Below are 57,671 nucleotides of genomic sequence, written 5' to 3' on the forward strand. Positions count from 1 at the left end.
CCGCCGATGTCGAGCTTTGGCGCGGCGGTGGCGCCGATGCCGTGGGCGAGGCCGGGCGCGATGTCCTCGGTCACCATCACGCGCGGCACGACGAGTACGGCGCGGACGCCGCCGTACGCCGAGGCGCGCAGCGAGATCTGCATGTCGTAGGCCTTGCACAGGCGGCCCACGACGGCGAGGCCGAGGCGCGGGGACTCGCCGAGCTCCTGGAGGTCGACGCCGGCCTTGGCGCGCTCCAGCATGCCCTCGGCCTTGGCGCGGGCCTCCTCGCTGAGGCTGACGCCGGCGTCCTCGATCTCGATGGCGATGCCGGTCTGCACCTCGGTGGCGGTGACGTGCACCTTGGTCTGCGGCGGCGAGTAGCGGGTGGCGTTGTCGAGGAGTTCGGCGCAGGCGTGGATGACCGGCTCGACGGAGATGCCGCGGATGTTGACCTTGGCGATGGTGTCCAGCGAGATGCGCCGGTACTCCAGGATCCGGGACATGGCGCCGCGCAGCACGCTGTAGAGCGGGACGGGCTGCGGCCACTGGCGGCCGGGGCGGCCGCCGCCGAGGACGGAGATGGAGTCGGCGAGCCGGCCGATCAGCGCGGTGCCGTGGTCGATGCGCAGCAGGTCGTCGAAGACCTCGGGGTTGCGGCCGTGGTCCTCCTCCATCTCGCGGAGTTCCTTGGCCTGCTGGTGCACGATCGCCTGGACGCGGCGGGCGATGCTGACGAAGGAGCGCTGGGAGGAGTCCCGCAGTGCTTCCTCGGTGTCGATGATGTCGAGGATCGTCCTGAGCAACCGCAGCTGCGACTCGGGCAGTTCAGCGTAGCTCGGGTCGACGTTGGGGAGTTGGCGAATCACCTCCGTGGGCGAATTTCCCCTGCGGAGCCAGTAGATGGCGTTGGGGGCGATCTCGCGTGCGAAGCGGAGCATCTGCTGCTCGTGGCCGGCGAGGCGCTGTTCCAGATACGCAATGTGACGGGCGCTCTGCTCGCGCAGGGTCCGCAGGCTGCGGCCGCGCCGGACCGCCTCGGCCGCCGTCGCGATCACCAGGAGCGTGGCGGCGGCGCCGCACCAGCCGACGGCGGCCCGGGCCGGGTCGGTCACCACGGCGACGGCGGCGCCGGTCACCGCGGCCATCAGTATCGCGGGCAGCAACAACACGCGCGCGTAAGGCAGTTCGCGGCGCCCGGGCGGGGATTGAACACTCACCATTTAGGCCCTCTGAAACGAATCGGCAGGGAGTCGCACATATGGGGAACAAGCGCACGAATACATCTCAACTCGGTGCGCTGCGGGCGAGCTTAGTCCGACCGGATCATCGCCGTGTCATATTCAGCAAGCCCCTGAAAAGGGACACCGGAAGCGAGTACTCTCGGCTCCATTTACACGGTGTGCCCACAGTCGCGCACAGCGAGTGACGGTGAATGCGGGTACGAAAATCACTCACCGTGACGAGTGAAGAACGGCTTCCGGCCGTGACCCGACGGCCGGTTCAGACGCCGGCGATGCGCAGCGCCGCGTCCGCCGTGGCCTCCGCGAACGCCGACACCGGGCGGTCGGGGTCGGAACGGTGGACGAGGATCACACCCTCGATCAGCCCGAACAGCAGATCCGTCCGAAGGTCGAGCTCACTCTTGGCGAGCGCCCCACCGGCGGGCGTCGCCGCTAGCAACTGCCGGTAGGCGTCCTTAAGTTCGGCACGCACGGCGTGGAAGCCCGCGAACCCCTCGGCGCGCACCTCGGGCAGCAGATACAGTCCCCCGAGATTGTGCGGGCCGCCGCACAGCAGCTCCACGTCCGTGCGGCACAGCTCCCACAGGCGTTCCCCGGCCGGCCTCGCGTCGTCGGCGAGGAGGTCGCGGGCGCATGCCAGCGAGGGCGTGACGGTGGACTCCAGCAGCTCGGCGAGGAGTTCCTCCTTGCCGGAGACGTAGTGGTACATGGAGGCCTGCCGCATGCCCGCCCGCTCGGCAACCGCCCGGGTGGAGGTGGCCGCGTAGCCGCGGGTGGTGAACAACTCGGCGGCGGCGGTGAGCAGTTCGTCGCGCGGCGAGAGCCCGCTGTCCGGCCGCCGCGCGGCCCGCGGCCGGCCGACCCGGCGCCCACCTGTCGTCCCCATGCGTTCGATCCTCGCACACCGACCCTGCCGCCGGACTCGCGGTGATCTTGGTGAGGACCCGGTAACCGACCGGCAACGCGCGGGCAACGCCCTCGACCCGCCACGCCCCTCTAATTTCTGTCGACCGACAGAAATACCCGACGAGCCACCCCGCAGCCGGAGGTCCGCGATGGCGACAGCGACCACGTACGGAGCCCGAGACCATGCCCGCGCCCAGGAGGGCGCCCGCGCCGAGGCCATGCCCGTGGTACCGGCGACCGACTGGCCCGCCCCGCCGTGCGAGGCGGGTCACCTGCTGTGGGCCGAGACGGTGGCGGGCGGCAACTACACGCACCGGGTACTGGCCCGCGGCACCGAGCTGCGCCTGACCGACCTGCGCGGCGACGCCTGCGCCCATCTGCTGCTGTACGTCGCCGACCGGCCCTGGGAGCGGCTGAACGTCGCCGACACGGTGAAGGTGCAGTGGAACGCCTACCTGGGCGAGGGCCGGCTGCTGCTGTCCGACCAGGGCCGGGTCCTGGCGTCGGTGGTCGCCGACACCTCCGGACGGCACGACGCGCTGTGCGGCACCTCCACCCTCGTACGCAACACGCAGCGGTACGGCGACGGCGCCCCCCAGTCCGCCTCCCCCGCCGGCCGCGAGCTGCTGAAGCTGGCGGCGGCCAAGAACGGTCTGGAGCCCCGCGATCTGCCGCCCTCCCTCTCCTTCTTCCAGGGTGTGCGGATACGCGACGACGGCTCCCTCGACTTCACGGGCTCGGCCGGCGCCGGCGGCAGCGTCACGCTCCGCACCGAGCAGGACGTCACCGTCCTGATCGCCAACGTGCCGCACCCGGCCGATCCGCGGCAGGAGTACGTCTCCACCCCGCTGGAGGTCCTTGCCTGGCGCTCCGCCCCGACCGCACCGGGCGACCCGCTGTGGGACGCCACCCCCGAGGGCCGCCGCGCCTTCCTCAACACCGCCGAATTCCTCACCTCGCGGGGGCTCGCATGAAGACCGAGGAGGCTCGCGTGAAGACCGCAGAGGTTCGTACGACGACCATCGTTCCGGCCCGCGCCGCCTGGTCGTCCATCGTCCGCGAGGGACAGACACTGACCGTCACCGACCTGCACGGCAACCAAGCCGTCGACTTCCTCGTGTACGACGCCCACGACACATCCGTCCGCTACAGCGCCCCCGACACCATCCAGGCGCAGGGCAACCTCTTCCTGACCACGGGCAGTGTGCTGATGTCCAACGAGCACACGCCGCTGATGACGGTGGTCGAGGACGAGGTGGGCCGGCACGACACGGTCGGCGGCGCCTGCTCCAAGGAGTCCAACACCCTGCGCTACGGCCATCACACCTACGCGCAGCACGCGTGCGTGGACAACTTCCTGGCCGAGGGCGCCCGGCACGGCCTCGGCAAGCGCGACCTGGTCTCCAACATCAACTGGTACATGAACGTGCCGGTCGAGCAGGACGGCACCCTCGGCATCGTCGACGGCCTCTCCGCGCCGGGCCTCGGGCTCACCCTGCGCGCCGATCGCGATGTCCTGGTCCTCGTCTCCAACTGCCCCCAGATCAACAACCCCTGCAACGGCTTCGAGCCGACGGCGGTGGAGATGACCATCACCGGAGCGGTGCGATGACCTTCGACACGCTGCTGGTCGCCAACCGCGGCGAGATCGCCGTGCGGATCATCCGCACCGCCCGCGAACTGGGCCTGCGCACGGTCGCCGTGTACTCCGACCCCGACCGCTCGGCACCGCACGTTCGCCTGGCCGACGAAGCGGTGCGGCTCGGGCCGGCGCCCGCGAAGGAGTCCTACCTCGACGCCGACCTGGTGCTGAAGGCGGCCAAGGACACCGGCGCGGGGGCCATCCACCCCGGATACGGCTTCCTGTCCGAGGACGCCCTGTTCGCACGCCGGTGCGAGGAGGCCGGGATCGTGTTCGTGGGTCCGACGCCGGAGCAGCTGGAGCTGTTCGGCGCCAAGCACACGGCACGGGCTGCGGCCGAGGCGGCGGGCGTGCCACTGGCGCCGGGGACCGGGCTGCTGCCATCACTGGAAGAGGCGCTCGCCGAGGCCGCGGTCATCGGCTACCCCGTCATGCTCAAGGCGACCGGCGGTGGCGGCGGCATCGGCATGTCGGCGTGCCGGTCGGCCGAGGAGCTGGCCGACGCCTGGGAGCAGGTCCAGCGTGTCGCCGCCGCGTCCTTCGCCTCCGCCGGGGTGTTCCTGGAGCGCCTGGTGGAACGCGCCCGCCATGTCGAGGTGCAGGTCTTCGGCGACGGCGACGGCAGTGTCGTCACCTTCGGCGACCGCGACTGCTCGCTGCAGCGCCGCAACCAGAAGGTCCTGGAGGAGGCACCCGCCCCCGGCCTCCCCGACCATGTGCGCGAGCAACTGGCCGACAGTGCGCGCGACTTGTGCGCGTCCGTCGGCTACCGCTCGGCCGGCACGGTCGAGTTCGTCTACGACGCCGCCCGCGAGGAGGCCTACTTCCTGGAGGTCAACACCCGTCTGCAGGTGGAGCATCCGGTCACCGAGGAGGTGTACGGAGTCGACCTGGTCGCCTGGATGCTGCGCCTGGCCCGCGGCGAGCGTGACGTCGTCCGCGACCCGGGCACCCCGCGCGGCCACGCCGTCGAGGCCCGCCTCTACGCCGAGGACCCCTCCCGCGAACACCGGCCCAGCGCCGGACTGTTGACGCGGGTGGAGTTCCCGCCGGGCGTGCGCGTGGACGGCTGGGTGGAGACCGGCACCGAGGTGACGACGTCGTACGACCCGATGCTCGCGAAGATCATCGCCTACGGCTCCGACCGCGCCCACGCGCTCCGCAGGCTCGACGAGGCCCTCGCCCGTACCCGCGTCGACGGCATCGAGACCAACCTGGGCCTGGTCCGGGCGGCCCTGACGGACGACGCCTTCCGCGCGGCCGGCCACTCGACGGCGACCCTCGCCCACGTCACCGACCCCACTCCCCGGATCGAGGTCGTCTCCGCCGGCACCCTCACCACGGTGCAGGACTGGCCGGGCCGCACCGGCTACTGGCAGGTGGGGGTTCCCCCGTGCGGCCCGATGGACGACCTGTCCTTCCGCCTCGGCAACCGGGCCCTCGGCAACCACGAGGGCGCCCCCGGCCTCGAATGCACGCTGCGGGGACCGGCGTTGCGGTTCACGCACCCCACGACGGTGTGCGTGACGGGCGCGCCCGCCGAGGTCACCGTCGACGGCAGGCCGGTCCCCCAGTGGGAGCCGGTGACCGTGCCCGCCGGGGCCGTACTGGAGACCGCCGCACCGGCCCGGCACGGCCTGCGCACCTACGTCCTCGTCGCGGGCGGCCTCGACGTCCCGGCCTTCCTCGGCAGCGCGAGCACCTTCACCCTCGGCGGGTTCGGCGGGCACGGAGGCCGGGCGCTGCGCACGGGCGACGTCCTGCACGGCGGCCGGGCGACCGGGGACGGCACACCGGTACCACCGGCGGACCGGCCCTCCTTCGACGCCGCGTGGCGGATCGGGGCCGTCGAAGGCCCGCACGCCGCACCGGAGTTCTTCACCGAGGACGACATCCGCGACTTCTACGCCGCTGACTGGAAGGTCCACTTCAACTCCGCGCGCACCGGTGTGCGCCTGGTCGGCCCCAAGCCGCGCTGGGCCCGCGCCGACGGCGGCGAGGCGGGCCTGCACCCGTCCAACGTCCACGACACCCCGTACTCGGTCGGCGCCGTCGACTACACCGGCGACATGCCGGTGCTGCTCGGCCCGGACGGGCCGTCGCTGGGCGGTTTCGTGTGCCCGGCGACGGTGCTCGGCGCCGAGCGCTGGAAGCTGGGGCAGCTCCGGCCGGGCGACACCGTACGGTTCGCCCCCGTGCGGATCGACGGCTCGCCCCGCCCCGAGATCGTCGACGGCGGTGTCCTGGCCAGGGACGGCGACCTCACCTACCGGCGCAGCGGCGACGACAACCTGCTGGTCGAGTTCGGTCCCATGCACCTCGACCTGGCCCTGCGCATGCGCGTCCACGCCCTGATGGAGGCACTGGCCGCGCACGGCCCGGACGGCATCACCGACCTCACCCCGGGCATCCGCTCCCTGCAGATCCGGACCGACCCGGCCCGCCTCCCCCAGCCCGAACTCCTGTCCGCAGTACGGGAGATCGCGGCCGCCCTCCCGCCCACGGACGAGCTGGTCGTACCCTCCCGCACCGTCCATCTCCCGCTGTCCTGGGACGACCCGGCGACCCGCGAGGCCATCGCCCGCTACATGGCGGGCGTGCGCGACGACGCCCCCTGGTGCCCGTGGAACATCGAGTTCATCCGTCGCGTCAACGGCCTGGAGTCGGTGAACGACGTCTACGACACGGTCTTCGACGCCGAATACCTCGTACTGGGCCTGGGCGACGTCTACCTGGGCGCTCCCGTGGCCACCCCGCTCGACCCCCGCCACCGCCTGGTGACCACCAAGTACAACCCGGCACGCACCTGGACGGCCGAGAACTCGGTCGGCATCGGCGGCGCCTACCTCTGCGTCTACGGCATGGAGGGCCCCGGCGGCTACCAGTTCGTCGGCCGCACCACCCAGGTCTGGTCGGGCTGGCAGCAACGCGGCGCCTTCGAGAAGGGCTCCCCCTGGCTGCTGCGCTTCTTCGACCGCATCAAGTGGTATCCCGTGAGCGCGGAGGAACTCCTGGACCTGCGGGCCGACATCACCTCCGGCCGCTTCGTTCCGCGCATCGAGGAGGGCACCTTCTCGCTCGCCGCCCACCAGGCCTTCCTGGCCGAGAACGCCGAATCCATACGGGAGTTCAGGGACCGGCAGCAGGCGGCGTTCGCGGCGGAACGCGACGCGTGGGAGGCGGCCGGCGAGTTCGCCCGGGCCGAGGCGGCGGCCGCGCCACCGGCGCCGCCCGCCGAGATCGCGCTGCCGCCCGGGGGCAGGCTGGTGGAGGCCGAGTTCGCCGCGTCGGTCTGGCAGCTGAACGTCCGGCCCGGCGAGACGGTGTCGGCCGGCCAGCCGCTGCTCGCCCTGGAGGCGATGAAGATGGAATCCCGGGTGCACGCGCCGATGGACGGCGTGGTGACCGAGATCCTGGCCCGGCCCGGCGACCAGGTGGAGGCGGGAACGGCACTGCTCGTCCTGGCCCCGGCGACGAACTGAGACTCCGGTCGACGAACCGAAAGAGGCACACAGCATGTCCGCTCTCACCCGAGTCCGCGCCGCCTACGCCCGCGTCGAGGCCGTGGACCGACCCGAGATCTGGATCGACCTGCGCCCCCGGGACGAGGTCGAGGCGGAGGCACGGGCTGTCGACGAGCGCGTCGCCGCCGGTGAGCGGCTTCCGCTCGCCGGACGCCTGTTCGCGGCCAAGGGCAACATCGACGTGGCCGGGCTGCCCACGACCGCGGGCTGCCCGGCGTACGCCTGTCGGCCCGAGTCCGACGCGCCGGTGGTGGCGCGGCTCCGGGCGGCGGGCGCGATCGTGCTGGGGACGACGAACCTGGACCAGTTCGCGACGGGCCTGGTGGGCACCCGCTCCCCCTACGGCGCCGTGCGCAACGCCCACGACCCCTCCCGGGTGAGCGGGGGTTCGAGCTCCGGATCGGCGGTCGCCGTGGCGCTCGGCATCGTCGACTTCGCCCTCGGCACGGACACCGCCGGTTCGGGCCGGGTCCCGGCGGCCTTCAACGGCATCGTCGGCCTGAAGCCGACCCGCGGCCTGGTGCCCACCACGGGCGTCGTCCCGGCCTGCGCCTCCCTCGACTGTGTGACGGTGTTCGCCCGCACCCTCCCGGAGGCCGAGCGGGCGCTGTCGTTCATGACGTCCCCGCCGGCCCGGGATCTCCCCCCGCTCGCCCAGCGGGCTCCTGGCCCCTGGCGCGTCGCGGTCCCGGCCCCCGGTCAGCTGGGCGAACTGGACGACGGCTGGGCGGAGGCGTACGAGGCGGCCGTGGAACAGCTCGCCTCGGCCGGTGCCGACGTGCGCACGCTGGACCTCACGCCCTTCACCGAGGCCGCGGCGATGCTCTACGAGGGCGCGTTCGTGGCCGAGCGCTACACGGCGGTGGGCGCTTTCGTCGACAAAGCGACCATCGACGGCACCGAGGGTCTGGACCCGACCGTCGCCGGCATCATCACCCGGGCCCGCGACATCCCCGCCCACCGGCTCTACGCCGACCTGGACCGCCTCGCCGGTCTGCGCGCCCGCGCCCTAGCCGGCCTCTCCGACTCCGACGCCCTGCTCCTGCCCACCGCCCCCGGCCATCCCACCCTCGCCGAGGTCGCCGCCGACCCGCTGGGCACCAATGCGCGGCTGGGCCGCTTCACCAACTCCACCAACCTCTTCGACCTGGCCGCCGTCGCCGTACCGGCGGGCGAGGCGAACGGCCTGCCGTTCGGGGTGATGCTGATCGGCCCGGCATTCACGGACCGCCGGCTGACGGCGATCGCCGCGCTGCTCCGCCCGGAGACACGGCTCGCGGTGGTCGGCGCCCACCTTTCCGGTCAGCCCCTCAACCACCAGCTGCTGTCCCTGGGCGCCCGCCTGGAGCGCACGACCACGACCGCCCCGGCATACCGGCTGCACGCCCTGCGGACCACCCCGCCGAAGCCCGGCCTGGTCCGCGTCGGCGAGAAGGGGGCCGCGATCGAGGCCGAGGTGTGGCGGCTGCCGGCCGAGGGCCTGGGCCGGCTGCTGGCCGCCCTTCCCCGCCCGATGACCCTGGGCGCCGTGGAGCTGGCGGACGGCGGCCTCGTCCCCGGTTTCCTGTGCGAACCGAGCGCCCTCCACGACGCCGAGGACATCACGTCGTACGGCGGCTGGCGGGCGTACCGCGACGCCCGGCGGGGGTTGTAGCCCCTCAGGTCCCTCGACCCGGGACGTTCGGCCCCGCGAGCAGACCTTTGGCTCATGTGTGGCGAGCGCGTGTCCGAGAAGGATGGGATGATCAGCGATGGGGAGCGCTGCCCATGAACTGACGCACCGTGGTGGTGAGCGCCGTGTCTGTCGACGAGGACCAGCAGGAACCGGCCGAACAGTACACAGATCCGCTCGGGGACCCCTACCTACGCACGCGATTCATCCTGCCGTCGCGACCCGTCACCTTCCTGTCGCGGGCGCGGCTCACAGAGCGGCTGGACTGCTCACTGCAGCCGCCGTTGACCATGGTCAACGGTGCGGCCGGCGCCGGGAAGACGCTGCTCGTCGCCGACTGGGCCGCCGGCCGGGAACCGTCGGTCGCGTGGCTGACCATGGAGGCGGAGGAGAAGCGGCCCGGAATGTTCTGGGCGTACTTCCTCCAGGCCCTCCGTACCAGCGGCAGACGGCTCTCGGACCGGATCCGCGGTCCGGCCGACGCGTACCACGTGGACCGCAGGCTGCTGACGGCGATCGCCGAGGACCTCGCCACCGCCGAACCGCCCGTCACCGTCGTACTGGACGAGTACGAGCGCGTGACGGAACCGGAGATCGCGGAACAGCTGGAGTTCGTGCTGCAGCACGCCGGTCGGGGGCTGCGGCTGGTCCTCGTCACCCGCACCGAACCGGTGCTCTCGCTGCACCGCTACCGGGCGGCCGGCGAACTGCGGGAGATCCGCGCCGCCGAGCTGGCCTTCACCCCCGAGGAGACGGTGGCCCTGCTGGAGCGGCACGGACTGCATCTGTCCGTGCACTCGGCGCAGGCACTCGTGGACCGCACCCGGGGCTGGGCCGCCGGTCTGCGGCTGAGCGCTCTCGCCGCGCAGGAGAGCCGGGACCCGGAGGTCTATCTCAAGGAGTTCGAGGCGGACCGGAGCACCATCGCCGACTTCCTGCTGGCCGAGGTGCTCAAGCGGCAGCCGGTGGCGACACAGGACCTCCTGCTGCGGGTCAGTGTCCTGGACCGCTTCAGCCCCGAGCTGGCCAACGTGGTGACCGGCCGCGCCGACTCCGCGCGCATCCTCGCCGAACTGCACCGCGAGAACGCCTTCGTCGAGCAGCTCGGACACTCGTGGTACCGCCTGCACCCGCTGTTCGGGGAGATACTCCGCACCCACCTGTGCGTGCGCCGCCCCGGTCTGGAGCCCGAGCTCCACCGGCGGGCCGCCCGATGGCTGCGGCGGGCGGGATCGCTCCCGGAGGCGCTCACCCACGGAGCCGCCGCGGGTGACTGGGACTTCACCGCGGGCGCGCTCGTCGACGACCTGGCCATCGGCCGGTTCTTCACCGGTCTGCGCTCCGACGACCTCGCCGGGCTGTTCTCCGGGATGGGGCCCGAGGCCACCGGCCCCGCCACCGACCTCGTACGGGCGGCCCGCGACCTCTCCCACGGCGACTTCCGGCACGGCACGGCCCATCTGCGCCAGGCACGCGCCCGGCTGGAAACCGTCACCGGCGATCCGGCGGCCGCCCGGCTGAGCTGTGCGCTGCTGGAGGCCCTGGCCGCCCGGCTGACCGGTTCCCCCACCCGCGCGGAGCTGGCCGCCGAGTCCGCCGACGAAGTGCGCCAGGAGGTGGCACCGGACCTGCTGGACAAACATCCCGAGCTGACCGCGCTCCTGCTCACCCATCTGGGCTCCGCGCGCCTGTGGGCCGGACGTTTCGAGGAGGCGCGAGCCGCGCTGTCCAAGGCGGCCGACTCCCCCGACAGCGCCTCGACCGTACTGGCCCGGGAGGAGTCGATGGGGCACCTCGCGCTGATCGACTATCTGGACGGCTGGCCCGGCAGGGCGGAGCACAAGGCTCTGGAGGCGATGGCCGAGGCGGAGCGGTTCGGTACGTCCGCGTCGGCCGGCTGCGGGATCGAGCAGGTGGTGCTGGCGGGCGTCGCCGTCGACCGCAACGAACTGGGCCGGGCCGAGGCCCTCCTCGACGATGCCGCCGAACGCTCCGCCACCCCGCACGACCCGGTCACGGCCGCCGGCCGGGCCATCGTCACCGCCCGGCTCGAGCTGGCCAGGGGCGACGCCCGCGCGGCCGTCGAGGCGGCCGACCCGGACGTCCGCGCGGTCGTGGCCTCGCCCTGGGCCGAGAGCCACGAGAGGCTGGTGGCCTCGGCCGCCCACCTGGCCGAAGGCCGGGCCGGGGAGGCGGCGGAGATACTGCGGAAGCTGGCCGACGACCAGCCGTCGTGCACCACGGAGGCCGCGCGCATCCAGTTCGCCGTCGGCAACCAGGAGGAGGCCATCGACCTCCTGCTCAGCCTGCCCGCCACCGACCGGGCGGGCCCGGCGGTGACCGTCCGGGCGGCCCTGGTCAAGGCCATGGCCGCGGATGCCGCGGGCGATACCGCCACCGCCCGCAGGCTGGTCGCGCAAGCCCTCCTCGACGCCCGGCACGAGCGGCTGCGGCGGCCGTTCCTCGACGCCGGACGGTGGATCCGGCCCCTGCTGGTCACGGCGCCGCTGGACCGGCTGGCGGCGGGCTGGCTCACCGCCGGCAACCCGGTCCACGAGGACCTGTCCGCCGCGGGGCCGTCCCCCGCGCCGATCGTCGTGGAGGAGCTGAGCGCACGGGAGCGCGACGTCCTGGTGCGGCTGGCCCAGATGATGTCGACGCAGGAGATCGCCGCGGACCTGTACGTGTCGGTGAACACGGTGAAGACGCATCTGAAGAGCCTGTACCGGAAGCTGGCGGTGAACCGGCGCGCCGCCGCGGTGCGCCGCGCACGCGACATGGGCCTGCTGTGAGCACAGGCGGCCTCGCCCGCGACGGGTGAGGCGCGGGGTGCCCCGCTTCCGTTGCGATGGAAGCGGCGGCCGACCCGGCGCCGCTCCGGCCCGACTCGGCGAGGTGGGCACAGTGAAACGCTGGCGCGCTCTGATCGTCCTGGGTACGGCCCAGTTCCTGATGGTCCTGGACACCTCGGTGATGAACGTCTCGATCAGCCAGCTGGTCAAGGACTTCGACACCGAGGTCACCACGATCCAGGCCGTGATCACCCTGTACGCGCTGGTCATGGCCGCATTCATGATCATCGGGGGCAGGCTGGGCGACATCCTGGGCCGCCGCCGCGTCTTCTTCCTGGGACTCGTGGTGTACGGCGCCGGATCGGCCCTGACCGCCGTGGCTCCCACCGTGTGGGTCCTGGCGCTGGGCTGGTCGGTCATCGAGGGGCTCGGTGCCGCCCTGGTGCTGCCGGCCATGGCGGCCCTGGTCGCGGAGTCGTACCGCGGACCGGACCGAGCGGTCGCGTACGGCGTCATCGGCGGACTCGCCGGCGCCGGCATCGCGGTCGGCCCGCTGCTGGGCGGCTGGGTGACGACGTACCTCACCTGGCGGCTGGTCTTCGCCGGTGAGGTCGTGGTCGTGCTGGCCGTCCTGCTGTGCCGCCGGATGATCACGGAGGCCGCGCGGACGGGGCGGCGCCCCGGGCTCGACGGGATCGGGGCCGTGCTGTCGGCGGCCGGACTCGGGCTGGGCGTGCTCGGCGTGCTGCAGAGCAGCACCTGGGGCTGGGTGTCGCCCCGTAACCCGCCGTTCACCCTTTTCGGCTTCTCCCCCACCCTCTTCGTCGTCGGCGCCGGCGTCCTCGTCCTGGCGGGCTTCGCCCGCTGGGAGCGGCACCGCGACGCTCAGGGCGTCGACCCGCTCGTCCATCTGCCTCTGCTGCGCAGGCCGGCCCTGCGTTCCGGTCTGCTGGCCCTGCTGGGCCAGAACCTGATCCTGCTGGGGCTGTTCTTCGTCATCCCGCTGTATCTGCAGGTGGTGCAGGGCTTCGACGCCTTCGAGACGGGCCTGCGGCTGCTTCCGGTCTCGGTCGCCATGCTCGCGGCCTCCGTGCTCGCCTCCGCGTTGGGGCGGGCGGCCGGGCCGCGCCGTATCGTCCGGCTGGCCCTGGTCGTCCTCGCGGTGGCCGTCGTATGGCTGCTGGCCACCATCGACCCGGTCATCGACGACGCGCAGTTCGCCGGAGCCATGGCCCTGGTCGGCGTGGGCACCGGACTGCTCGCCTCGCAGCTGGGCAACGTCGTCCAGTCGAGCGCCGGCGAGGACGAGCGCAGCGAGGTCGGCGGCCTGCAGTTCACCGCACAGAACCTCGGTTCCGCGCTCGGTACGGCGCTCATCGGCTCGATCCTCCTGGGCGCGCTGGCCCACGCCTTCACCGCCCAGGTGGCGGACGATCCGCGGCTGTCGGAGGAGGCCCGCAAGCAGACCGGCGTCGCACTGGAGTCGGGGATCTCCTTCGTCACCACCGACCAGGTGCGCTCGGCGGCCGAGCACGCCGGGCTCCCGCCGTCCGAGGTCGAGGCCGTCACGGATTCCTACGCGTCGGCGCAGCTCGACGGTCTGAAGGCGGCGATCCTCGCCGCCGGCGGCGTCACCCTGGCGACCTTCCTCGTGACCTCCAACCTCCCGACCGGCAAAGGCCGCACGAAACCGCGGGAGTCCGGCACACCGGCGGGGACCGTCGGCTCGTCCCGCTGAGCCGCAGATGGACGGCTCGATCCCGGCCGGGGGTGGCCGCTCGCCCCCGAGCGGAAGGTGGACCGCCCGTCCCCGGCCGGTAAGTAGACCGCTCGTCGCCCGACCGGGAGCCGGACCGCCCGCCCCCGAGCGGGAGGCGGACCGCCCGCCCCCGACCGGGAGCCGGACCGCCCGCCCCCGAGCGGAAGGGGGCCGCCCGTCGCCCGACCGGGAGGAGGACCGGCCCCCCGAGCCGAAGGGGGCCGCCCGTCGCCCGACCGGGAGGAGGACCGCCCGCCCCCGAGCGGAAGGAGGACCGCCCGTCTCCCGAGCGGGAGGAGGACCGCTCACCCCACTGACCCGGAAACGACCGCTCACCCCCGACCCGGAAATGGACCACTCGTCCCGCCGACCCGGAAATGGACCACTCGCCCCCCGCCCCGGAATGGACCGCTCATCCCGCCGCCCCGGGGATCGACCGCTCATCCCCCCCCCCGACCCGGAAGTGAACTGCGATGACCCGAACAGACCGCGCCGCGGCCCGCGCGGACGCCCCCGAGCGGGCCACCCACGCGGACTACACCGGAGGCGTCTACGGATCCATGCTCGCCACCTCCGTGGTCATCGGCGCCGGCTCGCTCGGCTCGTCCCCGCGGCTGGAACTGATGCTGCTGTTGCTGCTCACCGGCCTGGCGTTCTGGATCGCGCACGTGCACGCCCAGCTGTTCGGAGCACGCCTGGCGCAGCACCCCCTGGACCGGCACGCGGTGCTGCACGCGTGCCGCGACGAGTGGCCGATCGTCAAGGCCGCCGTCCCGCCGGCCGCCGCCGTGGCCGTCAGCCCCCTGCTGGGACTGGACGTGCAGGGCACCGTCTGGCTGGCACTGTGCGTCGCCTTGGCCGGGCAGGTGGGATGGTCGGTCGCCGCGGCGCGCCGGTCCGGTGCCTCCTGGCGTCTGGTGGCGGCCACCGCGTCGGTCAACCTGCTGCTCGGCCTGCTGATCGTCTCCTTCAAGTTCGTCCTGACCCATTGAATCCGGCGAACGGCCCCGGATCACCTCTGCCGGGTGAGGCCCCGCGCGCCGCCGGGCCGGACCATCGCGGTACGGGGCGCAGACCGCCTTACCAGGCCGCTCGCGGGAGCAAGCCCATGCGCTACGAGATCCGAGTCGACGGACACATGTCGGACACGCTGGCCCAGGCCTTCCCTGAGCTGGACCACGTGGTGATGTCCGGTCAGACGGTTCTGTACGGGTCGGTCATCGACGAGGCTCAGCTCTTCGGACTGCTGGCACGCTGCCAGTCGCTGGGCCTGCACGTGCTGGAGATGCGACAGGTTCCGGAGTGAGGCGGACGCCCGCTCACAGGTCCCGTGCGCTGACCCGGCCGGAGCCGACCGCTGCCCCGAGCGCCTCGAAGTCCTTCTCGTTGCGGTCCGCGTAGGACTGCGCGAACTCGGTGAGCGCGCGGTCGAACCGGTCACTGCCGCCCAGGTAGGCGGCGATGGCGATCGGATCGCCCGAGCGGGCGTGGGCCCGGGCCAGACTGGCGCCGCACACCTGGGCGAAGAGGTTCAGCATCTCCGGCCCCATGGTCTCGGGGCGCGCGATGCCCTTCCAGTCGCGCAGCTGTCGTACGTAGAAGTCGCGGTCCCTGCCGTCCAGGCCCACCACGTGCGTCCAGCCGAGGAAGATGTCGCTGGTGGTCTGGATGAGGCGCTGCCCGGTCACCACCCGGCGGCCCTGGTTGTCGAAGCCCGTGCCGCCCGTGTGGGCGGCCAGCACCGACTCCTGGGCCTCCTTGGCCTGCAGCAGCAGGGGGTCGTCGTCGTCCCTGCCGAGCATGAGCAGGATCCAGCAGCGGGTGCCGACGCTGCCGACGCCCACCACCTTCCGGGCCATGTCGACGAGGTGGTAGTGACGCAGCAGATGCCTGCGCTCCGACGGCAGGGTGCGCGCGTAGTCCTCGATGACGCCCCGGAGGACCTTCTCCTCCTCGTCCCCCGCCGAGCCGGACAGCAGGTCCCTGAGGGGGGTGATCAGCGGCGGGTCCGGGGTGACCCGGCGGCCCTCGGCAGTGTCGCGGGTCAGCTTCTCGAACGCCTGCATATGGGTGCGGGTGCGGGCCTGTGCCGCGGCGCGTTCGGTACGGCGCCTGACGTCCTTGTCCATCGACGACGCCAGCAGTCTGCGCAGGCCCTCCACGTCGTCCTGGGCGTACCAGACGTCCAGGGTGCGCATGCCGGCGAACTCCCTCATCCGCCGGCGGTAGGCCGCCACGCAGGTCCGCACCGCGCGGTTCTGCTCCTTGACGGAGAACCCGTTCTCCCGGCTCGCCGTGACGAAGCTGGTCGTCAGACGCTTGACGTCCCACTCGAACGGGCCGGGGAACGTCTCGTCGAAGTCGTTGATGTCGAAGACCAGACGCCGCTCGGGCGAGGCGAGCAGCCGGAAGTTCAGCAGGTGGGCGTCTCCGCACAGCTGCACCTGGAGCCCGGAGTTCGGTGTGGGCCCCAGATCCGCGGCCATGATCGCCGCCGCGCCGCGGTAGAAGCGGAACGGCGACTCCAGCATGCGGCCGTAGCGCACCGGCACCAGCTCCGGTACGCGGGTCGCCGACTGGCGCTCGATCACCTCGACCGGGTCGAAGCGGTCCGGGCCGCCGTCGTACCAGCCGTGGCACGAACGCGACGCACGGGCCCGGGCCCGGCGGCCGATCGCCGCCCGCTCGGCCGCCGACAGGGACGCGGTGAAGGAGTTGGGTACGGTCATGGCTCGTCCTCCTGGTCCGGTGCGCCCCGCCCGCCTGGCACCTAGTGACGTACGAGACCTCAAGCCCATCGGCACGGCGGTGGCGGCGGATCACCCGGGACGGGTGACCCGGCGGCCACCGGTGCGGGGGACGCTGGCCCCCAGAGCTCCCCGCCCACCGCCTCGGCGGCGGTCCGGCGACGCTCCGCTCGATCGTGCGAGGAGGAGCCATGACCATTCCGCTCGGTCAGAACCCGCGTACCGGTCAGGTGCGCAGCCCGGACGGAGCGGTTCCCGGCCAGGCGGACGGGGCCGCGCGGGCGCTGGAGGAGCTGGGCCGCTCCTGGACCTGGATCCTGGCCTCCGCGATCGCGACGCTCGTGCCGGGTGTGCTGGTGCTGGTCTGGCCGGACGAGACGCTGCACGTCCTGGCCGTCCTCATCGGCCTGTACCTGCTGGTGCACGGGGCGTTCCGGTTCGTGGGGCTGTTCGCCGGCCAGGGGGCGGGGGAACGGCTCGCCGGGCTGCTCATGGCCGTGCTGTATGTACTGGCCGGGGTCCTGTGCCTGCGCAACCCGCTGCAGACGATCGCCGCGCTGTCGCTGGTCGTCGGGGTCGTCTGGCTCGTGTCCGGGATCCTCACCCTTTTCACGGCGATCACCGCCGAGAACCTGCCGCACCGGGGTTTCGTGCTGGGCGCCGCGGTGATCGGCATCCTCGCCGGCGTGGTGGTCCTGGCCCTGCCGACCGAGTCGGCGCGTGCGCTGACCCGGCTGCTCGGCCTGTGGCTCGTCCTGCTCGGTCTGGTCGAACTGGGACTCGCCTTCGCCTGGCGGGCGGCGCTGCGCAGGTCGGGCGTCACCGGCGGCCCGCAGCCCACCACGACGACCTGAGATCGCGCGGCACACCAGGTCGCGCGGGTCTCACCCCTCCCGGGTGAAGCCGCCGAGTGCTTGCCGTGGGCACGCTGAGAAACGCAGAGACATGCGGCCGGGCACCCGCCCGGAACGGAGGAGAGTCATGAGCACGTACCTCGCGTACGACTACCCGCTGCTGAGCGTCTTCTGGTCCATGCTGTGGTTCTTCCTGTGGATCATGTGGTTCGTCCTGCTGTTCCGCATCGTCGTCGACATCTTCCGTGACGACGACATGAGCGGCTGGGGCAAGGCCGGCTGGCTGGCGTTCGTCATCCTGCTGCCCTTCCTCGGGGTGTTCGTCTACGTGATCGCCCGCGGCAAGAACATGGGCCGCCGTGAGGTGGCACAGGCAAAGGCGCAGCAGCAGGAGTTCGACTCCTACATCCGCAAGACCGCCGCAGGCGGGTCCAGCAGCGTGGACGAGCTCGCCCGGCTGTCCGAGATCCGCGCCCGCGGTCACATCACCGACCAGGAATTCGCCAGGGCCAAGGACATGGTCCTCAGCGGCCACGGAGCCACGTCGAGCCCCGGTGTGGGCGCCGGCTCCCAGCACTGAGCGCACCGGACCGATCGAAACGAGGTGTCCACGATGACCGCGACGCAACCCACTCGCACCCACGCGACGAAGCAGAACTGGGCACAGGGGCTGATGGCCTTCGCCGCCGTCATGCTGATGCTCGTCGGAATCCTCGACATCTTCCGGGGCATCATGGCGATCGCCGAGGACGACGTCTTCGTCAACACGCGCAACTACGTGTTCCAGTTCGACCTCACCAGCTGGGGCTGGATCCACCTCGCCCTGGGCGCGGTCGCCGTGATCGTCAGCCTGGGGCTGTTCGCGACGGCCACCTGGGCACGGGTCGCCGGCGTGGCCATCGCCGGACTCGTCATCATCGGCAACTTCCTGTCGCTGCCGTACTACCCGGTCTGGTCGGTCGTGATGATCGCCTTCTCGGGCTTCGTGATCTGGGCCCTGTGCGTGGTCCGGCGTGAGGACCCCAACGCGATGTTCGACCACCCGGGGCACGACATCTGATCCGCTCCGGCACACATCGGCACGGCACGTGACGGGCGGCCCCCGTCCGTGCCCGTCGGGGGAGGCGGGGAGATGGGACGACACCGCGACCCGGGTACGAGCACGGCACGGCCGGCGGGCGCGCCCGCCAAGGCGCCCGCCGGCCGCGTCGTCCGGGCGCGGGTCGCCCTGCTCGCCCTTTTGGGCAGCGTTCTCGTGCCGCTGGTCGTCGCCGGTCTGCGCAGCGTGCTGTGGCTGCTGGTCGGCTTGGCGGGCCTCGCTCTCGCCGCCGTCGGTGCGTGGTGGACGCTGGCCCACGCCGGGGTCCTTCGTGTGCTCGGGGTGCTGTTGTCGGTGGCGGCGCCGCTGACGGTGCTCGCCCTGTACGCGGCCTCCGGGATGCTGGGGCCGGCGTGTCTGTCGCTGGCCCTGTGGGTGCTGGCCGTCGCGGCGGCGCACACCGCGTTGGCTCCCTCCCACAGCGCCCGGAAGGTGGAGCCGGCCGCGGCGCCCCGCCGTCCCTGGATCGTGATGAACCCCCGCTCCGGCGGCGGCAAGGTGGGCCGGTTCCACCTCGTGGAGAAGGCGCGGGCGGCGGGCGCCGAGGTGGTCCTGCTCGACGCGGGACAGGAGGTCGTGGACCTCGCGCGCCGGGCCGTCGCCGAGGGAGCCGACCTGCTCGCGGTGGCGGGCGGCGACGGCACGCAGGCCCTGGTGGCCGAGGTGGCGGCCCGGCACGACGTGCCGTTCGCCGTGATCCCGGCCGGCACCCGCAACCACTTCGCCCTCGACCTGGGCCTGGACCGGGAAGATCCCGCGGCGGCCCTGCAGGCCCTGACCGACGGTGTCGAGATCCGGGTGGACCTCGGGTTCGCCGCGGACCGCGTGTTCGTCAACAACGCCTCCTTCGGCACGTACGCCTCCGTGGTCGCCGACCCCGCCTACCGGGACGCCAAGGTGCACACGGCTCTGCAGTCCCTTCCCGGCCTGCTCACCGGCAAGGACGCCGCCACGCTGCGGATGCGGGCCGGCTCCGCCCGGGCCGAGGGGCTGCAGGCGCTGCTGGTCAGCAACAACCCCTATCGGCGGGCGGTCGACTCGGCGCACCCGGGGCGCCGGGAGCGGCTGGACTCGGGGCGTCTGGGCGTGCTGTGCGTGCGCGTGGACAACACCGTCCAGGCGGCTCGTCTGGTACGAGGCCCTCGCTCCGGGTCGGTCGTGCGGCTGGACGCCGAGGAGGTCGTCGTCGAGGCGGACACCGAGACCGTCGCGGTCGGTATCGACGGGGAGCACGTCATGCTGCCGACCCCCGTGGTGTGCCGTTCGGCACCCGCCGCGCTGCGGGTCGTGGTACCGCGCCATCGCCCCGGCGTCCCGACCGGCGGCGGCCCCTCGGACTGGCCCCGGGTGACGAGACTCGCCCTGGGCCGCCTGGCCTCCCACCGCTCACGCCGAACAGCAGCAGCCTGAGGTCTGCCTACCGGGGGGCGGTAGGCCCCTCGGAGGTCCCGGTAGCCGCTCGGAGTTCGGCCATCACGGGTGCGAGGGCCTCGGCCGTCAGGAAGCCTTCCGCGAGGGGTCGGCCTCCCGTCTCCCGGACGGCTTCGAGCAACTGCCTCGCCCACAGGTGCTCCAGCAGCAGGAAGCCCGCCGCGGTACCCGGCAGGAGCTCCTCCGACAGCGTCTTGAGATCGTCCGGGGTGAACCCGAACCGCTTGGTGCCGGGCTCGTCCTCCCCCGCCACGCCGGGCGGCTCGGACTCCCCCGCCACGCCGGGCGCCTGCGCGAGGGCCGGGCCCGGGCCCAGGCCCAGCAGGGCCGCGAGCGTCTCGCCCATGCCCTCGGACCGGTAGTCGACGACCGTGACGTGGCCGTCGTTCTCCTTCCGCAGGAACAGCACGTCCAGGACGCGGATCTGTCCACTGGCCTCCAGTGCCGCCAACTCCTCGAGCACACGGCCCTCGAACTTGGCGTCCGGACCGAACCCGAAGGTCACCAGCTGCACCGGCCCGAGTGTCGTCATGGCGTCGCTCCCTTCCCGGCCCCGGGTTCATCAAGCCCCACCCGGGTCGGGCCGCGCCTCACCCTCAGCAGGTGAGACCACAGCCCGGCGGCCCCGCACCGGGACCGTGCCACTCACGCCGCCGTGCCGGTCACCCCACCGACGAGTAGGCCACGACCCCGCGCAGCAGCAGGTCGACGGCCTTGCGGGCGTTCTTCGCGACCGTGGAAGAGGCCTCGCCGCCGGAGACGGGAGCCGCAGCCGAGATCTGCCCGAGCACGTCGATCACCTGCTTGCACCACCGTACGAAGTCGCCGGCGGGCATCTCCGCCTCGCGCAGCACCTCGTCCAGCCCCTTGCCCGAGGCCCACATGTACGCGGCCCAGGCGAACCCGAGATCCGGCTCCCGCTGCCCGACCCCCTCGGTCTGCGTGATCCGGAACTCCTCCTCCAGGGCGTCCAGCCGCCCCCAGATCCGCACCATCTCGCCGAGTGCGGCCTTGGCCTTGCCGGACGGCAGCTTCGGCGCCATCGCGTCGTCACCGACCCGCGCCTCGTACACCAACGCCGAGACGCAGGCGGCCAGTTCGGCGGGGGTGAGCCCCTCCCAGACCCCGGCCCGCAGACACTCGCTGGCCAGCAGGTCCAGTTCGCCGTACAGCCGGGCGAGCCGTTTGCCGTGCTCGGTGACCTCGTCGGCCCGCAGGTAGTCGAGCTCGGTCAGCAGGGCGACGATCCGGTCGAAGGTGCGGGCGATGGTGTTCGTACGCCCCTCGATCCGCCGCTCCAGCTGCGAGGTGTCCCGCAGCAGCCGGTGGTAACGCTCGGCCCAACGGGCGTGGTCCTCACGGTCGTTGCAGCCATGGCACGGATGTGCCCGGATCGCGGTCCGCAACCGTGCGATCTCCCGGTCGTCGGCCGCCTGCGACCGCTTCTTGCGGGCCCGCTCCGGCGGAATGTGCCCGGCCTTGGTGCGCAGCGCGGAGGCCAGGTCCCGACGCGACTGCGGCGAACGCGGGTTGAAGGACTTGGGGATCCGCATCCGCTCCAACGCCTCGACGGGCACCGGAAAGTCGATGGACGCCAGCCGCTTGACCTGCCGCTCGGCGGTCAGCACCAGCGGCCGCGGCCCGTCGTGGTGCTCGAAGCCGCGGTGTCCGTTGGACCGCCCGGCGGGCAGCCCCGGGTCCAGCACCAGTGCCAGTCCCGCGTACTTCCCCGTCGGCACGTGGATGACGTCGCCGGGCTTGAGCTTCTCCAGCGCCACCGCGGCCTCCGCGCGCCGCTGTACCGCTCCCTGCCGGGACAGCTCGGTCTCCCGGTCCTTCAGCTCGCGCCGCAGGCGCGCGTACTCCTCGAAGTCCCCGAGGTGGCAGGTCATGGAGGCCTTGTAGCCCTCCAGCCCCTCCTCGTTGCGCTGCACCTGCCGCGAGATCCCCACGACCGACTTGTCGGCCTGGAACTGTGCGAAGGACGTCTCCAGCAGCTCGCGCGAGCGGTGCCGCCCGAACTGCTCCACGAGGTTGACGGCCATGTTGTACGACGGCTTGAAGCTGGAGCGCAGCGGATACGTACGCGTGCCCGCGAGTCCCGCGAGATGCTCGGGACTCATCCCGCGCTGCCACAGCACCACGGCATGTCCCTCGACATCGATGCCGCGCCGCCCCGCACGACCCGTCAACTGGGTGTACTCACCGGGCGTGATGTCGGCGTGCTGCTCGCCGTTCCACTTGACGAGCTTCTCCAACACCACCGAGCGTGCGGGCATGTTGATGCCGAGCGCGAGCGTCTCGGTCGCGAACACGGCCTTCACCAGGCCGCGTACGAACAGCTCCTCGACGACCTCCTTGAACGTCGGCAGCATGCCCGCGTGATGGGCCGCGATACCGCGCTCGAGACCTTCCAGCCACTCGTAGTAGCCCAGGACATGGAGGTCCTCGGAAGGGATGGACGCCGTGCGCTCCTCCACGAGCGCCCGCACCCGCTCCCGCGCCTCTTCGTCGTTCAGCCGCAGTCCGGCGTACAGGCACTGCTGTACGGCCGCCTCGCAGGCGGCACGGCTGAAGATGAAGGTGATGGCCGGCAGCAGGCCCTCGGCGTCCAGCCGCTCGATGACCTCGGGCCGCCCCGGTGTCCACACCCGGGACCGCTGCCGCCGCTCCCGCTCCCGGTCGGCCTCGCGCATGGCGCGCCCGCGCCTGCGGTCCTGGTACGACGGCCGGCTGGCCTCCATCCGCGCCAGCCGGGTGAGGTCGGGGTTGACGGCCTTCTTGCTGCCCTCGCCCTCCTCGAAGAGGTCGTACATCCGCCGCCCGGCCAGCACGTGCTGGAACAGCGGCACGGGCCGGTGCTCGGAGACGATCACCTCGGTGTCGCCGCGGACGGTGTCGAGCCAGTCGCCGAACTCCTCCGCGTTGGAGACGGTCGCCGACAGGGACACCAGGGTCACGGACTCGGGAAGGTGGATGATCACCTCTTCCCACACCGCTCCGCGGAAGCGGTCGGAGAGGTAGTGCACCTCGTCCATGACCACGTAGCCCAGCCCGAGGAGGGTCTGCGAGCCCGCGTACAGCATGTTCCGCAGCACCTCGGTGGTCATCACGACCACCGGCGCGTCGGAGTTGACGCTGTTGTCGCCGGTGAGCAGGCCGACCTTCGCCGCGCCGTAACGGCGGCAGAGGTCGGCGTACTTCTGGTTCGACAGCGCCTTGATGGGTGTCGTGTAGAAGCACTTCTTGCCCTGCAACAGGGCCAGGTGGACGGCGAACTCGCCCACGATCGTCTTGCCCGAGCCGGTGGGCGCGGCGACCAGCACCCCCTTGCCGGATTCGAGTGCCTGGCAGGCCTCGATCTGGAAGGGGTCCAGGCCGAAGTCGTACATCTCGCGGAAGGAGGCGAGCGCGGTGGCCTGCTCGGCAGCGCGCCTACGGGCAGCCGCATACCGCTCGGCCGGTGAGAGGTCCTCTGTCATCGTGCTTTCGAGCGTACCGGGCCCCACTGACAACAGGACGATCATTATCCGGAACCCCGGCCGTCAAACACCGAGAGGTGCCCGGTCCCAGGGGACTCGGACACCTCTCGTGCAGTGTGGGGTGAGCGCTCAGGTCACGTCGTCGTACCCGTTGACCCGGTCCGTGCTCGCCTGTTCGGGAAGGGCCCGGCTGGCGGAGACGACCTCCACCTCGCCGATGTCCTCCGGGGTGAGGTCGAGGTCGGAGGCCTCGTCGTCGGCGGGCCCGGCCTCTTCGCGGCGGCGCTTGCGGCGGTCGTTGAGGAGGGAGAACAGGCTCGCGCCGAAGTACAGGACCCAGATCGGCCCGGCGAGCGCCAGCATGGTCAGCGGGTCGGTGCTGGGTGTCGCCACGGCGGCGAAGACCGTGATGCCCATGATCATGCCGCGCCACCAGCCGATCATGCGCTTGCCGGTGAGCACGCCGGTCAGGTTGAGCATGACCAGGAACAGGGGCAGCTCGAAGGAGAGACCGAAGACCAGCACCATGCGGACGATCAGGTCCAGCAGATCGTCGAGCGGCAGCTGGTTGTCGAGGTCCGCCGGCGAGAAGCCGAGCAGGACCTTCGCCATGGTGGGAAGGGTCTTGTACGCGAAGAAGGCCCCCCCGAGGAACAGGGGGAACCCTGTGGCGACGAAGGCCAGCGCGTACTTCTTCTCGTGGCGATGCAGTCCCGGTGCCACGAACGCCCAGAGCTGGTACAGCCAGACCGGCGCCGCGAAGATCACGCCGGCCATCAGGGAGACCTTCAGGGCCAGGGTGAACGGCGTCAGCAGACCGTTCAGCACGATGCGGGCGCACGTCCCGCTGCGCCGCACCGCCAGCTCGGACAGCGTCGACTTGCAACCAACGGCGTTGAGGATCGGGTTCGTGAAGAACTCGATGATGTTCTTGTAGAAGAAGGCGGCGACGATCGTCACGACGACGATGGCCAGCATGGCCTTCGCGAGCCGGTTGCGGAGCTCACGAAGGTGATCCGCAAGGGGCATCCGCCCCTCGGGATCCTTCTCCTGCTTGCGGGCAGACTTGGGCAACCCACGTCCTCATCTCGTGCGGCAGGCCGGAGGCGTCCGGCCCTGCATCAGGCCTTGGTGGTGTCCGTCGGCTCGGTGACGGGGCGCGAGCTGGTCACGTCGCCTGGGGCGGCCTGGATGGTGCGCTGGGCGGGGGGCTGCTCACCGTTGTTCGGCGGGCCGGCCGGCGTGGCCGTGCCGCTGCCCTCCTCCTTCATCGCCTTCGCCTCGCTCTTGAGGATGCGAGCGGACTTGCCGAGCGAGCGCGCCATGTCGGGAAGCTTCTTCGCGCCGAACAGCAGGATGACGACGACGAGGATGAGAATGATCTCGGGGGCGCCGAGCCTTCCGAACATAAGTCTTTACCTTCTCACCGAGGCGGCTGGGGGTGGGATGCTGTCCGACCGGTCGGACAGTTGTCCGATCGATCGTGCTGGCAGCGATCGTAACGCTCGGGGGTGAACGTGAGGCAATCCCCGTGCGTACTCCCGTCCGCGGCCCGGGCCTCGTTCTCCGGTCCGCGACCAGCAGCGTACCCGCCAGTGCGGCCCGGGTGACAGGCCGAAGTGACCCAAAACGCCTACGGCGCAGGACTCACACCCTTCGCACAGCGCCACTCACAGGGAATCCACAGCGCGTGCGGTGCTCACGGCGGCGCGCTCCAGGTCCTCCGCGGCCCGGTTGATACGGCGCGCAGAGTCACTGACCTGTCGACCCAGCCGTTGCGCCTCCAGGAACACCCGCACGGCGAACACCCCGAGCACCGCGAGACCCAGGAAACCCACAGCTACCGCGAACATCGGCCAGAACATGACGTCGAGCCTAGACCTTTCTAGGCGTGTGCAGCCGCAGGGTGCGCACACCGCCGCCGGTCAGCAGCTCGACGATCCGCTCCCCGGCCGGCTTGCGGACCGAGGCACCGCAGTCGGGGCAGGTGAAGGAGTAGAAGGTGTTGCGGCTGGTGGCGCCGATGGCGAGCCGCAGGGCGCTCGCGGTGAGCTCGAAGCTGTTCCGGCAGTCCGGGCAGCCCGCCCTGAACATCACCGCCGACACGCTTCTCATCCCCGCGAAGGCCGCTGCCACCGACATCCCCTGCACACCAGACACCGACGACTCGGTCAAAGCTCCTGCTCCCCTTCTCCTGGTCGTTCGCCTCCGGGGCGCCCGGCCGGTGCCGAAGCGGCAGCCGTGCTCACCCGTCGGACCCGCGCGCCCCCGGACACCGGCGCGTCCGGCGAGCTCACTCCCGCCGGTCGTACGGCTCCTGGTACGGCAGTCGCCCTTCGTCGTGGACCGCCCCCGCCCCGTCGTACGCCAGCAGCGCCTCGCGGGCCGCCTGGCGGGCACTGTCCGCCAGGTCGGGCGGCGACACGATCCGGCCGTCGCGCCCGAGCCGCAGGGCCAGGCGTCGCAGCGAGGCCGGATCGGGGGTCCGCAGAGTGATACGCAGCCCGCCGTGCGCAAGCTCATCCGCGCTGTCGTGCGGGTAGTACTCGGCGACCCAGCGACCGCCCGGACCGACCTCGATGACGACCTCCGGGTCCTCGGCGGCCGGCTGCACCAGCGCCTCGGAGAGGTCCCGCAGCTCCATCTCGGGCGGCGCGGACGGCTCGTCGAGGATCTTGATCTCGGCGACCCGGTCGAGCCGGAAGGTGCGGCGCGCCTCGGAGCGGCGGCACCACGCCTCCACATAGGTGTGCCCGACACTGACCAGGCGGATGGGGTCGATCTCCCGCTCGGTGACCTCGTCGCGGGCCGGCGAGTAGTAGCGGATCCACAGCCGGCGCCGTTCGGAGATGGCCCGGTCGACGTCCGCGAAGACCCCGCCCTCGGACTCGAACGTCACCGACAGGCGGGAGCTGGCGCCGGCCGCCTCGCCCGCCGCCGTCTCCACCTTGGCGGTGGCCCGCAGCAGCGCCTGCCGGTCGCCCTCGCGCAGGCCGGGCAGCGTGGCCACCGCGCGGGCGGCCACCAGCAGCGCGGTCGCCTCGTCGGCGGCCAGCCGCAGCGGCTCGGCGACGTCGTCGGGGTTGTGCCACCAGATGCGCTCGCCGTCGGTGTCGATGTCGAGCAGGTCGCCGCCCCGGAAGCTGGTGCCGCACATGGGCAGCACGTCGAGGTCGGAGACCAGCTCGTCCTCACTGATGCCGAAGGCGCGCGCGACGTCCTCCACCCGGGCCCCCGGGCGCTCCTTGAGATACGTCACCAGGGAGAGCATCCGTCGGGTCTGGTCGATGGCGTTCACGGGCCTGACCGGTTTGCCTGCCACTGCTTAGCTCCGCTCCCCCTCAGCCCTTGGCCACGGCACGCAGCCGGTCCACCACGTCCGCGCGCAGCTCGGCCGGCTCCAGCACCACCACGTCCGGCCCGAACTCCACCAGCCAGGCGTCCAGCCCGTGCCCGTACGGAATCTCCAACTCGTCCCAGCCGTCGCCGAGTTCCCGCACCGAGGTGGCCTTCGCCCGCAGGGGGTAGCCCGCGCCCGAGCGCAGCCGGATCAGCGCGGAGCGGTCGGCGGTCTCCCCCGCCCAGCTCGCGACCGTCTCACGCACGGTGACGACATCGGGGACCTCGGCGGTGAAGCGGCCGCCGCGGCTGCGGACCTTGCCGGTGATACGCGACAGCCTGAACACCCGCTCGGCGCCCCGGTCGCGGTCGAAACCGGCCAGGTACCAGTGGCCGCGCCAGCACTCCAGCGCCCACGGCTCCACGTGCCGGGGCTCGGGACGGGCGGCGTTGGCCTTGCGGTAGTCGAAGGCGACGGAACGGCGGTCGCGGCAGGCCAGCATCAGCGGCTCGAACGCGGCCTCGTGCACCGGGATGCGCGGCTCCAGGGCGCCGTGGGCCTCGTACGGGTCGAAGTCCTCGGGCAGGCCGGCCGCGCGCAGCTTCTGCAGGGCGCCGCTGGCCGCACCGGCGAGCCGGGCCTGCTGCCAGACCTTGGCCGCCAGGCCGAGTGCGGCGGCCTCCTCGGCGTCGAGGGTGACGGGGGGCAGCCGGTTGCTGTCGCGGCGGGCCAGGTAGCCGACCTCGCCGTCGAGGTTCTCCACCGTCTCGATGACCAGGCCGAGTTCGCGCAGATCGTCCTTGTCGCGCTCGAACATCCGGCTGAAGGCGTCCTCCGAGTTGGCCTCCAGATACGCCTCGATGGACTCACGCAGCTCGCGCTTGCTGAGCGGCCGCCGCGTCCCGAGCAGACACAGCGCCAGGTTCATCAGCCGCTCGGCCTTGGCAATGGCCATCGACGCCCTTCGCCTCCCTATGGTCCTTTACGACGATGACCGTACCGCCCCGAAGTGGCGCGGCAAAAGCCGAGGGCCCATGCCCGGGCAGGCATGGACCCCAGGTGATCGGGTCCGGTCGGTCGCCGCACGACGACCGGACCGTCAACCGATCCCTTACGACCGTGATCGAAAGCGTACGACGATCAGACGCCGAGCAGGTCGACGACGAAGATCAGCGTCTCGCCCGGCTTGATCGCCGGCGTCGGGCTCTGGTTGCCGTAGGCGAGGTGGGCGGGGATGGTCAGCTGACGACGGCCGCCGACCTTCATGCCCTGCACACCCTGGTCCCAGCCCTTGATGACGCGGCCGCCACCCAGGGGGAAACGGAACGGAGTACCGCGGTTCCAGCTGGCGTCGAACTCCTCACCGGTGCTGAAGGCCACGCCCACGTAGTGGACGGTGACGGTCTGGCCCGCCTGCGCAACGGCGCCGTCGCCCTCCCAGATGTCCTTGATCTCGAGGTCCGCCGGGGGCTCGCCGCCCGGGAAGTCGATCTCGGGCTTCTCGATGCTCACGTCTTTCAGCTCCTGCTTGTCGGAAAGGCAACAGTCACAGTCTTACACCTCGCGGACGCTACATCTTCGCGAGGATGTCGACGGAGAAGACCAGCACGGAGTCCTTCTTGATGCCGCTGTTGGGCGGCGGGTTGTCGCCGTAGCCCAGCTTCGGCGGCACAACGATCAGGACGCGGCTGCCGACCTTCTTGCCGGTCAGGCCCTGCGCCCAGCCCTTGACGACCTGCTGCAGCGAGAACGACGTCAGCGCCTTGCGGCCGTACGTCGAGTCGAACTCCTTGCCGCCGTCCCACAGCACGCCCTTGTACTGCACCAGGACACTGCTGTCGGCCTTGACCTCCTCGCCGTCGCCCTCGATGACGTAGTTGGCCACCAGCTTCGTCGGCGCGTCGCCCTTGGGCACATCGATCGAGGGCGCCTTGCCGTCGGTGTTGGTGCCGACCTTGGGCAGGCTCGCGTCGCTCTGCGCGACGTTCTTGCCCTTCGCCGAGCTCGACGCGTTGAACGTGTTCTGGATGTCGGCGACGAACACCAGCGTGTCGGTGCCCTTGATGCCCGCCTGCGAGTTGCCCGACGTGCCGTACCCCCAGGTCGGCGGCACGGAGAAGAGGACGCGACTGCCGACCTTCTTGCCCGCCAGCGCATAGCGCCAGCCGTCGATGATGCTGCCCTGCGCCAGCTGGATCAGCAGCGCCGTCTTGCGGTCGTAGGAGTTGTCGAAGACCTTCGCCGTGTCCCAGATCTGACCCAGGTAGTGGGCCTGGATGTAGTCGTTCTCCGCGACGGTCTTGCCGCTGCCCGCGATCAGCGTCTTCACCGCGAGCTGCTTCGACGGATCGCCGGTGCCCTTGGCCACGGTCGGCTTCTCGCCGAACTTCGTGCCCGCGGTGACCGCCGGCAGCGGACCGTCGACGATCTTCGGCGGCGGCGCGGCGGACGTGGCCGAGGCGGAGGGCGACGCACTGTCGCTGGCCTTGGCCGAGTCGGACTTGTTGTCGTCGCCGCACGCGGCGAGCGTGGCAAATCCTGCGGGGACGGCGATGAGCAGTGAGCGTCGGCGCACGGTGGGGGCCTCGTATCGGTCGATCTTGTGGACTGGCGTGCGCGCAACTCTACGGCGTGAGAAGGGCGCCGCACTGAAAACGTACGGCGCCCGCGTTGCGTTCCGGTCTTTCACCGGAACAGGTTGCTCACATAACTCACATTCCCGCGATCAGCTTCTCCACCCGGTCGTCGACCGACCGGAACGGGTCCTTGCACAACACCGTGCGCTGCGCCTGGTCGTTGAGCTTGAGATGGACCCAGTCGACCGTGAAGTCACGGCGCTGTTCCTGGGCCCTGCGGATGAAGTCGCCGCGCAGCCGGGCCCGAGTGGTCTGCGGGGGAACGGACTTGCCCTCGAAGATCTTCAAGTCGTTGCAGATACGGGCCGCTTGGCCCTTCTTCTCGAGCAGGTAGTACAGGCCACGACGGCGGTGGATGTCGTGGTAGGCGAGGTCTATCTGCGCGACCCGCGGGTGGGACATGGTCATGTTGTGCTTGGCCCGGTACCGCTCGATGAGCTTGTACTTCATCACCCAGTCGATCTCGGTGCCGATGCGGTCGAGGTCCTCGGCCTCGATCGCGTCCAGCGTGCGGCCCCACAGCTCCAGGACCTGCTCGACGGTGCCGGTGCGGATACCGCGGCGCTCGCAGAAGTCCACGGCCTTCTCGTAGTACTCGCGCTGCACCTCCAGCGCGGAGGCCTCCCGGCCGCTGGCCAGGCGCACCTTGCGCCGGCCGGTGATGTCGTGGCTGACCTCGCGGATCGCCCGGATCGGGTTCTCCAGGGTCAGGTCGCGCATCACGGTGCCCGCCTCGATCATGCGCAGCACCAGGTCGGTGGCCCCGACCTTCAGCAGCATGGTCGTCTCGGACATGTTCGAGTCGCCCACGATCACGTGCAGCCGGCGGTAGCGCTCGGCGTCCGCGTGCGGTTCGTCGCGGGTGTTGATGATGGGCCGGGAGCGGGTCGTCGCCGAGGAGACGCCCTCCCAGATGTGCTCGGCCCGCTGGCTGACGCAGTACACCGCACCGCGCGGCGTCTGCAGCACCTTGCCCGCCCCGCACAGGAGCTGGCGGGTGACCAGGAACGGAATGAGGATGTCCGCCAGCCGGGAGAACTCCCCGTGCCGGGCCACGAGATAGTTCTCGTGGCACCCGTAGGAGTTGCCCGCCGAGTCGGTGTTGTTCTTGAAGAGGTAGACGTCGCCCGCGATTCCCTCCTCGTGCAGGCGTCGTTCGGCGTCTACCAGAAGCCCTTCCAGAATGCGCTCGCCGGCCTTGTCGTGGGTGACCAGTTCGGTCACGTTGTCACATTCGGGTGTCGCGTATTCCGGATGTGAGCCCACGTCGAGATAGAGGCGGGCGCCGTTTCGCAGAAAGACATTGCTGCTGCGGCCCCATGACACGACACGGCGGAAGAGGTACCGCGCCACCTCGTCGGGAGACAGGCGGCGCTGTCCCCTGAACGTACATGTGACGCCGTACTCGTTCTCCAGCCCGAAAATGCGGCGGTCCATGACTGAACATTACGCCCGATCCCCTGAGCTGAAACGGGGTTCGACGGCACGGTTTGGATCATTTTCCGAACAAGCCGCAACTACCCGCGCCCCGCCGGGAGCTGCGAGGACCCGCCCGGTGGCCAGCAGGACCAGCAGCGACACACCCCCCGCCGCACCCGGGACGGCATACCCCCACATGGCCCCGCCCGCCTCGACGACCGGACCCGCCAGGCCCGTTCCGACCGACGCCCCGACCGTGAACGTCGTCACGATCCAGGAGAACGCCTCGGTGACCGTCCCCCTCGGCGCATGCCGGTCCACCAGTACGAACGCGCATGCGATGACCGGCGCCAGGAACAACCCGGCGACCACCGTGAGCAACACCATCGCCACGGCACCCGGCATCAGCATCAGCGGCAGGTAACACACCGCCAGAAGAGCGACCAGCACCTGCAGTCGCCGCGCCGGCTCCCCCGTCCACCGCCGCGCCCCGTACACCGTCCCGCCGATCAGCGCCCCCAGCCCGATCGCCGCCATGATCCAGCCGTACACCGCGTCCCCGCCGTGCTCGTCGGCGTACGGCACCGAGGCCACCGTGATCGAACCCAGCGCCATGCCGACGAACAGGAACGCCGCCAGCAGCGCCAGCAGCCCCCGCGAGCGCAGCGCGCCGAGCCAGTGCGCCTCACGCGGCGCCGACCGCCACGCGCGCGAAGGCGGCGACACCACCACCGACAGCGCCCCGAGAACCCCGATCACGTTCACCACGACCAGCGCCGCCCCGGCCGACCACAGCGACACGCACAGCGTCACCAGCAGCGGCCCGGCGGCGAACATCACCTCCTGCGCCACGGCGTCCATCGCGTACGCCGTGTGCACCTGCTCCTCCCGCCCCAGCACACTCGGCCACAGAGCCCGCAGACCGCCCTCCAGAGGCGGCGTGAACAGCCCGGCGGCCGCCACGCACGCGTAGGCCGGCGCGAGCGGATCGGTGCCCATGAGGGCGAAGCAGGCCATGGCGAGGGCCGAGGCGAGCGCGGCGGGCAACTGGACACGCGGCTGCCCGTGCAGGTCCACCAGCCGCCCGAGCACCGGCTGCCCCACCGCGTTGGCCACCCCGTACACCGCCGCCAGCCCACCGGCCAGGCTGTACGTGCCGCCCTCCGCGCGCACGAACAGCACGATCGCGATGGCCGCGGTGGCATTGGGCAGCCGGCCCACCAACGTGCCCGCCAACAGGCGCGCGGCATGCCGCGCCCTGAGGATCTCCAGGTATCCCGCGGCCATGCCCCGCCTCCAAGTTTTACGTATAACGTCGTCTCCCATACGTACCATGAGCGCTGTTCACCAGTCCACACGAAGGAGCAGGCCGACGGTGCCACGAGGCAGCACCCGCCCCACGAGCCGAGACGTCGCCCAGGCCGCCGGCGTCTCCCAGGCCGCCGTCTCCCTGGTCCTCGGCGACAAATGGCGCGGCCGGGTCTCCGCCGCCACCGCCGAACGCGTACGCGAAGCCGCCCGCGACCTCGGCTACCGACCCAACCTCGCCGCCCGCAACCTCCGCCTCGGCCGCACCCGCACCGTCCTCCTCGTCGTCCCCGCCCTCACCAACGAGTTCTTCGCCGGCGTCTACACCGGCGCCGCCCGCATCGCCGCCCGCCACGGCTTCGGCGTCGTCCTCTACCCCTCCCCCGCCGGCATCGGCCCCGCCCGCGACCCCTTCGCCTCCGCCCAGGCCGCCCTGGACGGCGTCATCGCCTCCTCCATGGCCGCCGACGCCCTCACCGAGATCCGCGGCGAACAACTCCCCCTGGTCATGCTCGACAGCGACCCCGACGGCAGCCTCGGCGCCGCCACCGTCAACCTCGACATCACCGACGGCGTCCGCCAGGTCGCCGAACATCTCCTCGCCCAGGGCCACCGCACCTTCCTGCACCTCGCCGCCGACGTGCCCTCCTGGACCTTCGAGGTACGCGCACGAGAACTCGCCGACCGCCTCGCCACGACCCCCGGCACATCCGTGCGCACGGCCCACTCCGCCCTCTCCATCGAGGCCGCACTCACCGCCACCACGACCGCCCTCGCCGAACCGGGCCCCCACCCCACCGCACTCGTCTGCGACGACGACAAACTCGCGGCCGGCGCCTACAAGGCCATCCGCCGCCTCGGCCTGCGCATCCCCGACGACATCTCCGTCACCGGCCTCGACGACCTCGCCCTCGCCACCGCCCTCGAACCCGAACTGACCACCGTCCGCCTGGACGCCGAGACCGTCGGCGAACGCGGCATGCAAGCCCTCCTGGCCGTCCTCGACGGCCACACACCGGACGCGGGCGACATCCCCGTCGAACTGGTCGTACGAGGCTCCACAGCGCCCCCAGGCGCCTCCTGAACGCCGTGTGCCCCGGCCGCACAAGCGGCCGGGGCACACAAAGGACTGAGCAGGACCGGACTACTCCTCGTCCGGACCCTCACCCTCGGTGCTGCTCTCCGCCTCGGTCGACGCCCCGTCGACCTCCAGAAGCCGGGCCAGCTGACGGCCCACGATCCGCTTGAACTTACGCGCCTGCGGACGCGTACGGTCCAGCACCGCGACCTCCAGACGCTCCGCGGGAATCTCCCGCTGCGTACCGTTCGACTCACGGGACAGAGCCTGCACGGCCAGCTTGAGCCCCTCCGCGAGGGTCATGCCCTCCCGGTGCTGCTGATCCAGATAATTGCTGATCAACTCGGCGTTGCCACCCACCGCGACCGAACCGTGCTCGTCCACGATCGAACCGTCGTGCGGCAGCCGGTAGATCTGATCACCCTCCGGCGTCTCACCCACCTCCGCCACGACCAGCTCCACCTCGTACGGCTTCTCGCCCGCCGAGGAGAAGATCGTGCCCAGCGTCTGCGCGTAGACGTTCGCCAGACCGCGCGCGGTCACGTCGGCCCGGTCATAGGTGTAACCACGCAGGTCGGCGTAGCGCACACCACCGATCCGCAGATTCTCGTACTCGTTGTACTTACCGGCGGCCGCGAAGCCGATCCGGTCGTAGATCTCACTGAACTTGTGCAGCGCACGGGACGGGTTCTCACCGACGAAGACAATGCCGTCGGCGTACTGGAGCACGACCAGACTGCGGCCGCGCGCGATGCCCTTGCGGGCGTACTCCGCCCGGTCGGCCATGGCCTGCTGGGGGGAGACATAGAACGGCGTCGACACCGGTTATCCGTCCCTTTCTGTCGAGGTCAACTGGATCACCTTGATAAGACCGGCCGCCGCTACAGCAGCGCGGCCCGCGGACCGTCGGGCTGCTCCAGCCGCCGCGCCAGGATCGAGCGGGCGATCTCGGAGGACTCGTCCTCGGTGAGCCGGCGGAAACCGTCCTCGGTGATCACGGTGACGATCGGATAGATCCGGCGGGCGACATCGGGACCACCGGTCGCCGAGTCGTCGTCTGCCGCGTCGTACAGGGCCTGCACCACCAGCGTGGTGGCCTGCTCCTCGGTCAGATCCTCACGGAAGAGCTTCTTCATGGCACCGCGCGCGAAGATCGAACCGGAGCCCGTGGCCGCGAAGCCGTGCTCCTCGCTGCGGCCGCCCGTGACGTCGTAGGAGAAGATCCGGCCCTTCTCCCGGTCCACGTCGTAACCGGCGAACAGGGGCACCACGGCCAGACCCTGCATCGCCATGCCCAGGTTGGAGCGGATCATGGTCGACAGGCGGTTCGCCTTGCCCTCCAGCGACAGCTGGGCGCCCTCGACCTTCTCGAAGTGCTCCAGCTCCAGCTGGAACAGCTTCACCATCTCCACGGCGAGACCGGCGGTGCCGGCGATGCCCACCGCCGAGTACTCGTCGGCGGGGAAAACCTTCTCGATGTCGCGCTGGGCGATCACATTGCCCATGGTGGCCCGACGGTCACCGGCCAGCACGACACCGCCCGGGAACGTCACGGCCACGATCGTGGTGCCGTGCGGCGCCTCGATCACGCCCTGGGTGGGCGGCAGTTGACGGTTGCCGGGCAGCATCTCGGGCTGGTGCTCCGACAGGAAGTCCATGAAGGACGAGGACCCAGGCGTCAGGAAGGCAGCTGGTAGACGCCCGGTGCTACGAGTGTTGGCTTCCACGCGATTCCTTCCAAGTAAGCGGCGGCCCGGCGGACGGCGTCGGGATCGTCACCCAACTTGCCGATGGCCGAATTGCAGTTGAAGCACAGTACGCCTCGGACCTTACCCGTCTTGTGGCAGTGATCCACATGAACGGCTGGCGCCTTCAGGCAGATCACGCGCAACCCCATCTGACCGGCGACCATCTCGTCACGGTCAGCTTCGGTGAGGCCATACTGGCGCTTGAGATGCCGCGCTCGGCCTTCGACCGCTCGGCACGCCTTGCAACGCGTGGACAGCCCGTCCGAGGCCGTCGCGTTGCGGTGCCACTCGCTCCACGGCTTGACCTCACCGCACTTCAGACAAAACTTGTGCCCTTCCGGGACCTCCATCTTGGGGCGCACCTTCCGCCCCAAGTTCTGTTGACGCGTCCGGTGATAGTCCGCTGCGCAGTCTCGACAGCGTCGCTGCCGGCCATCCAGGTTGGACCGTCTGCGAGCGAACGCCGCGAGCGGCTTGGTCTCACCGCACCGCACGCAGCACTTCCCGCCTTCTTCGATTGCCAAGTCCCCAGGCCTCCGCAGCCTTCGATCTGAAGGCTACTCGCCACCTTTCTGAACGAATGACCGAACGAAATCCTCGGCGTTCTCTTCCAAGACATCATCGATTTCGTCCAGAACCGAGTCGACGTCGTCGCTCAGCTTCTCGTGTCGTTCCTTCAGGTCCTCCGAGCCCTGTGCTTCGGTCGTCTGCTCCTCGGCCTGTTCGGTCGAGTGCGTCGCCTTCTGCTGGCCGCCGCCGGTGTCCTTGGTTGCCATGACCCTCACCCCGCTCAGTTCGCCCGACATGGTCGACAGGTCGGCATTCCTGCCGATCGGTGATGATCAGACCCTACAAGCCGGGTCTGACAATGGCCCTGCGTTTCTCCAACGTACGAGGACCACCTCGATGATTCCCGGACGGCGGACTTTCCACCCTGCCCGGCGGAGGCCGCCCGGGTACCCGGTCAGCCGCCCGATAGCACCCTGACCAGGTCTTCCGCGGTGCGGCAGCGGTCGAGGAGCTCCTTGACGTGATTTCGCGTTCCGCGAAGCGGTTCGAGGGTTGGAACACGCTGGAGCGAGTCCCGGCCCGGGAGGTCGAAGATCACGGAGTCCCAGGAGGCCGCGGCGACGTCGTCGGCGTACTGCTCCAGGCAGCGTCCGCGGAAGTAGGCGCGGGTGTCCTCCGGCGGCTTCGTGCGGGCCCGCTCGACCTCGCTCTCGTCCAGGAGTCGCTTCATGCGGCCGCGGGCCCCCAGGCGGTTGTAGAGGCCCTTCTCGGCCCGTACGTCCGCGTACTGGAGGTCGAGGAGGTGGAGCTTGGCGGCGTCCCAGTCGAGGCCGTCGCGGCGCCGGTAGCCCTCCATGAGCTCGCGCTTGGCGACCCAGTCCAGCTCGCCGGCCAGGCTCATGGGGTCGTGTTCCAGGCGGTTGAGGGTGTCCTCCCAGCGGGAGAGGACGTCCTTGGTCTGCTCGTCCGCGTCGGCGCCGTAGCGTTCCTCGACGTACTTGCGGGAGAGCTCGTAGTACTCCATCTGGAGCTGGACCGCGGTGAGCGTGCGGCCGCTGCGGAGGGTGACCAGGCGCTTGAGGGTCGGGTCGTGGGAGACCTGGTGGAGGGTGCGGACGGGCTGGTCCACGGCCAGGTCGACGGCGATGAAACCGTCCTCGATCATGGACAGGACCAGGGCGGTCGTGCCGAGCTTGAGGTAGGTGGAGATCTCGGAGAGGTTCGCGTCGCCGATGATGACGTGCAGGCGGCGGTACTTCTCGGCGTCGGCGTGCGGTTCGTCGCGGGTGTTGATGATGGGGCGCTTGAGGGTGGTCTCCAGGCCGACCTCGACCTCGAAGTAGTCCGCGCGCTGGCTGAGCTGGAAGCCGTGTTCGTGGCCGTCCTGGCCGATTCCGACGCGGCCGGCGCCGGTGACGACCTGGCGGGAGACGAAGAAGGGCGTGAGGTGGCGCACGATGTCCGAGAACGGGGTTTCCCGCTTCATCAGGTAGTTCTCGTGTGTGCCGTAGGAGGCGCCCTTGTTGTCGGTGTTGTTCTTGTAGAGGTGGATCGGCTGCGCCCCGGGCAGCTGGGCCGCGCGTTCGGCGGCCTCGGCCATGATCCGCTCGCCGGCCTTGTCCCAGAGGACGGCGTCGCGGGGGTTGGTGACCTCGGGTGCGCTGTATTCGGGGTGTGCGTGGTCGACGTAGAGCCGTGCGCCGTTGGTGAGGATCACGTTGGCGAGGCCGATGTCCTCGTCGGTGAGCTGGCTGGCGTCGGCGGCCTCTCGTGCGAGGTCGAAGCCGCGCGCGTCCCGCAGCGGGTTCTCCTCCTCGAAGTCCCAGCGGGCCCGGCGGGCCCGGTGCATCGCCGCCGCGTAGGCGTTGACGATCTGGGACGAGGTGAGCATGGCATTGGCGTTGGGGTGGCCGGGGACGGAGATGCCGTACTCCGTCTCGATGCCCATTACTCGCCGTACGGTCATGCGGCCCTCCTTGCCCGGCGGCGCCCTCGGTCGGGGACGCCGCTCAAGTACCGCTGGCGCTCCGGTGCGTGTGCGGTGCCCGTCCCCGCACTGCGCGACTCGGCGGTACCGAAGAGCCTAGAACGGCTTTGCGCTGGTGGGGAGATCATTTGCGTCATTGCCTTGCTCGCCTTGGTTCCGGTTGGTTGCCTGAAAAACAGTCGGCTGCGGGTACCCCGGTGAGGGCACCCGCAGCCGCCCTGTCTTTACAGGTACTGACCGGTGTTCGCCACCGTGTCGATGGAGCGTCCGGTGTCGGCGCCCTGCTTTCCGGTGATGAGGGTACGGATGTAGACGATCCGTTCGCCCTTCTTTCCGGAGATTCGGGCCCAGTCGTCCGGGTTGGTGGTGTTGGGCAGGTCCTCGTTCTCCTTGAACTCGTCCACGCATGCCTGGAGGAGGTGGGAGACGCGCAGGCCCTTCTGGTTGTGGTCGAGGAAGTCCTTGATCGCCATCTTCTTGGCGCGGCCGACGATGTTCTCGATCATGGCGCCGGAGTTGAAGTCCTTGAAGTAGAGGACTTCCTTGTCACCGTTGGCGTAGGTGACCTCCAGGAAGCGGTTCTCCTCGGATTCCGCGTACATGTGCTCGACCGCGGTCTGGATCATGCTTTCGACGGTGGTCGACTTGCTGCCGCCGTGTTCGCCGAGGTCGTCGGCGTGCAGCGGGAGGCGTTCGGTGAGGTACTTGCCGAAGATGTCCTTGGCGGCCTCGGCGTCCGGGCGCTCGATCTTGATCTTCACGTCGAGGCGGCCGGGGCGCAGGATGGCGGGGTCGATCATGTCCTCGCGGTTGGAGGCGCCGATGACGACCACGTTCTGCAGGCCTTCCACGCCGTCGATCTCGGCGAGCAGCTGGGGGACGATCGTGTTCTCGACGTCGGAGCTGACACCGGAGCCGCGGGTGCGGAAGAGGGATTCCATCTCGTCGAAGAAGACGATGACGGGTGTGCCCTCGCTGGCCTTTTCCCTTGCACGCTGGAAGACGAGGCGGATCTGCCGCTCGGTCTCGCCGACGTACTTGTTGAGGAGTTCGGGGCCCTTGATGTTGAGGAAGAAGCTCTTGCCGGCGGCCTGGCCGGTGACCTCGGCGACCTTCTTGGCCAGCGAGTTGGCGACGGCCTTGGCGATGAGTGTCTTGCCGCATCCTGGGGGGCCGTAGAGCAGTACGCCCTTGGGCGGGCGGAGCTCGTGCTCCTTGAAGAGGTCCGGGTAGAGGTAGGGGAGCTCGACGGCGTCGCGGATGGCCTCGATCTGGCCGCCGAGACCGCCGATCTGCTCGTAGCCGATGTCCGGTACTTCTTCGAGGACGAGTTCTTCGACCTCGCTCTTGGGAATGATCTCGTAGACGTAGCCGGAGCGGGGTTCGAGCAGCAGGGCGTCACCGGGGCGGATGTTCACGTCCAGCAGTGGCTCGGCGAGCCGTACCACCCGCTCCTCATCGGTGTGCCCGAGCACCAGGGCGCGTTCGCCGTCCTCGAGGATCTCCTTGAGGGTGACGATGTCCCCGGCGCGCTCGAACTCCATGGCCTCGACCACGTTGAGCGCTTCGTTGAGCATTACTTCCTGGCCGCGCCGGAGTTCTTCGAGGTCGACGCTGGGGCTGACGTTCACCCGGAGCTTGCGGCCCCCGGTGAAGATGTCGGCGGTGCCGTCCTCGTTCGCCGCGAGGAAGACTCCGAAGCCGGCCGGTGGCTGTGCGAGCCGGTCGACCTCCTCCTTGAGGGCCACGATCTGGTCGCGGGCCTCACGGAGTGTGTTGGCGAGTCGCTCGTTCTGGGCGGACACGCCGGCCAGGTTGGTCTGCAGCTCGACGATCCGCTCTTCGAGAATCCTCGTGTGTCGCGGAGAGTCGGCGAGCTTGCGTCGCAGGACGGCGATCTCCTGCTCAAGGTAGGCAATCTGCCCGGCCGGGTCGTCGGACCCGCGTCCCGGGCGGATGCCGCGGTTCATGTCGTCGTCGTGGGCTGCCACGGTCCTCACCTCCTCCAAGGGGAGCTGGACGCTTCCAGACCCTACCTGGGTGGGTGTCGATTGAAACCCCTAGATCACAAAGACGGTCGGGGTGTGTCCGATCTTCACCCTTGCGCTCTCCCTCACGCCAGGGGAATACCCACCGAACATGATTGGAAAGCTGCCGGAGGTAGGGTCACAGTGTCCAACACCCGTCAGAGCTGGCCCGATTCCCGTCGGCTCGACTTCTAAACGGCAGGAGAGATGAGCGTGCAGCAGGAGGCCGTGGCCGGCGGCGAGGAGCTGGAGGTCTGGATCGATCAGGACCTGTGTACCGGCGACGGGATCTGTGCGCAGTACGCGCCGGAAGTGTTCGAGCTGGACATCGACGGTCTGGCGTACGTGAAGGGCCCGGCCGAGGAGCTGTTGCAGGACAAGGGTGCTGCAACGCCTGTTCCGTTGCCGCTTCTGACGGATGTGGTGGACTCGGCGAAGGAGTGTCCGGGCGAGTGCATCCATGTGCGGCGGGTTTCGGACAGGGTCGAGGTCTACGGTCCGGACGCTGAGTGAGGTAACGGGTGCGGGCCGTTACGGTTGTCTGATTTCTCACATGGTCCGGGGGGCGGGACTCAGACGCTGTGGGTGGCGGCGGGTGTCGAGCGGACGAACGTGCCGTTCTTCCACTGCCACTTCACGTGGTCGGTGACGTCGGGGCAGCAGCGGGGCACGTTGTCGGTGGAGTAGCCGAGCAGGGTGGCCGTGACGGCGCCGTCGTGTATCGCGAAGTCGCTGACGGTGTCGTCGGCTTTGGGGTCGAGGAGGGTGGCGACCACGCGGGGTGTGCCGTTGGACGCGCGGGTGAGGACGTAGACGCCGTCGGGCGGGGTGCCCATGGGGGCGTCGCAGTGCACGATCGCGACCGTCTCGGGGTTGCCGTCGCCGTCGAGGTCTCCGGTGGTCTTCTTGTGCACGACCGCTTTCACGGGGCCGCAGGTGATCGGGAAGTCGACTCCGGCCGTGCCGGGTGCGGCGGCGGTGTGGACGGTCCTGGTGGGCGGGTCGGCCGGCTGGGCCGCGGTGGCCGAGTTGGGCTGCAGGAGCGAGGAGAGGGCCATGACGCCGGCGACCGCCGTGGCCGTGGCGACCCAGTGGATCGGACGGGTGTGCGTGTGTGCCAGTTCCGGGACGGCGGGATGCTGCACTAGGAGCGTCTCCTGTGAGGGCTGTGCCGGTGGGGGTGGCACGCATCGTGCCACACGTCACAGTGCGGGGGAACGGCGGGGTACGGGATGACGAACGGGGCTCGCCGGGTTTGTTCTGTTTGTGGCGGGCTGTCATGAGAAGGGCGCCCCGGTCGAGTTCCGGTGGATGGTGCTGGAACTCGACCGCGACGCCCGTGCGTTGCTGCGGTGTGCGGCGGTGTCAGCGGCCGCCGCCCTCGGCGTTGGGGCCGGCGTAGTCCTCGCCGTAGGCGCCCTTGGCGGGGCGGCGGCGGCGCATGGGGGGCTCGACGCCGTCGGCGAGGCGGCGGGCGGTGAGGAGGAAGCCGGTGTGGCCGATCATCCGGTGGTCGGGGCGGACTGCGAGGCCCTCGATGTGCCAGTTGCGGATCATCGTTTCCCAGGCGGTCGGCTCGTTGAAGGAGCCGATCTCGCGGATGGACTCGACGGTCCGGGCGAGCTGGGTGGTGGTGGCGACGTAGCAGCAGAGGATTCCGCCGGGGACGAGTGCCTTGGAGACGGCCTCGAGGCACTCCCAGGGGGCGAGCATGTCGAGGATGACGCGGTCGACGTCGGTGTCGGAGAGGTTGTCCTGGAGGTCACCGACGGTGAGCTGCCAGGCGGGGTGCGGGCCGCCGAAGTAGCGTTCCACGTTCTGCTGGGCGATCTCGGCGAAGTCCTCGCGGCGCTCGTAGCTGTGGAGCATGCCCTGGTCGCCGATGGCGCGGAGCAGGAAGCTGCTGAGCGAGCCTGATCCGACTCCGGCCTCCACGACGCGGGCGCCGGGGAAGATGTCGGCGAAGGCGAGGATCTGCCCCGCGTCCTTGGGGTAGACCACGGCGGCGCCGCGGGGCATGGACAGGACGTAGTCGGGGAGCAGGGGGCGCAGCGCGAGGTAGGCGACGTTACCGGTGGTGCGGACAACGCTGCCCTCGGGTGCGCCGATCAGCTCGTCGTGCGGGAAGGAACCCTTGTGGGTGTGGAAGTTCTTTCCGGCTTCGAGCGTGAACGTGTAGTGGCGGCCCTTGGGGTCGGTCAGCTGAACCTGGTCCCCGACCTTGAAGGGCCCGCGCCTGCGGGCGGCACCGGTCGGTTCGGACATGTGAACAGCCTACCGGGGTTTGCGGGGGCCGCCGACCATCAGGAGGACGGTCTGGCCATGGCCTTCACGAAGGCGCGTTCGACGTCGGCGGCGGACAGTACGCCGTAGATCTCGCCGGTTTCCTCGACGACGAGGTATTCGGTGGCGGGGGTGGCGCGAAGGACGTCGAGGAGGTCCTCGCCCGCGAGTTCGGCGGAGACGCGCATGCCGTCGGTGAGTTCCTGGGCGAGGCCGCTGACGGCGACCCAGGGGCGGCGGTGTTCGGGTACGCCGACGATGGCGGCCTCGCGGACCAGGGAGAGCGGGTGACCGTCGGCGTCGACGACGACGAGGGCGCGGGCGCCGGCCGCGTTGGCGCGGCGCAGGGCCTCGGACAGGGGGGTGTCGGTCTCGACGGGGACGGCGCGGCGGGTGAGGTTGCGGGCGCGCAGTTCCGGGAGGTGTTCGCGCAGGCGGGCCATGCGGAGGCTGTTGCCGGCGCCGGTCCAGATGATCGCGGCGAGGATGGCGGCGAGCAGGGCGTCGGTGACGGTGTCCATGCCGACGCTGTCCTCGGCGGTGGAGCCGAGGGCGCCGGACTGGGTGAGCAGGGGCAGGCCGATCAGGACGGAGACGGCGAGGGCGCGGCCGACCCAGGCGGCGGCGACGGTGCCGCTCATGGGCTTGCCGGTGATCTTCCAGACGACGGCGCGGAGCATTCGGCCGCCGTCGAGGGGGAGGCCGGGCAGGAGGTTGAAGGCGGCGACGATGAGGTTGGAGATCATCAGGCCGGCGAGCAGGACGCCGGGGACGGTGCCGGGCTCTACGGGCTGCATGGCGACGTAGAAGATCCCGGCGAGGACGAGGGAGAGCAGGGGGCCGACGAAGGCCAGCACGAACTCCCTGCCGGGGGTCTCGGCTTCCTTCTCGATCTCGGAGACGCCGCCGAAGAACTGGAGCTGGATGCGGCGGACGGGGAGTTTGAAGCGGAGGGCGGCGACGGTGTGGGCGAGTTCGTGGACGAGGACGGAGGCGTAGAAGGCGACGGCGAAGAAGAGGGAGACCAGGTAGCGGGCGGCGCCGAGTTCGGGCAGGACGCGGTCGAGTTGGCCGCCGAAGACCCAGGTGATGAGGGCGGCGACGAGGAACCAGCTGGGGGCGACGTAGACGGGTACGCCGAAGGGGCGGCCCATGAGGAGTCCGCCCCGGAGGGATTCGCGGCGCTGGGGCGGGGGGTTCTTGGCGCCGGAGTGGGCGAGGGTGCGGTCGGTGTGGGACGTGTGGCCGGGGGCGGTGCCGGTGGTGTGGGGGGCGTGGTGGCCGGCCTCGGGAGCGGTGGGGTGGCTCGGGGGCGCGTCGGGGCCGGCGGGTGTGTCGTCGGCCCCGGCCGGCCGGTCCGCGTCCGGCTGCTGCGTGCCGTGCGCCGGGGAGGCGTCGTCGCCCTGGGGGGCGTCGGGTCGTCCGGAGTGCTCTTGGGGAGCGGGGCCGTCGGCCGGGGCGGGGTCCTGGCGCGGGTGCGCGTGCTCGTCGCCGTTCGGGTCGCTGTCGGCCGGGGCGGCCCCGGTGTCGGTGGTCGGCGCTTTCGTGCTGTCGCCCATCGAGGGGTCTCCCTTGGCGGCGTCCCTGGTCGTGGTGGTCCGTCGTGCGTCCGTGGGCTGTGCGTCGGCCTGGGTGGGTGAGGGGGTGGCCGGGGCCGGTCCCGTGTGGGGCTCGGCCGGCTCGTCGGTGCCGGGCCGCGGCTGCTCGCTCCCGCCGCTCTGGTCCACGATGTCCCCTCGTTCGAAGCGTCTTCCGCGCCTGCCGGGCGGAAGGGTCTGGGGTCGATGGTATGCGGCCGTCGCGGCGCGTTCCGCCCCGGGCACCCGGTGTTTCCCCGGCGGCCGGCGCCGTCGCGGCGGTGTGTGGGTCACTGTCAGTGGCGGGCCGTAAGGTCTGTGGGCATGGAGAACAGCGCGGAGGGCACGTCTGAGGCCCACGGCGGGGGTCCGGCACCGGTGGATCTTCCCGTGGTGGCCGAGCAGACGGCGGTGACGGCGGTGACGGCGGTGACGGCGGGTGTGACGACGACGGCGGTGACCACCGCGGTGACGGCGGCAGCGGCCGTGGGAATGCCGGACGCAACCGAGGGGACGCCGGACGCGGCCCTGGAGACGTCGAGCGCGGCCCTGGAGACACCGGACGCAACCGAGTCGACGCCGGACGCGGCCCTGGAGACACCGGACGCAACCGAGTCGACGCCGGGCGCGGCCCTGGAGACTTCGGGCGTGGAACGGCCCGCCATACCGCCGGCCAGTCTGTCGCCCTCGCGTGCGGGTGACTTCATGCAGTGCCCTCTGCTGTACCGCTTCCGTGTCATCGACCGGTTGCCGGAGAAGCCGAGCGAGGCGGCGACCCGGGGGACGCTGGTGCACGCGGTGCTGGAGCGGCTCTTCGACGCCCCCGCCGCGGAGCGGACGGCGCCGCGCGCCAAGTCCCTGATCCCGGGCCAGTGGGACCGGCTGCGGGAGAGCAGGCCGGAGGTGGTGGAGCTGTTCGAGGACGATCCCGGCGGCGAGCGGATGGCGCGCTGGCTGGGCGAGGCCGAGCGGCTCGTCGAGCGGTGGTTCACGTTGGAGGATCCGACCCGGCTGGAGCCCGCGGAGCGGGAGTTGTTCGTGGAGGCGGAGCTGGACTCCGGGCTGACGCTGCGCGGGATCATCGACCGGGTCGACGTGGCGCCGACGGGCGAGGTGCGGATCGTCGACTACAAGACGGGCAAGGCGCCGCGGCCGGAGTACGCCGAGGGCGCGCTGTTCCAGATGAAGTTCTATGCCCTGGTGGTGTGGCGCCTGAAGAAGGTGGTCCCGCGGCGGCTGCAGCTGGTGTACCTGGGCAGCGGGGACGTTTTGACGTACGACCCGGTCCTGGCTGATCTGGAGCGGGTGGAGCGCAAGCTGCTCGCGCTGTGGGAGGCGATCCGGCAGGCCACCGAGTCCGGCGACTGGCGGCCCCGGCCGACGAAGCTGTGCGGCTGGTGCGACCATCAGGCGCACTGCCCGGAGTTCGGGGGCACTCCCCCGCCCTATCCGCTGCCGGTGAGGGCGGTCGGGTCGGGTGACGTGCCGCAGGGCAGAATGGGGCCGGACTAGCGAAGGAGAGTCACGTGGCCATCCGCGTCCTACTGGTCGACGACCAGCCGCTGCTGCGTACCGGTTTCCGGATGATCCTGGAGGCGGAGCAGGATCTTGCGGTCGTCGGCGAGGCCGGAGACGGCCTCCAGGCCCTCGACCAGGTGCGGGCGCTGCAGCCCGATGTGGTTCTGATGGACATCCGCATGCCGCGGATGGACGGGGTGGAGGCGACCCGGCAGATCACCGGACCCGGGCGGGACGGCCCGGCGAAGGTGCTGGTGCTGACGACCTTCGACCTCGACGAGTACGTGGTGGAGGCGCTGCGGGCGGGAGCCAGCGGGTTCCTCTTGAAGGACGCGCCGGCCAATGAGCTCGTCCAGGCGATCCGGGTGGTGGCGGCGGGCGAGGCGATGCTGGCGCCGAGCATCACCCGGCGACTGCTGGACAAGTACGCCACTCACCTGCCCTCCGGTGACGAGCCGGTGCCGGACACGCTGCACACGCTCACCGACCGTGAGGTTGAGGTGCTGAAGCTGGTGGCGCGCGGTCTGTCCAACGCGGAGATCGCGGCGGACCTGTTCGTCAGCGAGACGACGGTGAAGACGCATGTGGGTCACGTGTTGACCAAGTTGGGGCTGCGCGACCGGGTGCAGGCCGCGGTGTACGCGTACGAGAGCGGGCTGGTGCGTCCCGGCGCCCAGTAGGGCGTACGACGGCGGAGGGCGCCCCTTGTGACAAGGGGCGCCCTCCGTGTCGCTGCGGCCGTCAGCTCTTGCTGAGCTCCCAGAAGCGGAAGACCGTCGAGGCGTCGAGGCAGTACTCGAGGCCGTAGACGTTCTCGCGGGTGACCGCGTACTGCTTGGCCTGCCAGACCGGGAGGACGGGCAGCTGCTGGGCGACGATGTCCTGCAGCCTGGCGTAGTCGTTGTCGGTCGCGGCGCGGTCGCTCTCGGCGGCGGTGCGCGGGATGAGCGTGCCGGTGATCGTGTCGTTGCGGTAGTTGTTGCTCAGGACGTTGCCCTTGCCGAAGAAGGGCGCGGTGAAGTTGTCGGCGTCCGGGTAGTCCGGCACCCAGCCCTTGACGTACACGCCGTACTTGCCCTTGGCGATGTCCTTCTCGTACTGGTCGAAGGCCACGGACCTGACGTCGGCGGCGAACAGGCCGCTGGCGTTGAGCTGTCCGGCGATGGCCTTGAGCTCCTGGTCGGTGGCGGGACCGTAGCGGGAGGGGGTGGACCAGAGGGTGAGCTTGACCTTGCCGGTGATGCCCTCGTTCTTCAGGGCGGCGGCGGCCTTGGCCGGTGAGGGGTTGGCGCCGTAGGTGTCGAAGAACGCCGTGTTGTGGCCGACGATGCCGGCCGGGATGATCGAGTAGAGCGGGGTGGCCGTGCCCTCGTAGACGTTCTTGATGAGGGCGTCGCGGTCGAGCAGGTAGGCGATGGCCTTGCGCACGCCGAGCTTTCCGGCGACCGGGTCCTTCATGTTGAAGACCAGGTGCTGCACCTCGGCGCTGCTGCCCTCGACGACCTCGGTGGTGGCTTTGTTGTCGGCGTTCTGCAGGTCGGCGATGTCGCCGGCGCTCAGGCCCCGGTAGGCGATGTCGATCTCGTCGTCCTGGAGGGCGTGCTTCAGCTTGGCCTGGTCGCCGTGGAAGAACTTGAGCGTGACGCCGGAGTTCTTGACCTTCGCGGTGCCCTTGTAGTTGCCGTTGACCGAGAAGACGGCCTTGTCGTCGCCGAAGGAGTCCAGCTTGTAGGGGCCGGAGCCGACCGCCTTGCCGTCCTTGCGGAGCTTGTTCCCGTCGTACTCGTTGCGGTCGACGATGGAACCGGCACCGGAGGCGATCTTGCTGGGGAAGGTGGCGTCCGGTTCCTTCAGGTGGAAGACGACCGTCTTCGCGTCCGGCGTCTCGATCTTGCCCAGCATCGGGAACATGATCGCCGGACCGGCGTCGTCGTTGATCTTCAGCAGGCGGTCGAAGGAGAACTTGACGTCCTCGGAGGTGAGCGCGTCACCGTTGCTGAATTTCAGGCCGTCCTTGAGCGTGCACCGGTAGACCTTGGTCGCGGTATCGGTGAAGTCGCACGACCGGGCGGCCTCGGGCACCGGCTCGGTGCCTCCGTTGGGGAAGGCGAGCAGCGACTGGAAGACGTTGTTGAACAACAGCCAGGAACCGGGGTCGTAGCCGGAGGCGGGGTCGGTGGCCAGGACGTCGTCGGACATCCCCATGACCACGGAGGGCCCGGTGCCCCCGGAATCGCCGTTGTCCGCGCCGCAGCCGGTCAACAGGCCGGAGGCCAGCCCCGCCACTATGGGCAGGACCGGCCACTGGTTGCGCATGTTCACAGCATGTGCCTTGTCGTCGGTATCGGGACCCCGGGGCCACCGTCCCCGGGCCCCGGGCGCGAGGAGGTCAGCCGCTCACGCCACGGCCGAGCTCCCAGAGCTGGAGGGTCGAGGAGGAGTTGAGCGCGTACGCGGTGCCCGTGACGTTGTCCCGTGCTGCGACGTACTGCTTACCCTGCCACAGCGGGATGATCGGGACGTCTTCGGCGACGAGGTCCTGGATCGTGGTGAGGTCGGAGCCGGCGGCCAGGCGGTCGGCCTCACGACGGGAGTCCGGGATCAGGGTGTTGATGATCCGGCTGTTCCTGTACGGCAGCTTCAGGAAGTTGTCCGTGTCGAGGAACGGCGCGAGGTAGTTGTCGGCGTCCGGGAAGTCGGGGAACCAGCCCATGCCCCAGACGTCGTACTGGCCCTTGCGCTCGGCCGGGACGAACTTGTCCCACTTGGTGCCCTGGATGCTGACGTCGAACAGCCCGCTGTCGTTGAGCTGCTGCTGAAGGATCTTGAACTCCTTCGCGGTGGCCGACCCGTAGTGGTCGGTCGTGTAGTGCAGCGTCAGCTTGACCGGGGTGGTGATGTTGGCGCTGGTCAGCAGGGCCTTGGCCTTGGCGGTGCTCGGGTCGCCGTACTTGTTGAAGAACGAGTTGGAGTGGCCGGTGATGCTTGCCGGGACCAGCGAGTAGAGCGGCTCGGCCTGGGTGCCGTAGACCTTGGAGACGAGTTCGCCGCGGTTGATCAGCTGGGCCATCGCCTTCCGGACGGCCTTGTCCTTGACCGACTTGGCATCGGTGTTGAAGGCGAGGTAGCGGATCTCCAGGCCGGACATCTCGACCAGATCCTCGTTGTCGCTCGTGCTCACGGACAGCTTCTGGATCTGATCGGGCGACATGGTGCGGGTCATGACGTCGATGTCATCCTTGTCCAGGGCGGCGCCCATGGCCGCCGCGTCCGGGTAGGACACCATCTGGACCTTGGAGTTGTTGACCTTCAGCGTCCCCTCGTAGTTGGGGTTCTTGGTGAAGGTGGCGGTGACGATCGCGTTGTTCTTGACGTCGGTCGACAGGGTGTAGGGGCCGGAGCCGTCGACGTCGAAGCCGTCGCGCAGCTTGTTCTTCTCGTAGTCGTCGGGGTTGACGATGCCCGCGACCGGGGTCGACAGCTTGTACGGGAAGGTGGCGTCGGCGGTCTTGAGGTGGAAGATGACCTGGTTGTCACCCTGCGTCTCGACGGTGTCGATGGTGTTCAGCAGGGCGGACACGCCGGAGTCGGCCTTGATGGCACGCGCGCGGTCGATGGAGTACTTCACGTCGGCCGCGGTGATCTTGTCGCCGTTGGCGAACTTCAGACCGTCGCGCAGGGTGCACGCGTAGCGCTCGTTGCCGCTGTCGGTGAAGCCGCAGCTCTTGGCGGCCTCGGGCACCGGGTCGCCCTCGCCCTTCGGCTGGATCATCAGGGTCTGCACGGTCTGGCGCAGGATGTTCCAGGTGCCGACGTCGTAGGCGTAGGCCGGGTCCAGGGGTGCCGGGGCGGCCTTCGTCGCGGTGAACGTGTCGGTGGTGCCGACCTTGATCGCGTTGCCACCATCGCTGCCGCTGTCGGAGCCGCCACAGGCGGCGAGCACGGGCGCGAGCAGGCCGACGACGGCCGGCAGCACCAAAGTCTTGCGGTTCATGCTCGTGTTTCTCCAGAGCTGTTCAGGTCCGTGTAACCGGCATGCAGGGGTGTCGCTGCGGCACACGGGGGTAGGGGCGACGGTTCTCGCGACGAGATTAGTCCGCACCAGCACGAGGGTTCGCGGTCACCGGAGTTGAGATGCCATCACGCAGCGAAACCGGGCGTGGACACACCGAAAACCCGACAGCGGAAGGATTAGTGCAGCTTTCCATCAATCGGGACACAAGCACCCGCCGAAGTCCCGGGAAAGGGCATGCGCAGCACAGCGGGCCGCACCTGTCGACCCCTTGACGCGTGGGGAACCTCACACATCAACAACGGGGTGGACCACCGGAATTCGGCCATCCGCACGGGTTCGAATTCCCTCGCACACCCGCGCCGGAATTCCCCGGCCTATCCGCGCCGCACGGTGCGTGAACGGCCGACGCATTTCCGTCATCAGCGGGTGATCAGCCCGCGCAGAAATGCCAGGTCGACCTCTTCGAGGGAGCTCACCACGGTCCGCCGCTCGGCGGGCGTGATGGGGGCCACCGAGGGGACCGCCACGACGTGGCAGCCGGCCGCCTCGGCGGCGGCGACACCCGTCGCGGTGTCCTCGACGACCGCGCATCTCGCCGGATCCACGCCGAGTCCGGCGGCAGCGACCAGATAGGGGTCGGGATGCGGCTTCGTGCGCCGCACCTCGTCGCCCGCGACCGACAGGGCGAAGTGCTGGGAGCCCAGCGAGGAGAGCACCCGGTCGATGATGCGCCGGTGGGAGGCCGAGACCAGGGCGGTCGGGATCTCGTACTCGGAGAGTTCGGCGAGCAGCCGCGCGGCGCCCGGCATCAGCGGCAGGGCCTGGCCGATACGCTCCTCGAAGCCCTGGTTGAGCAGCACCGAGACCTCGGCGAGGGTGATGTCCGCGCCCGTGGCCTCGATCAGGAACCCCGCGCTGCGGGTCATGGGACCGCCGACCACGACATGGCGCCAGGAGTCGTCGAGGGTGTGGCCCAGGGCGGCGAAGATCTCGACCTCGACGTCCCACCAGAAACCCTCGGTGTCCACAAGGGTGCCGTCCATGTCGAGGAGCACGGCCTGCAGGGCTGAGCCTTCGGCCGTACGGGTTCCGAGCGCGGGGACCGTACTTGTCATCCGGGCGCACCTCCTTGGGGGACGAGCAGGCCGGTTCCCGCGCGGGGAACCGGCCTGCAGTGGACCGACCAGTGTACGTCGCCCGGCGCCGAAGCGCCTCGTTTAATCGGCGCGCCGCGGGGCACACCGTGTATACGCCGGGGGGCGCTGTGAGCTGCGCTTTCGCGCCTGTCGTGGGCGGGTTCAGCGAGCGTTGTCGTGGCGGCTTCAGCGGGCGTTGAAGTACTTCGCCTCCGGGTGGTGGATCACGATCGCGTCCGTGGACTGCTCGGGGTGCAGCTGGAACTCCTCGGAGAGCTGGACGCCGATGCGCTCGGGTTCGAGCAGGTCGGCGATCTTGGCCCGGTCCTCCAGGTTCGGGCACGCCCCGTAGCCGAGGGAGAAGCGCGCGCCCCGGTACTTCAGGGCGAACATGTCCTCGATGTCGCTGGGGTCCTCCCCGGCGTAACCGAGCTCCGAACGCACGCGCGCGTGCCAGTACTCGGCGAGGGCTTCGGCCAACTGCACGGACAGGCCGTGCAGTTCGAGGTAGTCGCGGTAGGCGTTGGCCTCGAAGAGCTTCGCGGTCCGCTCACCGATCTTCGAGCCGACGGTGACGACCTGGAGGCCGACCACGTCGGTCTCCCCTGCCTCTTCGGGGCGGAAGAAGTCGGCCAGGCACAGGCGGCGGCCGCGTCGCTGGCGGGGGAAGGTGAAGCGGGTGCGTTCGTTGCCCTGCTCGTCCAGGATGATCAGGTCGTCGTCCTTGGACACGCAGGGGAAGTAGCCGTAGACGACGGCCGCTTCGAGCAGGTTCTCGGTCTGCAGCCGGTCCAGCAGGCCGCGCAGCCGCGGCCGGCCCTCGGTCTCGACGAGTTCCTCGTACGTCGGCCCCTCGCCGGTGCGTGCCTGCTTCAGTCCCCACTGGCCCTTGAACAGGGCGCCCTCGTCCACCCAGGAGGCGTACTCCTTGAGCTGGATGCCCTTGATGACGCGGGTGCCCCAGAACGGCGGGGTGGGGATCGGGTTGTCGGTGGCGACGTCGGAGCGGACGTGGCCCTCCTCCGGGCGCTCCTCGACCTCGACGGCCGAAGTGGCCCGCACCCGGCGCTGCTTGAGCTCGGGCAGCTTCGCGCCGGGCACGCCCCGCTTGACGCCGATGAGGGCGTCCATCAACCGCAGGCCCTCGAACGCGTCGCGGGCGTAGCGGACTTCGCCCTCGTAGATCTCGTACAGGTCCTGCTCGACGTAGGCGCGGGTGAGTGCGGCGCCGCCGAGGATGACGGGGTAGTCGGCCGCAAGTCCTCGCTGGTTGAGCTCCTCCAGGTTCTCCTTCATGATCACGGTGGACTTCACCAGGAGACCGGACATGCCGATGACGTCGGCCTTGTGTTCCGCGGCCGCCTCCAGGATCGCGGAGACCGGCTGCTTGATGCCGAGGTTGACCACGTTGTAGCCGTTGTTGGACAGGATGATGTCGACGAGGTTCTTGCCGATGTCGTGCACGTCGCCGCGCACCGTGGCCAGCACGATGGTGCCCTTGCCGGCCTCGTCGCCCTCGACCTTCTCCATGTGCGGTTCGAGGTGGGCGACGGCGGTCTTCATGACCTCGGCGGACTGCAGCACGAACGGCAGCTGCATCTGGCCGGAGCCGAACAGTTCGCCGACGACCTTCATGCCGTCCAGGAGGGTGTCGTTGACGATGTCCAGGGCGGGGCGGTCCTGGAGGGCCTCGTCGAGGTCGGCCTCCAGGCCGTTGCGCTCGCCGTCGATGATGCGGCGCTTGAGGCGCTCCTCCAGCGGCAGGGCGGCCAGTTCCTCGGCCTTGCCGGCCTTCAGCGACTTGGCGGTGGCGCCCTCGAAGAGCTGCATCAGCTTCTGCAGCGGGTCGTATCCCTCGCTGCGGCGGTCGTAGATGAGGTCGAGGGCCGTGGTGACCTCTTCCTCGGAGAACCGGGCGATCGGCAGGATCTTCGAGGCGTGCACGATCGCCGAGTCCAGGCCCGCCTTGACGCACTCGTCGAGGAAGACGGAGTTGAGCAGGATGCGGGCGGCCGGGTTGAGGCCGAAGGAGATGTTCGACAGGCCCAGCGTGGTCTGCACGTCCGGGTGGCGGCGCTTGAGCTCGCGGATCGCCTCGATGGTGGCCAGGCCGTCCTTGCGGGACTCCTCCTGACCCGTACAGATGGTGAAGGTCAGGGTGTCGATGAGGATGTCCGACTCATGGATGCCCCAGTTGCCGGTCAGGTCATCGATGAGCCGCTCGGCGATCTCGACCTTCTTCTCGGGGGTGCGGGCCTGGCCCTCCTCGTCGATGGTCAGCGCGATCAGCGCGGCGCCGTGCTCGCGGGCGAGCGTGGTCACACGGGCGAAGCGGGACTCCGGGCCGGCGCCGTCCTCGTAGTTGACGGAGTTGATCACCGCGCGGCCGCCGAGCTTCTCCAGGCCCGCCCGGATCACCTCGACCTCGGTGGAGTCCAGCACGATCGGCAGCGTGGAGGCGGTCGCGAAGCGGCCGGCCAGCTCCTCCATGTCGGCCACACCGTCCCGGCCGACGTAGTCCACGCACAGGTCCAGCATGTGGGCGCCCTCGCGGATCTGCTCGCGGGCCATCTCCACACAGTCGTCCCAGCGGGCCTCCAGCATCGCCTCGCGGAACTTCTTCGAGCCGTTGGCGTTCGTCCGCTCGCCGATGGCCAGGTAGGAGGTGTCCTGGCGGAAGGGAACGGTCTGGTAGAGGGAGGCGGCGCCGGGCTCGGGCTGCGGGTGGCGTTCGGTCGGCGCGAGATCGCGGACCCGCTCGACGACCTGGCGCAGGTGCTCGGGGGTTGTGCCGCAGCAGCCGCCGACCAGGGAGAGGCCGTACTCGCGTACGAAGGTCTCCTGGGCGTCGGCGAGCTCGGGCGCGCTCAGCGGGTAGTGGGCGCCGTCCTTGCCGAGGACGGGCAGGCCGGCGTTCGGCATGCACGACAGCCGGATACGGGCCTGGCGGGCGAGGTAGCGCAGGTGCTCGCTCATCTCGGCGGGGCCGGTCGCGCAGTTCAGGCCGATCATGTCGATGCCCAGCGGCTCCAGCGCCGTCAGTGCCGCGCCGATCTCGGAGCCGAGCAGCATCGTGCCGGTCGTCTCGACGGTGACGGAGACGATCAGCGGGACCTCGTAGCCGGCGGTCTCCATCGCGCGGCGGGCGGCGATGACCGAGGCCTTGGTCTGCAGCAGGTCCTGGGTGGTCTCCACGAGCAGGGCGTCGGCGCCGCCGGCGAGCAGGCCCTCGGCGTTTCGCTGGTAGGCGTCGCGGATGGCGGTGAAGGTGGTGTGGCCGAGGGTGGGCAGCTTGGTGCCCGGGCCCATGGAGCCCAGCACCCAGCGCTGGCGGCCGTCCCGGGCGCCGTACTCGTCGGCCGTCTCGCGGGCGATGCGGGCGCCGGCCTCGGACAGTTCGGCGACGCGTTCGGCGATGTCGTACTCGCCGAGGGCGGTGAGGTTGGCGCCGAAGGTGTTGGTCTCGACGCAGTCGACGCCCGCGTCGAAGTAGGCGGAATGCACGGAGCGGACGATGTCCGGACGGGTGACGTTGAGGACTTCGTTGCATCCTTCGAGGTTCTGGAAGTCCTCGAGGGTGGGCTCCTGGGCCTGGAGCATCGTGCCCATCGCTCCGTCGGCCACCACCACTCGGGTGGCCAGGGCCTCACGCAGCGCGGACGCACGGGCCCGGCTGTCGGCGGAAGGGGTCGGTGGCAACGAGGCCATGAAAGGGGCTCCCTTATGGTGCGACGGCTGTCGGCTTTGCGCGTTCCGTGGAACTCTCCGCGGTGGGCGCACCTGGCCAGAGTAACCGGGTGTGCCGTTTCGCGGTCAGGGCGTCCACGAGGCGGACCGGGATGGCCGACAGGTACCTGCGGGGAGACGCGTGACACAACAGGTGCCGTACGAGTATTAGCGGTGGGTCGGCATGGACCGGTAGTGTTCGACATTGCCGAACGGTGGCAACGACGACGTTACGTCGACGTTCGAAGGGGACGGAGGCAGTACGGCGATGGCACGGAACATCCAGTCGCTCGAACGGGCGGCCGCGATGCTGCGGCTGCTCGCGGGCGGCGAGCGGCGGCTCGGCCTCTCGGACATCGCCTCGTCGCTGAGTCTCGCCAAGGGCACCGCCCACGGCATTCTGCGCACCCTCCAGCAGGAGGGTTTCGTCGAGCAGGACGAGGCCTCCGGGCGTTACCAGCTGGGGGCGGAGCTGCTGCGTCTGGGCACCACCTATCTGGACGTCCACGAGCTGCGCGCGCGTGCCCTGGTGTGGACGGACGACCTGGCCCGCTCCAGCGGGGAGAGCGTGTACCTCGGCGTGCTGCACCAGCAGGGGGTGCTCATCGTGCACCACGTCTTCCGGCCCGACGACAGCCGGCAGGTGCTGGAGATCGGCGCCATGCAGCCACTGCACTCCACGGCCCTGGGCAAGGTGCTGTCGGCCTACGACCCGGTCGCGCACAGCGAGGCGATGGAGGCCGACCGCAAGCCCTTCACCGACCGCACGGTGTGCGAGGCGGAGGACTTCGAGCACATCCTCGACATCACGCGCGCGCGTGGGTACGCCGCCGACGTCGAGGAGACCTGGGAGGGCGTGGCGTCCGTCGCCGCGCCGATCCACGACCGGCGGCGGATGCCGGTGGGCGCGGTCGGCATCACCGGCGCCGTGGAACGGCTGTGCCGGGCCGAGGACAGGGACGCGCTGCGGCCCGAGCTGATCGCGGCCGTGCGGGACTGCGCCCGTGCGGTGTCGCGGGATCTGGGTGCCGGGCGGTTCTGAGCAAGCGGTACGAGGAAGCGGTACGACGAAGCCGTACGAGGACCGGGATGCGAGTGGCGCGTCCCGGTCCTACCCGTACCCTGACACAACGGACGTACCGCCTGGCCGGTACGCAGGGTGCTTGTTACTCCGCCGTACGCACCTGACCAGCAAGATCGACGACGCACGGCAATCAGTAACGATCGTGTTTTCGACAACGGAACTCTTGACGCACACGTGACGCCGAGGCGAGACTCCCGTCCATCGGTCGGCATTGTCGAACACCTACCGGCAATACGCGTTAGAGTGTGACAACGCCAAGGGCCGACACCGCTCTCACCCCCGAGGGCAGCTCGAACCTCCGGAGGGACCCGGGGTTCGGTCCCCTGGACGAAGGACAAAGGAGTCGCGGGTGTCCAGCTCCGACATCTTCATCGGCGAGACCATCGGTACCGCCATACTCATCCTGCTCGGCGGCGGCGTCTGCGCGGCCGTCACGCTGAAGGCCTCCAAGGCGCGCAACGCCGGCTGGCTCGCCATCACCTTCGGGTGGGGCTTCGCCGTGCTGACGGCCGTCTACACATCGGCGCCGCTGTCCGGCGCCCACCTCAACCCGGCCGTGACGCTCGCGCTCGCCATCAAGGACGGCGACTGGAGCAACGTTCCGGTCTACTGGGCCGGCCAGCTGCTGGGCGCCGCGATCGGCGCGACCCTGGTGTGGGTCGCCTACTACGGGCAGTTCCACGCGCACCTCACCGACAAGGAGATCGTCGGCGGCCCGGGTGCGCAGGCCACAACGGCCAAGGCCGTGGAGGCGCAGGAGAAGGGCGCGGGCCCGGTCCTCGGCGTCTTCTCCACCGGTCCGGAGATCCGTGTCGTCTGGCAGAACCTCGCCACGGAGATCATCGGCACCATCGTGCTGGTCCTGGCCGTGCTCACGCAGGGCCTCAACGACAAGGGCAACGGTCTGGGCACCCTGGGTGCGCTGATCACCGCGCTCGTCGTCGTCTCGATCGGTCTCTCCCTCGGCGGCCCGACGGGCTACGCGATCAACCCGGCCCGTGACCTGGGTCCGCGCATCGTGCACGCCCTCCTGCCCCTGCCCAACAAGGGCGGCTCCGACTGGGGGTACGCCTGGATCCCGGTGGTCGGTCCGCTGATCGGCGGCGCGATCGCTGCAGGCATCTACAACGTCGCTTTCGCTTAAAGCACCGGTAGAACGACCCCTTAACTCACGGAAACCCAGGAGCACACAGTGACCGACGCGCACACCGCCGGCCCCTTCATCGCCGCCATCGACCAGGGCACCACCTCCAGCCGCTGCATCGTCTTCGACCGGGACGGCCGTATCGTCTCCGTCGACCAGAAGGAGCACGAGCAGATCTTCCCGAAGCCGGGCTGGGTCGAGCACAACGCCAACGAGATCTGGACCAACGTCCAGGAGGTCGTCGCCGGGGCCATCCAGAAGGCCGGCATCACCCGTGACGACATCAAGGCCATCGGCATCACCAACCAGCGCGAGACGACGCTGCTGTGGGACAAGAACACCGGTGAGCCCGTCCACAACGCCATCGTCTGGCAGGACACCCGCACCGACGCCCTGTGCAAGGAGCTCGGCCGCAACGTCGGCCAGGACCGCTTCCGCCGCGAGACGGGTCTCCCCCTCGCCTCCTACTTCGCCGGCCCGAAGGCCCGCTGGCTGCTCGACAACGTCGAGGGCCTGCGCGAGCGCGCCGAGCGCGGCGACATCCTCTTCGGCACCATGGACACCTGGGTCATCTGGAACCTGACCGGTGGTGTCGACGGCGGCAAGCACTACACCGACGTCACCAACGCCTCCCGCACCATGCTGATGAACCTGCACACGCTGGAGTGGGACGAGAAGATCGCCGAGTCGATCGGCGTGCCGCTGGCGATGCTGCCCGAGATCCGCTCCTCCGCCGAGGTCTACGGCGAGATCAAGGGCGGCAAGCTGGGCGACCTGCTCGGCGGCATCCCGGTCGCCTCGGCGCTCGGCGACCAGCAGGCGGCCCTGTTCGGCCAGACCTGCTTCTCCGAGGGCGAGGCCAAGTCGACGTACGGCACCGGCACCTTCATGCTGATGAACACCGGCGAGAAGATCATCAACTCGTACTCCGGTCTGCTCACCACCGTCGGCTACCGCATCGGCGACCAGACACCGGTCTACGCCCTGGAGGGCTCCATCGCGGTCACCGGTTCGCTGGTGCAGTGGATGCGCGACCAGATGGGCCTGATCTCCACCGCCGCCGAGATCGAGACGCTCGCGCTCTCGGTCGAGGACAACGGCGGCGCCTACTTCGTGCCGGCCTTCTCCGGTCTGTTCGCCCCGCACTGGCGCTCCGACGCCCGCGGTGTGATCGCCGGCCTGACCCGGTACGTCACCAAGGCGCACCTGGCCCGCGCCGTCCTGGAGGCCACAGCCTGGCAGACCCGCGAGATCACCGACGCCATGACCAAGGACTCGGGCGTCGAGCTCGCGGCCCTCAAGGTCGACGGCGGCATGACGTCCAACAACCTGCTGATGCAGACCCTCTCGGACTTCCTGGACGCCCCCGTGGTGCGCCCGATGGTCGCCGAGACCACCTGCCTCGGCGCCGCCTACGCCGCCGGTCTCGCCGTCGGCTTCTGGACCAGCACCGACGACCTGCGCGCCAACTGGCGCCGGGCCGCCGAGTGGACCCCCCGCATGGACGCGGACACCCGCGACCGTGAGTACAGGACCTGGCTCAAGGCCGTCGAGCGGACCATGGGCTGGATCGAGGACGAGGGCTGACGAGCACCCCGCAAGCTCGCGGCTCAATGAGGAGTAAGAACCCGAAATGACCAGTCAGACCACCCTGCAGTCCGTGCCTGCCCTCGGTACGCACCCGGCCTCCGGCTCCAACCCGAGCCGCGCCGAGACCCGGGAGCAGCTCTCCAAGGCGTCGTACGACCTTCTCGTGATCGGCGGCGGCATCCTGGGCATCTCCACCGCCTGGCACGCCGCGCAGTCCGGCCTCAGGGTGGCTCTGGTCGACGCCGGCGACTTCGCCGGCGCCACCTCTTCCGCCTCCTCCAAGCTGCTCCACGGCGGTCTGCGCTACCTGCAGACCGGCGCGGTGAAGCTGGTGGCGGAGAACCACTTCGAGCGCCGTGCGGTCTCCCGCCAGGTGGCTCCTCACCTGGCGAACCCGCTCACGTTCTACCTCCC

47 protein-coding genes and 1 pseudogene (2 of these 48 cut by a window edge) are annotated in these 57,671 nt (G+C 70.4%); 20 read left to right on the top strand and 28 right to left on the bottom strand.

What is annotated here, in order from left to right; all coding sequences use genetic code 11:
- Both FBY22_RS28575 and FBY22_RS28580 read right to left on the bottom strand, forming a co-directional pair.
- Positions 1-1,202 carry the 5' portion of a sensor histidine kinase KdpD gene (locus FBY22_RS28575; protein WP_142150724.1) on the bottom strand. 394 nt of this gene lie to the left of the window's left edge, so 1,202 of the gene's 1,596 nt are visible here — the first part of the coding sequence; its start codon is at positions 1,200-1,202; its stop codon lies beyond the left edge, outside the window.
- Positions 1,203-1,482: 280 nt separating this feature from the next.
- Positions 1,483-2,109: a TetR/AcrR family transcriptional regulator gene (locus FBY22_RS28580; RefSeq protein ID WP_142150726.1), complete on the bottom strand. Its 627-nt coding sequence runs from the start codon at positions 2,107-2,109 to the stop codon at positions 1,483-1,485.
- Positions 2,110-2,278: 169 nt separating this feature from the next.
- Between FBY22_RS28580 and FBY22_RS28585 the strand changes: the two genes are divergently transcribed.
- From FBY22_RS28585 to FBY22_RS28620, 8 genes and pseudogenes are all read left to right on the top strand, one after another.
- A complete protein-coding gene (locus tag FBY22_RS28585; RefSeq protein WP_142150727.1) occupies positions 2,279-3,103 on the top strand; it encodes an urea amidolyase associated protein UAAP1 in 825 nt (274 codons plus the stop codon).
- On the top strand, positions 3,100-3,741 hold the full coding sequence (locus FBY22_RS28590) for an urea amidolyase associated protein UAAP2 (RefSeq protein ID WP_142150729.1): 642 nt from the start codon (positions 3,100-3,102) through the stop codon (positions 3,739-3,741). The genes FBY22_RS28585 and FBY22_RS28590 overlap by 4 nt, the downstream gene beginning before the upstream one ends.
- On the top strand, positions 3,738-7,253 hold the full coding sequence (locus tag FBY22_RS28595) for a 5-oxoprolinase/urea amidolyase family protein (RefSeq protein WP_142150731.1): 3,516 nt from the start codon (positions 3,738-3,740) through the stop codon (positions 7,251-7,253). The genes FBY22_RS28590 and FBY22_RS28595 overlap by 4 nt, the downstream gene beginning before the upstream one ends.
- Before the next feature lie 28 nt (positions 7,254-7,281).
- Positions 7,282-8,949, top strand: a pseudogene (gene atzF / locus FBY22_RS28600) (allophanate hydrolase); the annotation flags it as partial.
- 128 nt (positions 8,950-9,077) lie between these two features.
- Positions 9,078-11,759, top strand: a complete 2,682-nt coding sequence (locus tag FBY22_RS45405; RefSeq protein WP_142150735.1) for a LuxR C-terminal-related transcriptional regulator — start codon at positions 9,078-9,080, stop codon at positions 11,757-11,759.
- 112 nt (positions 11,760-11,871) lie between these two features.
- Complete coding sequence (locus FBY22_RS28610; RefSeq protein ID WP_142150737.1) at positions 11,872-13,497, top strand: MFS transporter; 1,626 nt, start codon at positions 11,872-11,874, stop codon at positions 13,495-13,497.
- A 494-nt stretch (positions 13,498-13,991) separates the two neighbouring features.
- The gene (locus tag FBY22_RS28615) at positions 13,992-14,510 is read left to right on the top strand and encodes a hypothetical protein (RefSeq protein ID WP_142150739.1); all 519 of its coding nucleotides are present in this window, start codon (positions 13,992-13,994) and stop codon (positions 14,508-14,510) included.
- A 116-nt stretch (positions 14,511-14,626) separates the two neighbouring features.
- Entirely contained in the window at positions 14,627-14,824 is a 198-nt protein-coding gene (locus tag FBY22_RS28620) for a hypothetical protein (protein WP_142150741.1), read from the top strand.
- 13 nt (positions 14,825-14,837) lie between these two features.
- Here FBY22_RS28620 and FBY22_RS28625 read toward each other — a convergent pair whose 3' ends face one another.
- Positions 14,838-16,247, bottom strand: coding sequence for a DUF2252 domain-containing protein (locus tag FBY22_RS28625; RefSeq protein ID WP_142150743.1), 1,410 nt, complete (start codon positions 16,245-16,247; stop codon positions 14,838-14,840).
- Between the two features lie 209 nt (positions 16,248-16,456).
- Here FBY22_RS28625 and FBY22_RS28630 point away from each other — a divergent pair, with 209 nt between their 5' ends.
- The 4 genes from FBY22_RS28630 (at position 16,457) to FBY22_RS28645 (ending at position 19,628) form a co-directional block, all read left to right on the top strand.
- Positions 16,457-17,119 (top strand): HdeD family acid-resistance protein, encoded by a 663-nt coding sequence (locus FBY22_RS28630; protein WP_142150745.1) that lies wholly within the window; start codon positions 16,457-16,459, stop codon positions 17,117-17,119.
- A 127-nt stretch (positions 17,120-17,246) separates the two neighbouring features.
- Positions 17,247-17,699: an SHOCT domain-containing protein gene (locus tag FBY22_RS28635; RefSeq protein ID WP_142150747.1), complete on the top strand. Its 453-nt coding sequence runs from the start codon at positions 17,247-17,249 to the stop codon at positions 17,697-17,699.
- 33 nt (positions 17,700-17,732) lie between these two features.
- Positions 17,733-18,179, top strand: a complete 447-nt coding sequence (locus tag FBY22_RS28640) for a hypothetical protein (RefSeq protein ID WP_142150749.1) — start codon at positions 17,733-17,735, stop codon at positions 18,177-18,179.
- A gap of 72 nt (positions 18,180-18,251) precedes the next feature.
- A complete protein-coding gene (locus FBY22_RS28645; protein ID WP_142150751.1) occupies positions 18,252-19,628 on the top strand; it encodes a diacylglycerol kinase family protein in 1,377 nt (458 codons plus the stop codon).
- Positions 19,629-19,635: 7 nt separating this feature from the next.
- On the opposite strand, the gene FBY22_RS28650 is transcribed toward FBY22_RS28645, so the two are convergent.
- From FBY22_RS28650 to FBY22_RS28705, 12 genes are all read right to left on the bottom strand, one after another.
- On the bottom strand, positions 19,636-20,181 hold the full coding sequence (locus FBY22_RS28650; protein ID WP_142150753.1) for a DUF1269 domain-containing protein: 546 nt from the start codon (positions 20,179-20,181) through the stop codon (positions 19,636-19,638).
- A 130-nt stretch (positions 20,182-20,311) separates the two neighbouring features.
- Positions 20,312-23,176 carry an RNA helicase gene (locus FBY22_RS28655; RefSeq protein ID WP_142150754.1) on the bottom strand — a complete coding sequence of 955 codons (2,865 nt, stop codon included), beginning with the start codon at positions 23,174-23,176 and terminating at the stop codon, positions 20,312-20,314.
- Between the two features lie 84 nt (positions 23,177-23,260).
- Positions 23,261-24,205: a twin-arginine translocase subunit TatC gene (gene tatC, locus FBY22_RS28660; protein WP_142150767.1), complete on the bottom strand. Its 945-nt coding sequence runs from the start codon at positions 24,203-24,205 to the stop codon at positions 23,261-23,263.
- 47 nt (positions 24,206-24,252) lie between these two features.
- Positions 24,253-24,540: a Sec-independent protein translocase subunit TatA gene (tatA, locus tag FBY22_RS28665; protein WP_142150769.1), complete on the bottom strand. Its 288-nt coding sequence runs from the start codon at positions 24,538-24,540 to the stop codon at positions 24,253-24,255.
- A gap of 261 nt (positions 24,541-24,801) precedes the next feature.
- Positions 24,802-24,996: a hypothetical protein gene (locus FBY22_RS28670; RefSeq protein ID WP_142150771.1), complete on the bottom strand. Its 195-nt coding sequence runs from the start codon at positions 24,994-24,996 to the stop codon at positions 24,802-24,804.
- A 10-nt stretch (positions 24,997-25,006) separates the two neighbouring features.
- Positions 25,007-25,306, bottom strand: a complete 300-nt coding sequence (locus tag FBY22_RS28675) for a hypothetical protein (RefSeq protein ID WP_142150773.1) — start codon at positions 25,304-25,306, stop codon at positions 25,007-25,009.
- A 118-nt stretch (positions 25,307-25,424) separates the two neighbouring features.
- A complete protein-coding gene (locus tag FBY22_RS28680) occupies positions 25,425-26,453 on the bottom strand; it encodes a YafY family protein (RefSeq protein ID WP_260845201.1) in 1,029 nt (342 codons plus the stop codon).
- A 19-nt stretch (positions 26,454-26,472) separates the two neighbouring features.
- On the bottom strand, positions 26,473-27,426 hold the full coding sequence (locus FBY22_RS28685) for a YafY family protein (protein WP_142150775.1): 954 nt from the start codon (positions 27,424-27,426) through the stop codon (positions 26,473-26,475).
- A gap of 185 nt (positions 27,427-27,611) precedes the next feature.
- Positions 27,612-27,983, bottom strand: a complete 372-nt coding sequence (locus FBY22_RS28690) for an FKBP-type peptidyl-prolyl cis-trans isomerase (RefSeq protein WP_142150777.1) — start codon at positions 27,981-27,983, stop codon at positions 27,612-27,614.
- A 58-nt stretch (positions 27,984-28,041) separates the two neighbouring features.
- Positions 28,042-29,046, bottom strand: coding sequence for an FKBP-type peptidyl-prolyl cis-trans isomerase (locus FBY22_RS28695; protein WP_142150779.1), 1,005 nt, complete (start codon positions 29,044-29,046; stop codon positions 28,042-28,044).
- A 136-nt stretch (positions 29,047-29,182) separates the two neighbouring features.
- Positions 29,183-30,544 carry a Pup--protein ligase gene (gene pafA, locus FBY22_RS28700; RefSeq protein ID WP_028801611.1) on the bottom strand — a complete coding sequence of 454 codons (1,362 nt, stop codon included), beginning with the start codon at positions 30,542-30,544 and terminating at the stop codon, positions 29,183-29,185.
- A gap of 9 nt (positions 30,545-30,553) precedes the next feature.
- Complete coding sequence (locus FBY22_RS28705; RefSeq protein ID WP_142150781.1) at positions 30,554-31,813, bottom strand: MFS transporter; 1,260 nt, start codon at positions 31,811-31,813, stop codon at positions 30,554-30,556.
- Between the two features lie 88 nt (positions 31,814-31,901).
- Here FBY22_RS28705 and FBY22_RS28710 point away from each other — a divergent pair, with 88 nt between their 5' ends.
- Complete coding sequence (locus FBY22_RS28710; protein ID WP_174267281.1) at positions 31,902-32,918, top strand: LacI family DNA-binding transcriptional regulator; 1,017 nt, start codon at positions 31,902-31,904, stop codon at positions 32,916-32,918.
- Positions 32,919-32,978: 60 nt separating this feature from the next.
- Here FBY22_RS28710 and prcA read toward each other — a convergent pair whose 3' ends face one another.
- The 6 genes from prcA to arc form a co-directional block, all read right to left on the bottom strand.
- Positions 32,979-33,734 (bottom strand): proteasome subunit alpha, encoded by a 756-nt coding sequence (prcA, locus tag FBY22_RS28715; protein ID WP_142150785.1) that lies wholly within the window; start codon positions 33,732-33,734, stop codon positions 32,979-32,981.
- 59 nt (positions 33,735-33,793) lie between these two features.
- The gene (gene prcB, locus FBY22_RS28720; protein WP_142150787.1) at positions 33,794-34,639 is read right to left on the bottom strand and encodes a proteasome subunit beta; all 846 of its coding nucleotides are present in this window, start codon (positions 34,637-34,639) and stop codon (positions 33,794-33,796) included.
- The gene (locus tag FBY22_RS28725) at positions 34,591-35,184 is read right to left on the bottom strand and encodes an endonuclease VII domain-containing protein (protein ID WP_142150790.1); all 594 of its coding nucleotides are present in this window, start codon (positions 35,182-35,184) and stop codon (positions 34,591-34,593) included. Before FBY22_RS28725 ends, prcB begins: the two co-directional genes overlap by 49 nt.
- Before the next feature lie 33 nt (positions 35,185-35,217).
- A complete protein-coding gene (locus tag FBY22_RS28730; protein WP_142150792.1) occupies positions 35,218-35,436 on the bottom strand; it encodes a ubiquitin-like protein Pup in 219 nt (72 codons plus the stop codon).
- A gap of 188 nt (positions 35,437-35,624) precedes the next feature.
- Positions 35,625-37,136 carry a depupylase/deamidase Dop gene (gene dop, locus FBY22_RS28735; RefSeq protein WP_174267282.1) on the bottom strand — a complete coding sequence of 504 codons (1,512 nt, stop codon included), beginning with the start codon at positions 37,134-37,136 and terminating at the stop codon, positions 35,625-35,627.
- Between the two features lie 245 nt (positions 37,137-37,381).
- Entirely contained in the window at positions 37,382-39,148 is a 1,767-nt protein-coding gene (gene arc, locus FBY22_RS28740; protein WP_142150794.1) for a proteasome ATPase, read from the bottom strand.
- A gap of 243 nt (positions 39,149-39,391) precedes the next feature.
- Here arc and FBY22_RS28750 point away from each other — a divergent pair, with 243 nt between their 5' ends.
- Entirely contained in the window at positions 39,392-39,697 is a 306-nt protein-coding gene (locus FBY22_RS28750) for a ferredoxin (RefSeq protein WP_142150797.1), read from the top strand.
- A gap of 59 nt (positions 39,698-39,756) precedes the next feature.
- Here FBY22_RS28750 and FBY22_RS28755 read toward each other — a convergent pair whose 3' ends face one another.
- From FBY22_RS28755 to FBY22_RS28765, 3 genes are all read right to left on the bottom strand, one after another.
- Positions 39,757-40,329 carry a hypothetical protein gene (locus tag FBY22_RS28755; protein WP_142150799.1) on the bottom strand — a complete coding sequence of 191 codons (573 nt, stop codon included), beginning with the start codon at positions 40,327-40,329 and terminating at the stop codon, positions 39,757-39,759.
- Positions 40,330-40,549: 220 nt separating this feature from the next.
- Complete coding sequence (locus tag FBY22_RS28760) at positions 40,550-41,449, bottom strand: tRNA (adenine-N1)-methyltransferase (RefSeq protein ID WP_142150801.1); 900 nt, start codon at positions 41,447-41,449, stop codon at positions 40,550-40,552.
- Between the two features lie 38 nt (positions 41,450-41,487).
- Complete coding sequence (locus FBY22_RS28765; RefSeq protein ID WP_142150803.1) at positions 41,488-43,194, bottom strand: site-2 protease family protein; 1,707 nt, start codon at positions 43,192-43,194, stop codon at positions 41,488-41,490.
- A gap of 378 nt (positions 43,195-43,572) precedes the next feature.
- On the opposite strand from FBY22_RS28765, the gene FBY22_RS28770 reads away from it, so the two are divergent.
- Entirely contained in the window at positions 43,573-44,556 is a 984-nt protein-coding gene (locus FBY22_RS28770) for a PD-(D/E)XK nuclease family protein (RefSeq protein ID WP_399212559.1), read from the top strand.
- A gap of 14 nt (positions 44,557-44,570) precedes the next feature.
- Entirely contained in the window at positions 44,571-45,242 is a 672-nt protein-coding gene (locus FBY22_RS28775) for a response regulator transcription factor (RefSeq protein ID WP_030606450.1), read from the top strand.
- 61 nt (positions 45,243-45,303) lie between these two features.
- On the opposite strand, the gene FBY22_RS28780 is transcribed toward FBY22_RS28775, so the two are convergent.
- The 4 genes from FBY22_RS28780 to metH all read right to left on the bottom strand — a co-directional run bounded on the left by FBY22_RS28780 (position 45,304) and on the right by metH (position 53,421).
- On the bottom strand, positions 45,304-46,884 hold the full coding sequence (locus tag FBY22_RS28780) for an ABC transporter substrate-binding protein (protein WP_142150805.1): 1,581 nt from the start codon (positions 46,882-46,884) through the stop codon (positions 45,304-45,306).
- Positions 46,885-46,951: 67 nt separating this feature from the next.
- Positions 46,952-48,556, bottom strand: coding sequence for an ABC transporter substrate-binding protein (locus FBY22_RS28785; protein WP_142150807.1), 1,605 nt, complete (start codon positions 48,554-48,556; stop codon positions 46,952-46,954).
- 440 nt (positions 48,557-48,996) lie between these two features.
- Positions 48,997-49,692, bottom strand: coding sequence for an HAD family phosphatase (locus tag FBY22_RS28790; protein ID WP_142150809.1), 696 nt, complete (start codon positions 49,690-49,692; stop codon positions 48,997-48,999).
- A gap of 207 nt (positions 49,693-49,899) precedes the next feature.
- Positions 49,900-53,421, bottom strand: coding sequence for a methionine synthase (gene metH / locus FBY22_RS28795; RefSeq protein WP_142150811.1), 3,522 nt, complete (start codon positions 53,419-53,421; stop codon positions 49,900-49,902).
- Positions 53,422-53,707: 286 nt separating this feature from the next.
- Between metH and FBY22_RS28800 the strand changes: the two genes are divergently transcribed.
- From FBY22_RS28800 to FBY22_RS28815, 4 genes are all read left to right on the top strand, one after another.
- On the top strand, positions 53,708-54,481 hold the full coding sequence (locus tag FBY22_RS28800; protein WP_142150813.1) for an IclR family transcriptional regulator: 774 nt from the start codon (positions 53,708-53,710) through the stop codon (positions 54,479-54,481).
- Between the two features lie 391 nt (positions 54,482-54,872).
- Positions 54,873-55,667 (top strand): MIP/aquaporin family protein, encoded by a 795-nt coding sequence (locus FBY22_RS28805; protein WP_058926320.1) that lies wholly within the window; start codon positions 54,873-54,875, stop codon positions 55,665-55,667.
- 48 nt (positions 55,668-55,715) lie between these two features.
- A complete protein-coding gene (glpK, locus tag FBY22_RS28810; protein WP_142150815.1) occupies positions 55,716-57,254 on the top strand; it encodes a glycerol kinase GlpK in 1,539 nt (512 codons plus the stop codon).
- A gap of 46 nt (positions 57,255-57,300) precedes the next feature.
- On the top strand, positions 57,301-57,671 hold the start of the coding sequence (locus FBY22_RS28815) for a glycerol-3-phosphate dehydrogenase/oxidase (protein ID WP_142150817.1). The gene runs 1,246 nt beyond the window's last position; only the first 371 of its 1,617 coding nucleotides appear in the window; its start codon is at positions 57,301-57,303; its stop codon lies beyond the right edge, outside the window.

It is taken from the genome of Streptomyces sp. SLBN-31 (assembly GCF_006715395.1).
Lineage (GTDB): Bacteria > Actinomycetota > Actinomycetes > Streptomycetales > Streptomycetaceae > Streptomyces.

What these genes read in the sequence shown, in the direction of transcription:
- FBY22_RS28580 (WP_142150726.1), bottom strand. Translation starts at nt 2,109, where the DNA reads ATGGGGACGACAGGTGGGCGCCGGGTCGGCCGGCCGCGGGCCGCGCGG.
- FBY22_RS28585 (WP_142150727.1), top strand. Translation starts at nt 2,279, where the DNA reads ATGGCGACAGCGACCACGTACGGAGCCCGAGACCATGCCCGCGCCCAG.
- FBY22_RS28590 (WP_142150729.1), top strand. Translation starts at nt 3,100, where the DNA reads ATGAAGACCGAGGAGGCTCGCGTGAAGACCGCAGAGGTTCGTACGACG.
- FBY22_RS28595 (WP_142150731.1), top strand. Translation starts at nt 3,738, where the DNA reads ATGACCTTCGACACGCTGCTGGTCGCCAACCGCGGCGAGATCGCCGTG.
- FBY22_RS28615 (WP_142150739.1), top strand. Translation starts at nt 13,992, where the DNA reads ATGACCCGAACAGACCGCGCCGCGGCCCGCGCGGACGCCCCCGAGCGG.
- FBY22_RS28620 (WP_142150741.1), top strand. Translation starts at nt 14,627, where the DNA reads ATGCGCTACGAGATCCGAGTCGACGGACACATGTCGGACACGCTGGCC.
- FBY22_RS28625 (WP_142150743.1), bottom strand. Translation starts at nt 16,247, where the DNA reads ATGACCGTACCCAACTCCTTCACCGCGTCCCTGTCGGCGGCCGAGCGG.
- FBY22_RS28630 (WP_142150745.1), top strand. Translation starts at nt 16,457, where the DNA reads ATGACCATTCCGCTCGGTCAGAACCCGCGTACCGGTCAGGTGCGCAGC.
- FBY22_RS28635 (WP_142150747.1), top strand. Translation starts at nt 17,247, where the DNA reads ATGAGCACGTACCTCGCGTACGACTACCCGCTGCTGAGCGTCTTCTGG.
- FBY22_RS28640 (WP_142150749.1), top strand. Translation starts at nt 17,733, where the DNA reads ATGACCGCGACGCAACCCACTCGCACCCACGCGACGAAGCAGAACTGG.
- FBY22_RS28645 (WP_142150751.1), top strand. Translation starts at nt 18,252, where the DNA reads ATGGGACGACACCGCGACCCGGGTACGAGCACGGCACGGCCGGCGGGC.
- FBY22_RS28650 (WP_142150753.1), bottom strand. Translation starts at nt 20,181, where the DNA reads ATGACGACACTCGGGCCGGTGCAGCTGGTGACCTTCGGGTTCGGTCCG.
- FBY22_RS28655 (WP_142150754.1), bottom strand. Translation starts at nt 23,176, where the DNA reads ATGATCGTCCTGTTGTCAGTGGGGCCCGGTACGCTCGAAAGCACGATG.
- tatA (WP_142150769.1), bottom strand. Translation starts at nt 24,540, where the DNA reads ATGTTCGGAAGGCTCGGCGCCCCCGAGATCATTCTCATCCTCGTCGTC.
- FBY22_RS28670 (WP_142150771.1), bottom strand. Translation starts at nt 24,996, where the DNA reads ATGTTCTGGCCGATGTTCGCGGTAGCTGTGGGTTTCCTGGGTCTCGCG.
- FBY22_RS28685 (WP_142150775.1), bottom strand. Translation starts at nt 27,426, where the DNA reads ATGGCCATTGCCAAGGCCGAGCGGCTGATGAACCTGGCGCTGTGTCTG.
- pafA (WP_028801611.1), bottom strand. Translation starts at nt 30,544, where the DNA reads ATGGACCGCCGCATTTTCGGGCTGGAGAACGAGTACGGCGTCACATGT.
- FBY22_RS28705 (WP_142150781.1), bottom strand. Translation starts at nt 31,813, where the DNA reads ATGGCCGCGGGATACCTGGAGATCCTCAGGGCGCGGCATGCCGCGCGC.
- FBY22_RS28730 (WP_142150792.1), bottom strand. Translation starts at nt 35,436, where the DNA reads ATGGCAACCAAGGACACCGGCGGCGGCCAGCAGAAGGCGACGCACTCG.
- dop (WP_174267282.1), bottom strand. Translation starts at nt 37,136, where the DNA reads ATGACCGTACGGCGAGTAATGGGCATCGAGACGGAGTACGGCATCTCC.
- FBY22_RS28750 (WP_142150797.1), top strand. Translation starts at nt 39,392, where the DNA reads ATGAGCGTGCAGCAGGAGGCCGTGGCCGGCGGCGAGGAGCTGGAGGTC.
- FBY22_RS28760 (WP_142150801.1), bottom strand. Translation starts at nt 41,449, where the DNA reads ATGTCCGAACCGACCGGTGCCGCCCGCAGGCGCGGGCCCTTCAAGGTC.
- FBY22_RS28785 (WP_142150807.1), bottom strand. Translation starts at nt 48,556, where the DNA reads ATGAACCGCAAGACTTTGGTGCTGCCGGCCGTCGTCGGCCTGCTCGCG.
- FBY22_RS28790 (WP_142150809.1), bottom strand. Translation starts at nt 49,692, where the DNA reads ATGACAAGTACGGTCCCCGCGCTCGGAACCCGTACGGCCGAAGGCTCA.
- metH (WP_142150811.1), bottom strand. Translation starts at nt 53,421, where the DNA reads ATGGCCTCGTTGCCACCGACCCCTTCCGCCGACAGCCGGGCCCGTGCG.
- FBY22_RS28800 (WP_142150813.1), top strand. Translation starts at nt 53,708, where the DNA reads ATGGCACGGAACATCCAGTCGCTCGAACGGGCGGCCGCGATGCTGCGG.